The following is a 55,816-nucleotide window of genomic DNA, read 5'->3' as shown; positions in this document are numbered from 1 at the left end:
GATTACAGCGTCCAGCGCACGGCCAGCAGCAGCTTTCGGGATATCAGCGGATGCAGCGATAGCATCAATCAGTTCCGACTTGTTCACTCTAAGTCCCCTTATATCTATTTTGAGATGATTCTAAGTTTTTTGGTGAAAGCAAAAACGAGTGCTGAATGGCCTACAGACACTTAAGAGCCGCTTTATAACAAGGGCTCTAAAAAACTGTCAAGGAAGCCCCCCAGGCAAAAGCGTATTAATGCGTGCTAATTCTTTCCTTAGAGTCAGACTCACGTTTTTCGTCCTTGGCAACTATCTCCGGAGCCACATCCGGCAAGGGCTCCGGCGCGTATTGCAGCGCAATTTGCAGGACCTCGTCAATCCATTTAACCGGTTTAATCTGCAGATCCTGCTTGATATTGTCAGGAATCTCCTTCAGATCGCGCACGTTCTCTTCAGGAATAATCACGATCTTGATTCCGCCGCGGTGAGCCGCCAGCAGTTTTTCCTTCAGACCGCCAATCRCCAGCACTTGACCACGCAGCGTGATTTCACCGGTCATGGCGACATCGGCGCGCACCGGAATGCCGGTCAAGGCCGACACCAGCGCCGTACACATGCCTACGCCAGCGCTAGGGCCGTCTTTCGGCGTCGCCCCTTCCGGCATGTGGATGTGCGTGTCACGCTTCTCGTGGAAGTCCAGAGGAATGCCCAGACTTTTGGCCCGGCTGCGCACTACAGTGAGCGCGGCAGTGATCGATTCGACCATCACGTCGCCCAGCGAACCGGTCTTGATCAGTTGACCTTTACCCGGCACAACCGCGGCTTCGATGGTCAGCAATTCACCACCCACCTGAGTCCAGGCAAGCCCCGTGACCTGACCGATCTGATCCTGTTGCTCAGCCAGACCGTAGCGGAATTTGCGCACCCCGAGGAAGTGCTCCAGCAGGTCAGCTGTCACTTTCACCGAGAAGCGTTTTTCCATTGCGTGCTCTTTAACGGCCTTGCGGCAGACCTTGGCGATCTGACGTTCGAGGCCACGCACACCGGCTTCACGGGTGTAGTAACGGATGATGTCGCGGATCGCTTCAGCGTCGAATTCCAGCTCGCCCTTTTTCAGACCGTTAGCGGCGATCTGCTTTGGCGAGAGGTATTTGACGGCGATGTTGATCTTTTCGTCTTCGGTGTAGCCCGGCAGACGGATCACTTCCATCCGGTCGAGCAGCGCCGGCGGGATGTTCATCGAGTTCGAGGTGCACAGGAACATCACATCCGAGAGATCGTAATCGACTTCCAGATAATGGTCGTTGAAGTTGTGGTTCTGCTCCGGATCGAGCACTTCCAGCAACGCCGACGCCGGGTCGCCACGCATGTCGCTGCCCATTTTGTCGATTTCATCGAGCAGGAACAGCGGGTTGCGCACCCCCACTTTTGTCATCTTTTGAATCAATCTTCCTGGCATCGAACCGATGTAAGTCCGACGGTGACCGCGAATTTCCGCTTCATCACGCACGCCACCGAGGGCCATGCGCACGAATTTGCGGTTGGTGGCGTGAGCGATCGACTCCGCCAGCGAGGTTTTACCCACGCCCGGAGGACCGACCAGGCACAACACCGGGCCACGGATTTTCTTCACGCGTTTTTGCACGGCGAGGTATTCAAGGATACGTTCCTTGACCTCTTCGAGACCGTAGTGATCGGCATCGAGAATGTCTTCTGCGCGCGCCAGGTCCAGACGTACCTTGCTCTGCGCTTTCCACGGCACTTGCACCAGCCAGTCGATGTACGAGCGCACCACGGTGGCCTCAGCGGACATCGGCGACATCTGCTTGAGCTTGTTGAGCTCGGCAGTGGCTTTGGCCAACGCGTCTTTCGGCAGACCGGCAGCGTCGATACGCTTTTTCAGGTCTTCGATTTCGTTGTGGCCTTCGTCGCTGTCACCGAGCTCTTTCTGAATGGCCTTCATCTGCTCATTCAAGTAGTACTCGCGCTGACTGCGCTCCATTTGCTTTTTGACGCGGCCACGAATGCGTTTTTCGACTTGCAGCAGATCGATCTCGGCATCCAGCAACGCCAGAACGTGCTCGACCCGAGCCGACAAATCGATGATTTCGAGGATTTCCTGCTTCTGCTCGATTTTCAGCGCCATATGCGCCGCCATGGTGTCGACCAGGCGACCCGGCTCATCGATGCTGTTGAGCGACGACAGGACTTCAGCCGGGACCTTCTTGCCCAACTGTACGTATTGTTCGAACTGCGACAGCAGTGTGCGCACGAACACTTCGGATTCGCGCTCGGCGGCGTCGACCTCTTCGATCAACGAGACTTCGGCACGGCAGTGGCCGTCAACTTCGCTGAAGCGCTCGACGGTGCCACGCTGCTCACCCTCGACCAGAACCTTGACGGTGCCGTCAGGCAGCTTGAGCAGCTGTAGAACAGTGGCGATGGTACCTACGCGATAGAGAGCGTCTTCACCGGGATCATCGTCAGCCGGGTTTCTCTGGGCCAGCAGCAGGATCTGCTTGTCGCCCGTCATCGCGGCCTCGAGGGCTTCGATGGATTTCTCGCGCCCCACGAACAGCGGGATAACCATGTGCGGATAAACCACGACATCACGCAATGGCAGGAGAGGCAATTCGATGGTTGTCTTCATGATTTCGCCTCTACGGCGGCCATATGGCCGTAATCAGATGGAATTGAGCTTGAAACCAAGATGGGGGCTGCCTTGAAAAAAAACAAGCACAAAGCGGATGTAAAAAATGACATAAAAAAAAAGAGGCCCGAAGGCCCCTTCTTTATTCCAGCAGACTGGACGCTTAAGCGTCCGGCGCTGCCTTGGCCGTCGGCTCACTGTTTTCGTAGATATACAGTGGCTTGGACTTGCCTTCGATCACGCTTTCATCGATCACGACTTTGCTCACCTCGGACTGCGAGGGGATTTCATACATCGTGTCGAGCAGTACACCTTCGAGAATCGAGCGCAAACCACGAGCACCGGTTTTACGTTCCAGGGCACGCTTGGCGACCGATTTCAGTGCGTCGGTCCGGAATTCCAGATCCACGCCTTCCATCTCGAACAGCTTGGCATACTGTTTGGTCAGAGCATTTTTCGGCTCGGTGAGGATCTGCATCAGCGCAGCCTCGTCAAGCTCGTCCAGCGTCGCGAGGACCGGCAGACGACCGACGAATTCCGGGATCAGACCGAACTTGACCAGATCGTCAGGCTCGACTTCACGCAGGGATTCACCGACTTTCTTGCCTTCTTCCTTGCTGCGCACTTCTGCGTTGAAGCCGATGCCGCCCTTGGTGGAACGGTTTTGAATAACCTTTTCCAGACCGGAGAACGCACCACCGCAGATGAACAGGATGTTACGGGTGTCGACTTGCAGGAATTCCTGCTGCGGGTGCTTGCGGCCACCTTGCGGTGGTACGGAAGCGACCGTGCCTTCGATCAACTTCAGCAAGGCCTGCTGCACGCCTTCACCGGATACGTCCCGGGTGATCGACGGGTTGTCGGACTTGCGGGAAATCTTGTCGATTTCGTCGATGTAGACAATACCCATCTGGGCCTTCTCTACGTCGTAATCGCACTTCTGCAGCAGCTTCTGAATGATGTTCTCGACATCTTCACCCACGTAACCCGCCTCGGTGAGGGTGGTTGCGTCGGCAATGGTGAACGGAACGTTCAGCAAGCGGGCCAGTGTTTCGGCCAGCAGGGTTTTACCGGAGCCTGTCGGGCCGATCAGCAGGATGTTGCTCTTGCCGAGTTCGACGTCGTCAGCCTTTTTGTCACGCTGGTTCAGGCGTTTGTAGTGGTTGTACACCGCTACGGCCAAAACCTTTTTCGCACGCTCCTGACCAATGACGTACTGGTCAAGGATGCCGCTGATTTCTTTAGGCGAAGGCAATTTATGCGCGCTGCTCTCGGCCTGGGCTTCCTGCACCTCCTCGCGGATGATGTCATTGCACAGGTCGACGCACTCGTCGCAGATAAAGACCGAGGGGCCGGCAATCAATTTGCGCACTTCATGCTGGCTTTTGCCACAGAAGGAGCAATAGAGCAGCTTGCCGTTGTCCTCGCCGTTGCGGGTGTCAGTCATTCGTTCGATCCAAATCCGATAGGCTTGCAACACAAGATGAAGGCTATTGCGGGCTTTTTCAAGCCCGCCGCTGATCAGACAAGCCGACCAAGCCTATTTTGAGCTGCTTATTTTAAGCTGGGCGCTGGTTGATCACTTCGTCGATCAGGCCATATTCCTTCGCAGCTTCTGCACTCATGAAGTTGTCGCGATTGGTATCGCGCTCAATTTCTTCCAGAGTACGCCCGCTGTGTTTGGCCATCAGCGTGTTCAGACGCTCGCGAATGAAGAGGATTTCCTTGGCGTGGATTTCGATGTCCGACGCCTGGCCCTGGAAACCGCCCAGTGGCTGGTGAATCATCACGCGCGAGTTCGGCAGGCAGAAACGCTTGCCCGGGGCACCTGCGGTCAGCAGGAATGCGCCCATGCTGCAGGCCTGGCCGATGCAGGTGGTCGACACGTTCGGCTTGATGAACTGCATGGTGTCGTAGATCGACATGCCTGCAGTCACCGAACCGCCCGGGGAGTTGATGTAGAGATGGATGTCCTTGTCCGGGTTTTCCGCTTCAAGGAACAGCAGTTGCGCACAGATCAGGTTGGCCATGTAGTCCTCTACCGGACCAACCAGAAAGATCACTCGCTCCTTGAGCAGGCGCGAATAGATGTCATAGGCGCGTTCGCCACGAGCAGATTGCTCGACAACCATCGGGACCAGGCCGCCGGCGGCCTGGATATCAGAGTTCTGCTGAATATAAGAATTACGGAACATGCTCTGCAGTCGCTCCCAAATAGTTATGTCTTGAATACGCATAAGCCAGCTCGAGAGCTGGCTTATGGTGTGTACTTCTTAACGCGGAATCAATCAATCGGCTTTTGGAGCTTCTACCGGCTTGACTGCTTCTTCGTAAGAGACCGCTTTATCGGTCACACTAGCTTTCTGCAGAACAGTATCCACAACTTGCTCTTCCAGCACAACCGAACGCACTTCGTTCAGCTGCTGCTCGTTTTTGTAGTACCACGACACAACCTGCTCAGGCTCCTGGTAAGCGGAAGCCATTTCCTGAATCATTTCGCGAACGCGAGCTTCGTCAGGCTTCAGATCGAATTGCTTGACCACTTCAGCAACGATCAGGCCCAGCACGACGCGGCGCTTGGCTTGCTCTTCGAACAGCTCGGCCGGCAGTTGATCAGGCTTGATGTTGCCACCGAACTGCTGAACAGCCTGCACACGCAGACGGTCAACTTCGTTGGACAGCAGCGCCTTAGGCACTTCGATCGGGTTGGTGGCCAGCAGACCGTCCATTACCTGATTCTTGACCTTGGATTTGATCGCCTGACGCAGTTCACGCTCCATGTTCTTGCGAACTTCGGTGCGGAAACCGTCGATGCCGCTTTCCTTGATGCCGAATTGAGCGAAAAACTCTTCGTTCAGCTCTGGCAGCTTAGGCTCGGAAACAGTGTTGACGGTCACGGTGAACTCGGCGGTTTTGCCAGCCAGGTCCAGGTTCTGATAGTCCTCTGGGAAGGTCAGGTTCAGAACGCGCTCTTCGCCCGCTTTAGCGCCAACCAGGCCTTCTTCGAAGCCCGGGATCATGCGGCCGGAACCCAGTACCAGCTGAGTACCCTTGGCGGAACCGCCAGCGAATACTTCGCCGTCAACCTTGCCAACGAAATCGATGTTCAGTTGGTCTTCGTTCTGGGCAGCGCGATCGGCCACTTCAAAACGAGTGTTCTGCTTGCGCAGGATGTCGAGCATTTTGTCCAGGTCAGCGTCAGCCACGTCAGCGCTCAGGCGCTCAACGGTGATGCCGTCGAAACCGGCAACGGTGAACTCAGGGAACACTTCGAATACAGCAACGTATTCCAGGTCCTTGCCAGCTTCGAGCGACTTAGGCTCGATCGATGGCGAACCAGCAGGGTTCAGCTTCTGCTCAACCACAGCTTCGTAGAAGGAGGACTGGATCACGTCGCCTACAGCTTCCTGACGAGCATCAGCACCGAAACGGCGCTTGATTTCGCTCATTGGCACTTTGCCTGGACGGAAGCCAGCAATCTTGGCCTTTTGGGCAGTCTGCTGCAGACGCTTGTTGACCTGAGTCTCGATGCGCTCAGCCGGCACGGTGACGCTCATGCGGCGCTCGAGAGCAGTAGTATTTTCAACAGAAACTTGCATGGATATTCCTCGTTGCACAGACGTTAGCCGGCCGTTTCCGACCCCAGAATCAAGGGCATGCATTCTAGTGGGTCAAACTCAAGAAGTCACCCTACTGAAAACGGGTAAAAAAACAGCAGGCAATTTATAGGGATCGATGCACGGATGCAGCGCGTCCCACAGGCGAATACAACCAATCTCGCCAGGGCTCTGCGCCAACCGCTTCTATATATAGAAGAGGCTGCCAATCAGTCCCTGACGGCCGAACCTGCAAGCAAGCCCGGCGAGCAGCGCAGCATCATCGAGCAACATAAATACGACGAAGCGCCCTGCCCCTGCGCCCCGAAACCGGCAATTGCCGCCTTTCAGAACCGCTAAAACAAAAAAGGCGCCAGACTGTTAAATCTGGCGCCTTTCGAAATATGGGGTGGACGATGGGGATCGAACCCACGACAACGGGAGTCACAATCCCGTGCTCTACCAACTGAGCTACGCCCACCATATTGCGTAACAAAAAAGCCAAACAACTTCTTTGTTGGAACCTCACCAGCCCGAAGACATGAATGAAGCTTTAATTGGTGCGGATGAAGAGACTCGAACTCTTACGCCTCGCGGCGCTGGAACCTAAATCCAGTGTGTCTACCAATTCCACCACATCCGCGATGAAGCTTTTAAAGCAAAGGCGCCAGACTGTTACATCTGGCGCCTTTCGAAATATGGGGTGGACGATGGGGATCGAACCCACGACAACGGGAGTCACAATCCCGTGCTCTACCAACTGAGCTACGCCCACCATATTGCGCTACTTGTGCCAAAGCTGCCTAATGGCGCACCCGGCAGGACTCGAACCTGCGACCATCCGCTTAGAAGGCGGATGCTCTATCCAGCTGAGCTACGGGCGCCTTATTAATCTGTACTCTTAAAGGACTACAAACTAAGTGCTTTCCAGTGTCGCAGAACCTTGATTCCGCTTCACCTTCTTAACCAGTGCTAGGCTGTGCCCGACAAGTGCGACGAATAGTATAGAGCGCTCCGAAGGTCGTCAAATCCTTTTTGAAAAAAATTCATTTAATTAAAGGAGTTAGAGGAATTTGCTGACCAAGCGCCTTTGCCCTCACCGCTCGACATGCGAGAATGCGTTCTCATTTTTTCCCCTCTCGATGGTTAATCACGCGCAATGACTGCACAACTAATCGACGGCAAATCGATCGCCGCCAGCCTGCGCCAGCAGATCGCCCAACGAGTTGCCGAGCGTCGCCAGCAAGGCCTGCGCACTCCCGGCCTCGCGGTGATCCTGGTCGGCAGCGATCCTGCCTCTCAGGTTTATGTCTCGCACAAGCGTAAAGACTGTGAAGAGGTTGGCTTCCTCTCTCAAGCCTACGACCTGCCCTCCGACACCACGCAAGACGCGTTGACCGATCTGATCGATCGCCTCAACGACGACCCTGCAATCGACGGCATCCTGCTTCAGCTGCCGCTGCCCGAGCACCTGGATGCCTCCAAATTGCTGGAGCGCATTCGCCCGGACAAAGACGTCGACGGCTTCCATCCTTATAACGTCGGCCGCCTGGCCCAGCGCATTCCGCTGCTGCGTCCCTGCACACCTAAAGGCATCATGACGCTGCTGGAAAGCACTGGCGCCGACCTTTATGGCATGGACGCAGTGGTCGTCGGCGCCTCCAACATCGTCGGTCGCCCGATGGCGATGGAGTTGTTGTTGGCCGGCTGCACCGTGACCGTGACTCACCGTTTCACCAAGGATCTGGCCGGCCACGTTGGTCGTGCTGATCTGGTGGTGGTGGCCGCCGGCAAGCCGGGCCTGGTCAAAGGCGAGTGGATCAAGGAAGGCGCGATCGTGATCGACGTCGGCATCAACCGTCAGGACGACGGCAAACTGGTCGGCGACGTCGTCTACGAAACCGCCCTGCCCCGCGCTGGCTGGATCACTCCAGTGCCGGGTGGCGTAGGTCCGATGACCCGCGCCTGCCTGCTGGAAAACACCCTTTATGCGGCAGAAACCCTGCACGCCTGATCGGTACTTTCAGCAATAAGAAAAACCCGCCTTGTGCGGGTTTTTTCATGCCTGAGAAAAAACTGTAACCGTTCGCCGGAAACCCCTCTTTTTACAGGCCTTTTCACGAGTTTTTCAGGTCATTCAAACAACCATCGACAGATCTTCAGCCATACTCCTAGAATGCGACGCTTTGAAGAAATAACCCGTTACAAACTAACGGAATATCCAACCTTTATGAGTTCGCCCGCGTGAAAATTCGTCTTTCGATTCTGAGCCTGTTTTTTGCTTTTACAGGCACATTCATCACGCCAACGATCAACGCTGCGGAAACCACCGCTGCCCCACGTGACGCTTCGAGCCTGAAGATCGCCTCCGGCAGCGCACTGCTCATGGATATGCAGACCAACAAAGTCATCTACTCCAGCAACCCTGACGTGATCGTGCCGATCGCCTCTGTCAGCAAGCTCATGACTGGATTGGTAGTGGTTGAAGCCCGGCAGAACATGGACGAATGGATCAATGTCGATATCAGCAACACACCGGAAATGAGGGGTGTGTTCTCCCGAGTCAAACTCAAGAGTGAGCTGCCGCGTCGCGAGATGCTGCTGATCGCCTTGATGTCTTCGGAGAACCGCGCGGCCGCCAGCCTCGCTCACCACTATCCGGGAGGTTATGCGGCCTTTATCGCGGCCATGAACGCGAAAGCCAAGGCACTGGGCATGACCAGTACGCACTTTGTCGAACCGACAGGCCTGTCGGAACGTAACGTTTCCACCGCCCGCGACCTGAGCAAGCTGCTGGTGGCCGCGCATAAGTACCCGCTCCTCAGCGAACTCACCACCACCAAGGAAAAGACCGTGTCTTTCCGCAAACCCAACTACACCCTGGGTTTCCGCAATACCGACCACTTGGTGAACAAGGCCGACTGGGACATCAAGATCACCAAAACCGGTTTCACCAACCCTGCCGGTCATTGCCTGGTTCTGGTAACGAAAATGGCTAACCGCCCGGTCGCGCTGGTGATTCTCGATGCCTTCGGCAAATACACCCACTTTGCCGATGCCAGCCGTATTCGCAGCTGGGTGGAAACCGGCAAGAGCGCCAACGTCCCTGCGGTGGCGCAACAATACAAGGCCGAGAAAAACCTTAAGTCACGCCAGAGCGGTGTGGTTGAAGCGTCCAAGTAACCCGGGGCCGTAAGAAAAAGCCCCGAATCCTCGGGGCTTTTTTTCGCCTGCATTCCTGCATTTCAGTCATTGGGCAGCGGCATCTTGTCGTCATCAGGAATGCCATCACCTGCACTTGGATCCCGCGAAGGTTCCGGCGTCATGACATTAGGCCGGGCCATCGGATCGCGCAGCGGGCTGTCCGGATTCAGCACCGGATCAATCTCCGGCTCCGGCGTCGTGGGCACGCTGTCCGGTTTTTGCTCATCGAAGCTTGAGTCAGTACTCATACGCACCTCACATCAAGGTTTCAGATTGGCTAACGGGTCATAAGGTTTGGCCGGCGTCTTGTCGTCTTCACCGGGTTTCACGTCTTTCGGCGCCTTGGCCGGGCCAACCGGATCGACTTGCGGATCATCAAGGTCCGGCGAATCGGGGTCGAAACCCAGATCATGACCCGACGAATGCTCGGTCGAATGCGGCCCTTTCGGGGATGGGGAATCTGCCATGTTCGCCTCCTGAGTCACCCGCAGAAAACGGGTTCTATTCGTAGGAGGCTTGCCGGGCGCAGTCGTGCCCGGCAAATGACGAACGGGAACTCAGTGGGCTGCCAGCGCCTTGCGCGCCTGCGCCGCTTCGTTTTCCTGACCGGCCTGGGCCAGTTCATCGGCCGCTTTGAGCCAGCGCTGACGGTCAACGGCTGCCGGGATCTGCGACGGTTTCTGGATCAGCACGGCCCAGCCACCGGATTTCTCCAGTGCCGACTCAAAGGAGCTGAAACTCATCAGTTCGCGACGGTTCATGCCGGCACGCAGCAAGACCTTCTGTTTGTTGCGGTCGTAGCCGGACAGGATCGCGTAACGCGGCTCGGCCCAGAATGCCGCCCCCTCGCTGAAGCGCACCATCACCGGATAGCCTGCCGCCACTTGGGTCAACAGTGCGGGCAGGTTGCTGTCCAGCGGGTAAACCACCATGCCGTACTCGCGGGCGAGGTTTTGCAGGTTCTGCTGCAATTTGTCTTCGGCACCCGGCAAGTGCAGAGGTTTCTCGAGCAAGCCCGGGGTGATCACGATGCCCTGCTGCGACAACAGGCTGGCCAACACTTGCGGCCCACTCTGATTGGCTTCGCCGCGATAGAACGTGCCACTGAGTTCGACCCGCTCCGGCAGACGCTTGACCTCAGGCGCCACAGTACCTGCACATCCGGCCAACACGGCCGCACAACCTGCCACCAGTAGCGCCGCACGAATTCGAGAAAATACCTGCACCATCATCACTCTCTGTTCAGACGCCGGTCATCGTGTTCCGGCAACGCCTGCGATCATAGGGCCGCGCCCGGCTGCGGTATAGCCTTAAGCGGCAGACCCATTGATTGCATAGAGCAAAGTGATTGGTCGCAATCGACCTTTGGTCAATAGTCTGAAACACCCCATTGTCTAGACTGTCACTGAAACAGAGCGAATTGAAAAAGTGTGGGCCCGATGCAGGGCGAAGAGGAGGCACTGATGAGCCTGACCATGACCATCGTAATGTTGATTGCCGGCTGGCTGGCCGTGGCCGCTGCCATGTTGTGGGGGGTGCTGCGGGTTTCGCGGCGCCATCATCACCATCCGGTTCAGCCTGCTGCGGTTGAGAAAGCCGAGGAACACCGAGTGCGTCACGCGACTGCGCACTGAGGGTTGAACGGCAAAGGCAAAAGCCCCTCATCGGAACGCCGCCCGCCTAGCCCTCTCCCAGAGGGAGAGGGGACTGACCGAGTCGCTATTCAGAAGTACATCGACCTGAGATATCGAGCCGAACTCAGGTTTAAAAACCACGCAGATCGGCTCCCTCTCCCTCGGGAGAGGGCTGGGGTGAGGGGCTGGCTCTATCCCACACTGAAAATCTCGAATCGAAAAAAAGCCGCCTGACCTCAAAGAGTTCAGGCGGCTTTTCACTTTCAGCGGTTACACCTGCTCAGCCAGCTTCTTCTGCTTCGCCCGGCGCGACATCATGTTCAGCACTTCAATCGAAGCCGAGAACGCCATGGCCGCATACACATAACCTTTCGGTACATGGGCGCCGAAGCCTTCAGCGATCAATGTCATACCGATCATGATCAGGAAGCCCAGAGCCAGCATCACCACCGTCGGGTTGTCGTTGATGAACTTGGCCAGCGGTTCAGCAGCAAACAGCATCACCAGCACCGACACCACCACCGCGATGATCATGATCGGCAAGTGTTCGGTCATGCCGACCGCAGTGATGATGCTGTCGATCGAGAACACCATGTCGAGCATCAGGATCTGGCCGATAGCCGCGGCGAAACCCAAAGTGACTGTCGAGGTCGCCGACTTCGGATCTTCCGGCGCCGGGTCCATGCTGTGATGGATCTCGGTCGTAGCCTTCCAGACCAGGAACAGACCACCGGCGATCAGGATCATGTCCTTCCAGGAGAACGCCTGGCCCAGGATCTCGATCACAGGTGCGGTCAACTGCACGATGAAGGCGATGGTGCTCAACAGTGCCAGACGCAGGATCAACGCCATGCCGATACCGATACGGCGTGCTTTCTGCTGGTACTGCTTGGGCAATTTGTTGGTCAGGATCGAGATAAAGATCAGGTTATCGATGCCGAGCACGATTTCCATCACCACCAGTGTGGCCAAAGCAACCCAAGCGGTGGGGCTGGCGGCGAGCTGTAACAGATATTCCATGGGTCAGTCCTGACTCTGTGTAAGACGAATTAGATGGTCTTGGAGGAAGATTCGGATTTTTCCGCATCTTTTTCCGGAGTTTCTTTCTTCTCGATCAACCCGCCGGTGGCATCACTGAGTGCCTGCTCAGCGGCTTTATGGGTGTCGTCAATCGCTTGCTTGGCGCTTTCGGCCGCTTTGCCCATCAGTTGCTGGGCGCTTTTCTCGGCCTGATCGCAACCGGCCATAAGCAGTAAAGACGTAAACATCAATGCCGGGATTGTGTATTTCATAAGGTTTCCTTCGAATGAACAGACAGGCTCACAGACCGGCCGTCGATGGCTGGGCATTCTAGGGAGACAAACACTTCAGGAAAATTCGTATTTTTATTGGCTATACTTCGGTTTTCACGAACTGTAGAACGTCATGCTCAATTACCGACAACTGCATTACTTCTGGGTCGTAGCCAAGACCGGCAGCATCGTGCGCGCCTGCGAGCAACTGAACCTGACGCCACAGACCATCAGCGGGCAGATATCACTGCTCGAACAGACGTATGGCATCGAGTTATTCAGACGCGTCGGCCGGCAACTCGAATTGACCGAAGCCGGGCGACAAGCCCTGCCCTACGCCGAGCAGATGTTCCAGCTCGGCGGCGAGCTGGAACTGATGCTGCGTGCCCAGCCCAACGAGCAGCAGATCCTGTTCCGCGTCGGCGTGGCTGACGTGGTGCCTAAATCCATTGTCTATCGCCTGATCGCGCCAACCATGGAGCTGAACGAACCCCTGCGCATTACCTGCCGCGAAGACAAACTCGAACGTTTGCTCGCCGATCTGGCGATCCAGCGCCTCGACCTGGTGATTTCCGACAGCCCGATGCCCTCGCACCTCGACATCAAGGGCTACAGCCAGAAGCTCGGTGAGTGCGGAATCAGTTTCTTCGCCACCCCGGAACTGGCAGCCAGATACGGTCAGGATTTCCCGCGCAGCCTGCACGGTGGGCCACTGTTGATTCCCGGACCGGAAACCGTGGTGCGCAGCCGCTTGCAGCGCTGGTTTGCCGAGCAGCAGATCCAGCCGCAAATCGTCGGCGAGTTTGATGACAGTGCGTTGATGCAGGCTTTCGGCCAATCCGGCAGCGGGATTTTTATCGGTCCGAGCGTGATTGCCGATGAAGTGAAGCGCCAGTGCGGCGTCGAGCTGATTGGCCAGACCGACGCAGTGACCGAGTCGTTCTATGCCATTTCGGTAGAGCGCAAGGTCAAGCACCCCGGCATCGTTGCGATTACCGAAGGTGCCCGACGCGAACTGTTTACCGCGTTATGAGGCCTCGGCGCACATCTCGCGCGGCTTGAGCGTCATCAGCACCATGGCGAGGAACACCGACAGCAAAATGAACCCGGCGGCGGCAAACCCGAGGAAGCCCAGACCCGCGCTGTCGATCACCCGGCCACCGACGATGGCCCCCAGGCCGATCCCCAGATTGGCCCCGGCGATATTCAACGAAGCAGCAAACGCTGGCGCTTCCGGCGCGGCTTTCATCAGGCGCACATGGCTGACCAGGAACAACGCAGCCTGAGTCACGCCCCAGATCCCCATCGCCACCGCCAGCCCCAGCGGCGAATGAATGTTCGGTACCAGCGAGACCATGCCGGCAATCATGAACGCACAGAACAACACCGACGCGCCCAGCGGATGGCGATCCACCGCACGACCGCCCAGGGAGTTGCCGATCAGCCCGACCGCACCAAAAGCCATCAGGCACCAACCGACCACGGTGCCGTTGAACCCGGCGAGGCGCTCAAGAATGTCGGCCAGATACGTGTAAGCGGTAAACATGCCGCTGAACACCAGGATCGACAGGAAGATGTGGCCGATCATCAACGGGCTGCGCAGAATCTTGAACTGCGAGCGGAAGCTGACCTGATGTTGGTGCAGGCTGGTTTTCGGCAGATAAACAAACAGCAACAAGGCTTTGGCAAAAGCGATCACCGCCAGAATGCCAAAGGCGCTGCGCCAGCCGAACGCATCGGAAATCAGCGTGCCAACCGGGATGCCGAACACCGTGGCGCAGACAATGCCGAAACCGATCTTGGCGATCGCGCGACCGGCGAAATCCGGGCCAACGATGTCCACTGCGGTCTCACTGGCCAAGGCCCAGAACACCGGCAGACCGAGCGCCGGGATCAACCGAGCAATCGCCATCACCCAGATATTCGGCGCCAGCGCCGCCACGGTATTGGCCAGACCAAACATGATCAGGATGCTGATAAACAGCTTGCGCCGCTCAAAGCGGGCGAAATACGCGGTCAGGAAAGGCCCGAACATCGCCACGGTAAAAGCGAATAAAGTCACCAGCAACCCGGCCTGCGGGATGGTGACTTCGAGGTCTCGGGCAATCGCCGGCAACAGGCCGACGATGACGAATTCCGTGGTCAGCACCGTGAACCCGGCGGCGGACAACAGAAGAATGGGCAACAGCATGCGCAACTCCAGCAAAACGACGACACCAGCGTTGACCCGAAGGCCCGCTGGCGAAATTTGAAAATAAGGATGCGCAATCTTAACAGAGTGTGTCCGGGCTGACTTGCACAAACCTGCCGACTTTGTTGCCTGATCCGGTGGCAGATCGTCACATGCCTGAAGGATAAGGCCTACGCTGTGATAAAGTCCTCGCCCTGAAAAACGTACAACCTGCTCAACGACCGGTTTATTGGCGTTGATGTCGCGTCAACACTTTCGGTTCGTGGCGGTGGTCTGCCCCTGCTTTGCCATCGCTTTACGCAACCTTGCACCCTATAAAAAATCAGAGATGCCGCTATGACCGCTTCATCCCCTTCTCTACTGCAACGCCTGAAAAACCTCAGCCTGGTCACGCAGATCGTCATCGGCCTGATCGCCGGTATCGCCCTGGCGATGTTCGCCCCGGAAGCGGCGAAAGGCACGGCGTTCATCGGCAAAGTGTTTGTATCGGCGTTAAAGGCCGTCGCACCGATTCTGGTGTTCGTGCTGGTGATGGCCTCGATTGCCAACCACAAGCACGGCCAGGAAACTCATATCCGCCCAATTCTGTTCCTCTATCTGCTGGGCACTTTTGCGGCGGCGGTCGTGGCCGTGGTTGCGAGCATGGCGTTCCCATCGCACCTTGTGCTGTCGACCGACAACGTTTCGGTGACGGCGCCGGGCGGTATCGGCGAAGTGCTGCAAAGCCTGCTGTTGAGCGTGGTCGACAACCCGGTCAGCGCACTGATGAACGCCAACTTCATCGGTATCCTGGCGTGGGCGATCGGCATGGGCATCGCAATTCGCCATGCCGGCGACACCACCCGTGAAGTGCTGGGTGATCTGTCCAATGGCGTGACGGTGATCGTGCGCGTGGTGATTCGTTTCGCCCCGCTGGGCATTTTCGGTCTGGTGGCCTCGACGCTGGCCACCTCCGGTTTCGGCGCATTGATCGGTTATGCGCACCTGCTGGCCGTGCTGCTCGGCTGCATGCTGTTCGTGGCGCTGGTGATGAACCCGCTGATCGTGTTCTGGAAACTGCGTCGCAACCCGTATCCGCTGACTCTCAAATGCCTGCGTGAAAGTGGCATCACCGCATTCTTCACCCGCAGCTCGGCGGCAAACATTCCGGTCAATCTGGAATTGAGCAAGCGTCTGGGTCTGCATGAAGACACCTATTCGGTGTCGATTCCGCTGGGCGCGACCATTAACATGGCCGGTGCAGCGATCACCATTACGGTGCTGAGCCTGGCGGCCGTGCACACATTGGGTATTGCCGTGGATATTCCAACGGCGATTCTGCTCAGCGTTGTCGCCGCCATTTGCGCCTGTGGCGCGTCGGGTGTGGCGGGTGGATCGCTGTTGCTGATTCCGTTGGCGTGCAGCCTGTTCGGGATTCCGAGCGAGATTGCCATGCAGGTGGTGGCGGTCGGTTTCATTATTGGCGTGTTGCAGGATTCGGCAGAGACGGCGCTGAACTCGTCGACTGATGTGCTGTTTACCGCTGCGGCGTGCCTGGGTGAGGAAGCAAAAGCCCAACGTACGGCGTAACAGACGCTGTAATGAAAAGCCCGCCACGGTGTGAACCTTGGCGGGCTTTTTTGTGGCTGAGATCTTTTCCCCCTCACCCCAACCCTCTCCCCCAAGGGGGCGAGGGGGAAAGGGGGCAGACCGAGTGGTGTTCAAACCTGAATTCGACTCGATAGATCAGGTCGGCGTATCTCGAACAAACAACTCGGTCAGTCCCCTCTCCCTCCGGGAGAGGGCTAGGCGGGCGGCGTTCCGATGAGGGGCTTCTGGCGGTTTAGAACGCGCCCATGTAATCGCGTTTACCCACTTCCACACCGTTATGACGCAGCAGCGCATAAGTGGTAGTGACGTGGAAGAAGAACTGCGGCAGACCGTAAGTCAGCAGGTAAGCCTGACCGCTGAAGCGCTTCTCTTTCGGCGTGCCCGGACGAGTAACGATTTCGATGCCTTCCTTGCCATCGATCTGCTCCGGCTTGATCTCGCCGATGTAGGCCAGAACCTTGGCGATCAGGGCTTGCAGCTCGGCGAAGGTGGTTTCGGTATCGTCGTACTTAGGCACTTCGACTTCAGCCAGACGCGAGGAAACGCCTTTAGCGAAGTCCACGGCGATCTGCACCTGGCGGGTCAGCGGGAACATGTCCGGGTACAGACGGGCCTGCAGGAAAGCGTTCGGATCGATGTTTTTCTCGGTGGCGTGGGCTTCAGCCTTTTTCAGGACATCGCTCAGCGCGTTGAGCATTTGTTGAAAAACCGGGACGGATGCGGCGTACAGGGAAATGGTCATGGCAGTCTCGTGTGGTGGCTGGGTGGAACAGGAGGCGATTATAGCCATGCTTGATGACCACACGGCTTGCCTTTTGTTTGGCAAGGATTAGGCTAGGCGCCTTCGACTGCAGAGGGAACGCGCGATGACCACAGAGACAGAATCCAGCTTCGACGAACCACGGCTCAATGCCACGGAAATCCGCATCCTTGGTTCGTTGATCGAGAAACAGGCGACCAGTCCAGAAACCTACCCGCTGACCCTTAATGCGCTGGTCACGGCGTGTAATCAGAAAACCAGCCGCGAACCGGTGATGAACCTGACTCAGGGTCAGGTCGGCCAGAGTTTGCGGGCGCTGGAAGGTCGCGGTTTCGCCAAACTGGTGATGGGCAGCCGTGCCGACCGCTGGGAGCACAAGGTCGACAAGGCGCTGGAACTGGTGCCGGCGCAGGTGATTCTTAGCGGACTGATGTTTCTGCGCGGCCCGCAAACCGTCAATGAGCTGCTGACCCGCAGCGGGCGCATGCATGATTTCGAAGACGCCGAACAAGTTGTGCATCAGCTTGAGCGCTTGATTGCGCGGGGGCTGGCGGTGTTGATTCCGCGTCAGGCCGGGCAGCGCGAAGACCGTTATACCCATGCGCTGGGTGATCCGGCGGATAGCGAGGCAATTATGGCAGCGCGGCAGAGTCCGCAGGATCGCGGTGCAAGCAGTGGCGTTTCGGTTGAGCGTATCGAAGAGCTAGAAGCGCGAATCGCCGCGCTGGAAGAACGCCTGGCCCGCCTCGAATAACCACACAAAACCAATGTAGGAGTGAGCCTGCTCGCGATAGCGGTGTATCAGTCACATCATTTTTGGATGACACACCGCTATCGCGAGCAGGCTCACTCCTACAAGGGATCTGCGTGTTATTCACCGTCCCAGTAATCCACGCCATCCGCCTGCCGTGCCACCGCGACAAAGCCTGAGGCATTGCCCTCGGCATCCAACTTGAAGTTATCCATCACCACGTACTTGTTCGAATCCGGGTATTCGCAAATATCGGGCTGCTGCTGGGTGCTCACCGCCAGATAGCGCAATTCGCCCGAGCTGGTATTGATGATCTGATGCGCCTTCTCCGGCCCACCCGGCGGGCAAGCGATCACGTCGCCTTCGCGGATCGGGAAACGCTCGGCGCCCAGACGCACCTCGCCCTCCCCGGCCACCACGTAAAACATCTCTTCGTTGACCCGATGGCTGTGAAACGGGCTGCCACGCATGCCCGGTGGCAAGGCATACAGGCGATAACCGAGTTTTTGCGACCCCAATTGCTGGCCAATCCGCGCCATGCGCTGTTGATAGCGCCCGGCGGTTTCGCCTTCCGGGGCCAGGGCTTCGGGCAGGGGTTCGAGTTCGACCTGATGCAGGTTGAGGATAGGCGGATGCATAGGAGCCTCGGTCACGGTTTTTATGGTGGGCAAGTCTGGGCTTGCTGAGGAGGCAGTATAGGCATTGATGGCCGGCGTGAAACCGCGTCGCCTCCTTCGCGAGCAAGCTCGCTCCCACAGGGGATCTACAGCGAACACACAACTTGTGTATGACAAAAATTCAACTGTGTGCGAGCCTGCTCGCGAAGAGGCCCGCCCAGCCACCACAATACTCAATCAGCTCCGGGCGAACGCCACCGCCGCCGCAAACTGCTCTTCAGTCGGCCGCACGCCGGTGTACAGCACAAACTGCTCCAGCGCCTGAATCGCAATCACCTCAAGTCCGGTGATCACCCGCTTGCCCTCTGCTCGACCGCGCACAATCAACGGCGTCTCCGACGGGATCGCGACCACATCAAACACCGTATCTGCAGCCTTGATCGCCTCCGGTTCAAACGCCAACTGCCCCGCCTCCGGCCCGCCGTCCATGCCCACTGGCGTCACATTGATCAGCATCTGCGGGCGTTCATCGCCCAGTTCAGCCTGCCAGCGATAGCCCAGCGAATCCGCCAATGCACGCCCGGCACGTTCGTTGCGGGCGATGATCAAGCCGTTTTTGTAACCACCGTCACGCAGGGCGCTGGCCACCGCTTTGGCCATGCCGCCACTGCCTCGCAAAGCAAAGGTCGATTCCTTGGGCACCGCGTGGGTTTCCAGTAACTGCGCCACAGCGATGTAATCAGTGTTGTAAGCCTTGAGATGGCCGTGGGTGTTGACGATGGTATTGATCGACTGGATCGCCGCTGCCGATGCATCCAGTTCATCGACCAGTGCAATACACGCCTCCTTGAACGGCATCGACACGCCGCAACCACGGATGCCCAAGGCGCGAATGCCGCCCACCGCGCCGGTCAGGTCCTGGCTGCTGAAAGCCTTGTAATAGAAGTTCAGGCCCAACTGCTCATACAAATGGTTATGAAAACGCAGACCGAAGTTCCCCGGGCGCCCGGACAGGGACATGCACAGTTGGGTGTCTTTGTTCGGGTTCATCTGCATGAAACTTCTCCTTCAAACGCACTTTCGGATAAACGGGATTAGCCAGCCCATCGGCTTCTGAACGATCATAGAGGCCTGTTTTAAACGTCTTCCGCGGCCATCACACCGCCCGGTAAATAAACCGGTACAGACCTTACACAAAATTTACCCAGTGGCTGTGCTGATTTTCCAAAATTCGCTGTCTTAGAAGTATCCCCGCGACAACTGTGGGCCTGGTGCAGGCCCCGATGCCGGGTCGAAGAACCGAGGAATTATCATGATTCGTAAACTCCCTATCGTCGCCCTGCTGATCGGTGCTTTTGCTGTCACAGGGCAAGCAGAAGCCCACGGCGGTGGCTGGCAGGGTCCGGCGGTGTTTGGCGCAATCGTCGGCTCGGCCATCATCGGTTCGGCGCTTATCAACCAGGATCGTCCGGTTTATGTGCAACAGGCGCCGGTGTACGCCCCGCCACCGGTCTATGTGCAGCAGCCACCGCCACCGGTCTACTACCAGCCCGCGCCGGTGTATGTRCAACAACCGGTCTACGTGCAACCGGCCCCGGTGTATTACGGCCCGCCGCGCGGCTACTACGGTCGTCCGCACTACTACGGCGGCCCACGCTGGTAACCGAAACACAAAGCCCTGCTTGTATAGCGGGGCTTTTTTATGACCGTTGGTCGGCCAGCGTCTGAAAAAATCTCGCCAAGGTCGCTGTGAGGACAGTTTCACCGGCTAAAGTCGGCATGATTGATTGACCGTTATGTACTTTTCCATAAAACGGTCATTTATTTGTCATGACGGAGCCGCAATCTGAATCCGTCCGTAAACAACAGGTTGATAACAACAAGGACGACTGTATGCCAACACAAAACCCGCACCGCATCGTCGGCCTGTGCACCTCCAGCAAGGTGTACAGCGCGCTGACCGAGCTCAAGCACCTGGAAGGCCATCGTTGCGCCAAGTTCCTTTCGCTGCTGGCGGAAAACCTCGTGCACAAAGGTTTGCTCAACGAGCGTGAAGTCATGCACATGCTTGATCAAGTGGTCGACTGAAGCCTCAACGGCATCAATGACCACTATCGAAAGCGTTGATTGTCCGTAGAACCGGCGAATCTTTAAGGTAGCTCCATTGATAGATGGAGGTACTCGTCATGGCTCAGGTTCAAATCATGTCCGTTATCGGCAGCGCCGTCCCCGCTTCGCTCAGGGCCACGGGCCTGCTTGCCTGCTGGTATCTGATGCGCGACGGCGAAGCGATCAGTGGCCCGCTGACTTCCTTGCCCGCTGCGCAGGCACTGTCGCAGAAGCTTGTCAGCGAGCCGTTTCACGCTTAAGGCAGTTGCACTTTGGGCTTGGTCTCGGCGAACAGCGCCCAGCTCGACATGAACAATGCCGCGATCAGCGGCCCGATCACAAAGCCGTTGAGACCGAAGACTGCGAGGCCGCCAAGGGTCGAGATCAGAATCATGTAATCGGGCATTTTAGTGTCCTTGCCCACCAGAATCGGCCGCAGCACGTTGTCCACCAAACCGATCACGAATACCCCGAACAAGCCCAGCACCACGCCTTGCCAGATCATCCCGCTGAGCAGGAAATACACCGCCACCGGCGCCCAGACAATCCCCGCGCCGACCGCTGGCAGCAACGACAAAAACCCCATCAACACCGCCCACAGCAGCGCGCTGGGGATGTCGAGAAACCAGAAAATCGCCCCGCCCAATGCGCCCTGCGTCACCGCGACCACCAGATTGCCCTTCACCGTCGCCCGTACCACACGGTTGAACTTCAACTGCAAGCGCCGCTTGTGGCCTTCCTCCAGTGGCACAGCGGTGCGCACCTTGCGCGCCAGCTCGGCGCCGTCACGCAGAAAGAAAAACAGCAGATACAGCATGATGAAAAAACTCACCACGAATTCGAATGTGCCCTGGCCAAAACTGAACGCCTGACTGGCCAGCACCTGGCTGCCCTGCATCGCCGATTTGACGATTTTCTCGCGCAAGCCGTTGAGCTCGCCCATGCCAAACCGGTCGAGCAAGTGCTGAAAGTACGGCGGCAGGCTGTGCTTGAATTGCGCCAGATACGCAGCGATGTCCAGCTCGCCGCTTTCGATGTTCTTGTAGACCGCTGCGCCTTCCTGCACCAACAGCACACTGAGGATGATCACCGGCAGAATCGCGATCACCAGGCAGACCGACAAGGTACACAGGGACGTCAGGTTGCGCTGCCAGCCGAATTTCGCCTGCAGCCGGCGTTGCATCGGCGCAAACACAATTCCGAGAATCACCGCCCAGAACACCGCACCGTAGAACGGCAAGAGGATCCAGATAAACGCCACCGTGACCAGCAACAGCAGCACGGTGAGGGATTTGAATTGAAGGCTTTTTTCGTTCATGTCCGATCCATGTCAGTCAGGCGTCATGCACGCCCCGATGCTTAGTCAACCGCGACCTGCACGAGTGCCATCTTTATTCATGGAGCATAGATCCAGATCAACAAACCCTCGCCGCATCTGACTTACCCTGCCGCGCTTTTGCGACCGACACCGCCATGACCCCTACCCTCGCCGCCCCCGAACTGCTCGCCCCCGCTGGCACCCTGAAAAACATGCGTTACGCCTTCGCTTACGGCGCCGATGCGGTCTACGCCGGCCAGCCGCGTTACAGTCTGCGGGTGCGCAACAACGAGTTCGATCACGCCAATCTGGCACTGGGTATTCGTGAAGCGCAGGCGCAAGGCAAACGCTTTTACGTGGTGGTCAACATCGCGCCGCACAACGCCAAGTTGAAGACCTTCCTCAAAGATCTGGCACCAGTCATCGACATGGCCCCCGACGCGCTGATCATGTCCGACCCGGGACTGATCATGCTCGTGCGGCGACATTTCCCGCAGATGCCGATTCACCTGTCAGTGCAGGCCAATACGGTGAACTGGGCGAGCGTCGAGTTCTGGCAGCAGATGGGTTTGAGCCGGATCATCCTGTCGCGAGAATTGTCGCTGGAGGAAATCGGCGAAATCCGTGAGCAGGTGCCGGGCATGGAACTGGAAGTGTTCGTCCACGGCGCGCTGTGCATGGCCTATTCCGGGCGCTGTTTGTTGTCGGGTTACATGAATAAGCGCGATGCCAATCAGGGCACCTGCACCAATGCTTGTCGCTGGAAATACTCAGCGCAAGAAGCCACCGAAAACCACCTCGGCGAGATCGTCCAGACCTTCCAGCCAGAGCCAACGCTGGGGCTGGGCACGCCCACCGATCAGGTGTTCCTGCTGCAGGAAGCCAATCGCCCCGATGAATTGATGCCAGCATTCGAGGACGAACACGGCACCTACATCATGAACGCCAAGGACCTGCGCGCGGTGCAGCATGTCGAGCGCCTGACGCGCATGGGCGTGCATTCCCTGAAAATCGAAGGCCGGACCAAATCGCACTTCTATTGCGCGCGCACCACCCAGGTGTATCGCCGCGCGATTGATGATGCGGTGGCCGGGCGTGAATTTGACCGTAGCCTGATGACCGATCTGGAGTCACTCGCACAGCGTGGCTACACCGAAGGATTTCTGCGTCGGCATGTACATGACGAGTACCAGAATTATCAGCACGGCAGCTCGGTGTCGGAGCGTCAGCAGTTCGTTGGCGAGTTGACCGGCGAGCGGCGTGGGCGGTTGGCAGAGGTCAAGGTGAAGAACCGCTTTGCCTTGGGTAATCATCTGGAGTTGATGACGCCGAAGGGCAATTTCCATTTTGATCTGCATGAGCTGCAGAACGCTAAAGAAGAAGCGATCGAGGTGGCACCGGGGGATGGGCACACGGTGTATCTGCCGATTCCGGATGCGGTGGATTTGCGGTTTGGGTTGTTGATGCGGGATCTGCGTGATGACTGAGAAGGCCCTCACCCTAGCCCTCTCCCAGAGGGAGAGGGGACCGATTGGGGGAAATTGGAGAAATCCGCCGACCTGAAATTACGCCGGTGAATCCACAATCGACTCTTCTGATCAAGAAAACTGGACTTGGCCGAGTCCATAATCGACTCGGTTGTTCAGGTCGATATATAACGCAAGACATCTCGGTCGGCCCCCTCTACCTCCGGGAGAGGGCTGGGGTGAGGGAAGCTTACGAAAACAGACTCTTCCCGCAACATCGCCAGGCTCGCTCCCACATTGGGACGCGCTTCCCTGCTCGCGAAGGGGACGGTAAATCCAGCACAACAACCAGGATTCAGCGCCGATCATCGGAAAGAGGCGTCGGCTCATCCGCCGGCGGCACATCTTCATCCGCCCCCGGATCTTTCCAGTCGTTGGGTCGGTCGGCATCGCTCAAGGGATCGCGCCCCGGGGGCATCCCCATTGGAGAATCATGATCAGCCAGTGTCGGTTCATCGGTACCGGGCAGCGGCCGGGTCGAATCGGTGGGCAGCACGCCACCCTGAAACAGCAAATCGTTAGCCATGACGCACCTCACTCAGGAGGTCCGGAATACCCGGGCCGTACAACTTGGAATCAGCCCTGTGCACGGCGTGCTACCGAACAGACCAACGGCCATCAGCCCCGCGCGGAAAACCGGTCGCGGCTGTTGGTCAGATGCAGCCACATGGCCGCGCGCGCGGCGTCCGCATCCTGACGCTTGATCGCATTCAGAATCGCCTCATGTTCCAGATGGGCCAGTTGCCCGAGCTTGCTCAAATCCGCCGCGCCACGTTCAGCAGCATTGAGGCGATGACGCGGAATCATCGCGCTGCCCAAGTGCTGCATGATCTCGCTGAAGCAAACATTGCCGGTGGCCTCGGCGATCAGCAGATGAAAACGCCGATCCGCTTCGACGCAACTGTCGTTGTTGTCGAGCAGCAGCTGATAGTCATCCAGCGCCTGACGCATCTGCAGCACTTGCGCCTCCGTGCGCCGCTGCGCCGCCAGCGCCGCCGCTTGGGTTTCCAGGCCCAGACGCAGTTCGAGAATGCTGCGCACACCGAGCGCCGTGTCGACATTCAGGCGTAAGCCCTGCTCCGCAACACGCTCGATGACAAAGGTACCGATGCCGTGGCGCGTCTCCACCAGCCCGGAGGCCTGCAACTTGGAAATCGCCTCGCGCACCACCGTGCGGCTGACACCGTGTTCCTGAACGATGGAATTCTCTGACGGCAGCTTGTCGCCGGGCGACAGTTGGCCGAGCAGGATGCTTTGCGTGAGCTTCTCCACCAGGTCATGGGCGAGGTTGTGCGCACGTTTACGGGCGGGAGCGTCGAGGTCTTCTTGCATGATCGGTTCCGGTGATCGGGGCTTGTGGATCGTAGCATCCTGCGGGGATGACGAAATTGAGTCTAGCGGCTCAACTTGTATGAAAACACTCAAATAAACGGAAATACCTTCAAACACTCCTGACAAACAGAACCGTGTCTCCCTGGGGGTGACGCGATGTTCTACGCCTTAGAAAACCCAGAAAACATTGGTCATTAACGCAAAAAAGCATAAAAAACCGGCATCCCAGAGAAAAATAATCGGCCAACCCTACTTGTAGGACAAAATTTCTCAGTTGTATGATGTCTAGCAACAACGCAGCACCTGCCCTACCCCGCATAAAAATAATCAGTGGGAGAAAAACAAGTGAAAACCTCCGTCTCCGGGATGAACGAGGGCGTCGATTCGACACTCGCGTCGGCCATCTCGAAAGTGAAACGCCACGTCCTGCCGCTTTTCGTGATCATGTTCATCGTCAATTACATTGACCGAGTGAACATCGGTTTCGTCCGCACTCACATGGAACATGACCTCGGTATTGGTGCCGCCGCTTATGGCTTCGGCGCCGGCCTGTTCTTCATCGGTTACGCGCTGTTCGAAGTTCCCTCCAACATGCTGCTGCAGAAAGTCGGCGCACGCATCTGGCTGACCCGCATCATGTTCACCTGGGGCCTGGTCGCCGCCGGCATGGCCTTCATCCAGAACGAAACCCACTTCTATGTGTTGCGCTTTTTGCTCGGCGTGGCCGAGGCCGGGTTCTTTCCCGGGGTGATCTACTACTTCACCCGCTGGTTGCCCGGCGCCGAACGCGGCAAGGCGATTGCGATCTTCCTCAGTGGCTCCGCCGTGGCCTCGTTGATCTCCGGCCCGTTGTCCGGTCTGCTCCTGCAAATCAACGGGCTGGGCATGCACGGCTGGCAATGGATGTACTTCATTGAAGGGATGTTTTCCGTGTGCCTGTGCGTGTTCGTCTGGTTCTGGCTCGACGCCAAACCCCACGACGCGAAATGGCTGACCCGCGCCGAACAGGATGCATTGGTCAACGCCATCGATGCTGAACAGAAGGCCCGCGAAGCCGCGACGCCGATCCGGCCATCGATGGGCAAACTGCTCAAGGACCGCCAGATCATCCTGTTCTGCCTGATCTACTTCTTCATTCAGTTGACCATTTACGCGGCAACCTTCTGGCTGCCGAGCATCATCAAGAAAATGGGCGAGATGAGCGACTTCCAGGTCGGCCTGTTCAACTCGATTCCGTGGTTGCTGTCGATCATCGGCATGTACGCCTTCGCCTCGTTCTCGGCCAAGTGGAAACACCAACAGGCGTGGGTCGCCACCGCCCTGTTGATCGCCGCTGCGGGGATGTTCATGTCCACCACCGGCGGGCCGATCTTCGCTTTCGTCGCGATCTGTTTTGCCGCGCTGGGGTTCAAATCCGCCTCATCGCTGTTCTGGCCGATTCCGCAGGCGTACCTGGATGCGCGCATCGCCGCAGCGGTGATCGCACTGATCAACTCGGTGGGCAACCTTGGCGGCTTCGTCGCGCCAACCACGTTCGGCCTGCTCGAAGAACACACCGGCTCGATTCAGGGCGGCCTCTATGGGCTGGCCGCGACCTCGATCATCGCCGCGATCATCGTCTTCTTCGCGCGCACCACACCGAAACCTGCTGCCGACATCGCCGTGGTCGAGACCGCGCCGAAACACGCCTGACGTCCATTGTTAAAGATTGCGTATTAAAAGGATAAGAACATGACCGCACACGACACCGCCAAAGCCCCGATCATCACCGACATGCAAGTCATCCCGGTGGCCGGCCACGACGGCATGCTGCTCAATCTGAGCGGCGCCCACGGGCCGTTTTTCACCCGCAATATCGTCATCCTCAAGGACAACGCCGGCCACACCGGCGTCGGTGAAGTACCCGGTGGCGAGCGCATTCGCCAGACCCTGGAAGACGCGCGCAGCCTGGTGGTCGGCAGCCCGATCGGCACGTATCAGAAGATCCTCAATCAAGTGCGCCAGACCTTCGCCGACCGCGATGCCGGTGGCCGTGGCCTGCAGACGTTTGACCTGCGCATCACCATCCACGCGGTGACGGGCCTCGAAGCCGCACTGCTCGATCTGCTCGGTCAGCATCTCGATGTACCGGTGGCGGCGCTGCTCGGCGAAGGTCAGCAACGCGATGAAGTGAAGATGCTCGGTTATCTTTTTTACGTCGGTGATCAGCGCGAAACCGACCTCGCCTACCGCAGCGAACCGGACGCCGACAACGACTGGTTCCGCGTGCGTCACGAGAAGGCCATGACTGCCGAAGCCGTGGTCCGCCTCGCCGAAGCGGCCCACGCGAAATACGGTTTCAAGGACTTCAAACTCAAGGGCGGCGTGCTCAGTGGCGATGCCGAAATCGAAGCGGTCACAGCGCTGGCCGAACGCTTTCCTGATGCGCGCATCACCCTCGATCCGAACGGCGCGTGGTCACTGAAAGAAGCCATTCGCTTGTGCCGCGATCAGCATCAGGTGCTCGCCTACGCCGAAGACCCGTGCGGTGCGGAAAACGGTTATTCCGGTCGAGAGGTGATGGCCGAGTTTCGTCGTGCCACGGGGCTGAAAACCGCCACCAACATGATCGCCACTGACTGGCGCGAAATGGGTCATGCGATTCAGTTGCAGTCGGTGGACATTCCCCTGGCTGACCCGCATTTCTGGACCATGCAAGGTTCGGTGCGCGTGGCGCAGATGTGCCATGAATGGGGGCTGACCTGGGGCTCGCATTCCAACAACCACTTCGATATCTCGCTGGCGATGTTCACCCATGTCGCTGCCGCCGCACCGGGCGAGATCACCGCGATCGACACCCACTGGATCTGGCAGGACGGCCAGCGGTTGACCAAGGCGCCGCTGCAAATCGTCGATGGTCTGGTGCAGGTGCCGAAAAAACCGGGGCTGGGTGTCGAGCTGGACATGGACCAGGTGGCCAAGGCTCATGAGCTATATAAAGGCATGGGCCTCGGCGCGCGGGATGACAGCGTGGCGATGCAGTTTCTGATTCCGGGGTGGAAGTTCGATAACAAGCGGCCGTGTCTGGTGCGCTAACCTGATCTCCAATCCACCACTGCCCCTGTGGGAGCGAGCTTGCTCGCGAATGCGGTGTGTCATAAACAGTAATGTTGACTGACCTGCCCCTTTCGCGAGCAAGCTCGCTCCCACAGGGTTTACGCTAGACGGAAGCCTGTAACAGCCACTCCTTGAACGCTGTCATCGCCGCCGTTTCGGGACGCGACTGCAACCGCGTCAACCAGTAACTCCCCGTCGTAATCTCAATCGCAAACGGCTGACAAATCGCCTCCGCCGCCAGTTGCCGGGCGAACATCATTGGTGGCGCCAACGCCACCCCACTGCCCTGCAACGCAGCCTCCATCATCGCCAGCGACGAATCGAACACGATGCTCTGCGGCGGAGCAGCCTGGGTCGCCAAACCGGCAGCCTGAAACCACTCCGGCCATTCATCGGTGCGATAGGAACGCAGCAGCGTTTGTTGCAGCAAATCCCCCGGCGATTGCAATTGCCGAGCGATCTCCGGCACGCACAACACCGACAGCGGCGCATCGAGCAAACGCGTCGCCTCAATGCCATGCCACGCCCCGGCACCGAAGCGAATGGCGTAATCCAAACCCTCAGCGGCGACATCCACGCGATTGTTGTTGGTCGACAGCCGCAAATCTATGAGCGGATGTTTCGTCCGGAAGTCCGCCAGCCTCGGCAACAACCAACCCACGGCGAACGTACCCACCGCGCCAACGGTCAACATTTCGCGGTACTGTCCGCCAGCGAGGCGTTCCAGAATCTGCGCGATGTGATCGAACGAGGTGCTCAGCACCGGCAGCAAGGTTTCACCCTCACTGGTCAGCATCAGCCCACGGGGCAGGCGTTTGAACAGGGTGACGTTGAGTTGCGCCTCGAGGCTTTTCACCTGATGGCTGACAGCCGCTTGCGTGACGCACAGCTCCACGGCCGCGCGAGTGAAACTCAAATGACGCGCGGACGCTTCAAAGGCACGCAGCGCGTTGAGCGGCAATTGCGGTCGAATCATGCCCAGTCCCAAATTTTTCTAATGGCTCGTGCGAGTTTTCATCGTTTGTAGATTAGGGTCGCGCTGAATAAATTGGCGGCGCTGATCAGTCGCCAAACACAGAAATCGCCCGCAGTGTAGCGGGATACCGTCATCAACACTCATGGAGAGTGGTTCATTCATGTCATCCATTCAATCGAGCAAAGTCATTTCCTGCGCCGCTTTCGGTCTGCTCTTCGGCACCAGTGCCTGCTTCGCCGCCGTGCCCGACGATGCGCAACTGTCAGCGCTGGTCAACGCAGCGGTGACGCCGGTGATGCAGCAACAGAACGTTCCCGGCCTGACCGTAGCACTGACCATCAACGGCAAGGCGCATTACTTTAACTACGGCGTCGCCAGTAAAGACACCGGGCAGAAAGTCAGCGAAAACACCCTGTTCGAAATCGGCTCGGTGAGCAAAACCTTCACCGCCACCCTCGCCGGTTACGCCCTGGCGACGGGCAAACTCGATCTGTCGACCAAGGCCAGTCAGCTCTGGCCTGAGCTGAAAGGCAGCGCCTTCGATAACATCAGCGTGCTGCAACTGGGCACCTACAGCGCCGGCGGTTTGCCGCTGCAATTCCCGGACAGTGCGGATTCGTCTGACAAGATGCTCGGCTATTTCCAACAGTGGAAACCGGTATATCCCGCCGGCAGCCATCGCCAGTACTCCAATCCGAGTCTGGGCCTGTTCGGTTATCTGGCCGCTCAAAGCCTCGGCCAGCCGTTTGATCAGGCGATGACCCAAACCCTGCTGCCTAAACTCGGTTTGCAGCACACCTACCTCAGCGTGCCGGCCGCGCAAATGGACCTGTATGCGCAGGGCTATGACAAGAACGGCAAACCGGTGCGCGTCACCCCCGGCGCCCTGGATTCGCAGGCCTACGGGGTGAAAACCAGCGCGGTGGACATGCTGCGTTACGTGCAGGCCAACCTGAAACCTGAAGCGCTGGAAGCCTCCCTGCAAAAAACCATCGCCAACACCCACACCGGGTACTACACGGTAGGCGATATGACTCAAGGTTTGGGTTGGGAGATGTACCGTTATCCGATCAGTCTCGAGCATTTGCTCGCCGGCAATTCGACGGAAATGGCCATGGAGGCGCACAAGGTGCAGTGGCTGAACCCGCCGCAACCGCAGCCGCATGACGTGCTGATCAACAAGACCGGCTCGACGGGTGGCTTCGGGGCTTATGTGGCGTTTGTGCCGAGCAAGGATGTTGGCATCGTGATCATGGCCAACAAGAACTTCCCGATTCCTGAGCGGGTGAAGATCGCCCATAAGATTCTCAGTGCTGTCGCCGATTAAAAGTTTCGCGTCAGGCAATAAAAATGGGCGACCTTTCGAGGTCGCCCTTTTTCGTTTCAGCCTTTAAAGCTGCGCCTGCAACTTCCAGCCGATGACATCCATCAAGTCGCAACTGTCCCGCAACGGGATCGCCATCACCCGGGCGAAATCCTGTAGCAGTAATGCGTCGTGGCCCTTGCCGTCTCCCAGCGCCAAGGTCTCCATTAATTGCGTCACACAGCGCAAACGGTAAGCCGCTGTGCCGTGCAGCACATCCACCGGTGCTTCGCTGTCGATCAACAGACTGGGAATCTTGCAGTCGATCCCGGTAATTGGAATGTATCGCGCCATGTTTGAACCTCCCTGTTCAATGTTGCGTCGCCGCCGGTGGATCGAGATTGTCCAGCGCTCGGTTGACCAGCAACTCGCCGAGTACGGCCAACTGCTGAATCGACAAGGCAAGGCTACGCGGCGAACCTTGCAGTTCAGCGGCCAGATCAGTGGTCAGTACGTTCAATGAAGCGAGGGTTTCGCAAGCGTGGCAGAGCAGCGTGGGGGTATCGATATCGGGGAGGATGGTGAAGAGGTGGCTGATGGGATCGGGGTGACGGGGGTTGCGTAAGCGGGGGTTGTTGGCGTCGAAGGATCCTGAATCCATGGGGGATTCGGGGGGATTTGGCGTTGGTTTTTTCATGTATGAAGTACCGTAGTGAATTGTAGGAAAAACTACCTTTCTCACTTCCACATGAGGGTGGCAGCTGTACGCAGGTGTGGAAGACCAGGCCAATCCACCAAAACCCGGCGCACTCGAAAGTGCCCCTGCGCACAGCCGCCAAAAACGCGGCGATGTTGACATAAATAACGTCGACATGCGCTTTTGAGACATTGATGGATGTAACCGACAACCGGACTTCCACGTCCGACCACTGTGTTTTGCAGCGGCCAAAGAAGACTATCCCTCCTATCCCAACCCCACCAGTTCACCACCGCCGCCGCGACTTGCAGGAAAAATCCACGGGGGTTGAAGGGGGTTTGCGTCAGACATTTCCGCCGGCACATGCTGCAACGACTTTGGGTTAGCGAATGAATTTGTTGTATCTACACTGCATCGAGTCAATCTCTGGACGAGGATGGCGTCGGGCAAAGAAACAGTCATTTGAAGGGCGCAGTGATGGAAATAAAAAGTTTGAAGCTTGCGGATGTCGGACACTTTGGCGACATGGATATTCAGTTTGCCCCTACCCCGACACATCGTTCGAACATCACGGTGCTGGTGGGAAACAACGGCAGCGGAAAAACCACCATTCTCAAATCCCTGAATATTTGTCTGAGCTGGCTGATCGCAAAAATTCGCTCCAATAAAGGCAATGGCAAATACCTTGTCGATGAAGATATTCGCAACGGCGCCTCAGGAGCCGTCCTCTCGATTGGCATCACCGACGTTTCACATCCGCGCGCAGCTGAGAGTGGTGCGGGTTCCGAAAACGAATTGTTCGTATGGGGCGCTGCCCGAAGTCGCCAAGAAGGTGCTGTTTCGGGCCGTGGATATTTAAACGAAGTCAGACTGCTTGCAGACCACTACCGCACTCAACTCACCGCCGACGATAGTGCCTCACTCCCGCTGATCGCTTATTACCCGGCCGAACGTTGCGTTTTAGAAGTCCCGCTGAAAATCAGCGGCAAACAAGCCTTCGATCAACTCGACGGCTACGACACCAGTTTTCACGGGGGTGCCGATTTTGGCAGTTTTTTCGAATGGTTCCGCGAACGCGAAGACAGCGAAAACGAAGACGGGATTTCCGATACCGCACTGGCCGAAATCGCGGAAAAATTCGGTACTGACAGCGACGCCTGGAAAACGCTGGCCAATGTGAAAGCCTCCACTCGCGATCGCCAATTGACTGCCGTTCGTTCGGCCCTCACCGCATTCATGCCGGATTTCACTAACCTGCGCGTGCAACGCAAACCGCACTTGCATATGGCTATCGACAAGCATGGCGCGACATTCAATGTCACTCAGCTCTCGCTTGGCGAAAAGTCGATGATTGCGTTGGTGGGTGACATGGCCAGGCGTCTGGCGATGATGAATCCATCGATGGACAACCCGCTGCACGGTGGCGGCATTGTTCTGATCGACGATGTGGAATTGCGCATGGATCCGCAATGGCAGCTCGGTCTGATAGCGCAATTAAGCACGACCTTTCCCAATTGCCAGTTCGTGTTGACCACGCATTCTCCACTGGTCGTAGGTGATACCAAAGGTGTGCTGGTTTACCTGCTTGATGAGGGCGATAGCCGTGGGTAGACAGGTTGCAGTGAGGGCTTCGGTGTCCGCAAATATGTAGGAGTGAGCCTGCTCGCGATAGCGGTGTATCAGTCAACGCTGATGGTGACTGATACACCGCTATCGCGAGCAGGCTCACTCCTACAGGGGACGCGTTTTATTCAGTGACTGTGCGATCAATCATCCGGCATTTCCGGCGGCTTGGTCGGCTTCGCGTTCTTCGCGCCTTTGGCAGGTTCCGGCGTAGCAGCAACTGGCGCCTGAGCCGCAGCGGCTGCTTCCTTCTCAGCCATCGGCATGGCATCGATGGTGTCAAAGATCTTCTTCAAATCCACCGACTTCGATTCGTCCCCGGAGCTTTCCAGTTTCTTCTCGCCATCCTTGCCCACCAAAATCACTTTGGGTAACTCGCCGGCGCCAAGTTTCAATGCGCGGATCAGTGCCATGGTGTCTTGCTGGCCCATGTCCTTGCCGTCTAGCTGGCCGGACATGCTGAGGATGGTGTAGACCTTGATGTTGCGGTCGGTGACGCCCTTTTTGTTGGCGGGATCCTCCAGCGACTTTTTAAGGCCTACCCACACGGGGTCGACCGTGCTTTGTGCGATCACGATCAGCGGTCGGGCGCGGCCCATATCTCCGGCAATGGGCGAATCGTTGTCAGCGGCGAACAAGGGGCCGGCAATCGCCAGCAAGAGTGTCAGGGTCAATGACCTGATGAGCATGCGCATCTCCTTTTGATATCCACGCTCTAATGATTGCGCATCGTGGCGATTGTTCCGGGACAACCCGGCAAATATCTTCCGCCTAGTCAGAAGCTTAGGACAGGCGCGACATTGCGCAACATATCCGAGGTGATCGCAACGCGGATTTGATTACCTTTTATGACCGCATTAGGGTGGCGGTTCTGCCAATGGAATGGAGTTCCCCCCCTATGCACATCGATTACCTGTGCGATCACCCCGAATTGATCAAAGAACTGGCCACGCTCAACTTCGAGGAGTGGGGCGAGTTTCGTCCCGGGCAAACCGTCGAGGACCGTATCGAACACATGCGCGAATCCTGCGGCAAAGGCGCAGTGCCCAGCGTGGTGGTGGCGCTTGAGGGTTCACGTTTGCTGGGCGGCGCGCTGCTGATCGAAAGCGATCTGAAGCTGCGACCGAACCTGACGCCGTGGCTGGCAGGCGTTTATGTGAAGGCTGAGGAACGCGGTCGCGGGATTGCTTCGCAACTGGTCAATCGAGTGGTTGCAGAAGCGGCGGCGCTGGGTGTGCCTGAGTTGTATCTGTACACCGACACGTCGCAGTCGCTGTATGCGCGGCTGGGTTGGGAAGTGGTTGAAGAGCTGGTGTACGACGGTTTGCCGGTGACGGTGATGAAATACGCCATCCGCCGGTAAGAACCCCCGTAGGAGCTGCCGCAGGCTGCGATCTTTTGATCTTTAAAAACAACATCAAGAGATCGCAGCCTGCGGCAACTCCTACATGAGACCGTATTTGGCGGGGCCGGATCAGAACGCCAGTTTGTAGCCGATCAGCACCAGCATCGTCGCCAGGCACGGGCGCAGCACTTCATCGGAGATGCGTCCGGTCAGATGGCTGCCGAGCCAGATGCCCGGCAACGAGCCGACCAGCAAGAAGCCCAGCACACCCCAATCCATATTGCCCATGCTCGCGTGGCCGAGGCCTGCAACCAGGGTCAGCGGCACGGCGTGGGCGATTTCTGTGCCGACCAGACGGCGGGTCGGCAGTAGCGGATAGAGGATGAACAGCGCAACGGTGCCCAGGGCGCCCGCGCCGATCGAGGTCAGGGCGACCATGGTGCCGAGAATCAGACCGGTGATCACAGTCATCACGTTCAGGCGCGAACCGCTCGGGTTGTAGTTGCCGCCGGCGCGTTTGTGGGCGAAGTCGAGCAAGCGTTTCTTGAAGAAGATCGCCAGCGCCGTGGCGAACAGGACGAAGCCCAGCGCCTGCTTGATGATGGCGTTCATCGCTTCCGGCGCGGTGTGCAGGGTGCTGAGGAACCACAAGGTCATGGCCACCGCCGGCACACTGCCGAGGGTCAGCCAACCGGTGATGGCCCAGTCGATGTTCTTGTTTTTGCGATGGACGAGGACGCCACTGGATTTGGTAATGGCGGCGTACAGCAGGTCAGTGCCCACCGCCGTTGCCGGGTTGATGCCGAACCACAGCAGGATCGGCGTCATCAACGAACCACCGCCGACACCGGTCATGCCGACAATAAAACCCACCACCAGCCCGGCACCGCTTTCGCGAGCAAGCTCGCTCCCACAGGGTGAAGCGGTGCTTTCCAGAGTTAATGCACCCTTCGACCCGGTTTGAAGCTGTGGTGTTTGTTGACCCACACCGTGGCCAGCGCGATCAGCGACAAAATCAGCAACGCCCACGGAAACGACATCGCCCCGGCCCGATCGAGCAACAAGCCACCAAACAACCCGCCCCCGGCGATCGCCACGTTCCAAGAGGTTGTGAGCATCGCCTGCACCACGTCGACGTGATCACCGGCCGAGTCCGCCGCCGAGGTCAGCAGCAACGTGGCCGAGCCACCAAACGACAGGCCCCACACCGCCATGCAGGCATAAATGATCAGCGGTGACGGCGCTGCCACTGCCAACACCAGCGCGGTCAGCGCAAACACCGCGAGGCTGATCAACGTCAGCCAGCGCAGCCAGCGATCCACCAGCAGACCGATGATCCAGATCCCGCCCAGCGAACACAGGCCAAACACCAACAACACCAGATCAACCCTGTCAGCTAGTCCGGCCTGCATCAGAAACGGCGCGATGTAGGTGTAGAGAATGTTGTGTCCGAGCATCCACGTCAGCACCACGAACAACACCGGTCGCACACCCGGCAGGCGCAGCGATTCGAGCAGCGGCAGACGCTCGTCACTGGCCTGCCCCGGACGATCCGGCACCGCGATCACGATCCACGCGGCCAGCACCAGAGCCAGCGCCGACATGATCCCGAACGACGCACGCCAGCCGATCAGATTGCCCAGCCACGTCCCCGCCGGCGTGCCCAGTGAAAGCGCCACCGGGGTGCCAAGCATGGCAATCGCCAGTGCTCGACCCTGTTGATGCACCGGCACAATGCCGCGCGCATACCCGGCCATGATCCCCCACGACAGCCCCGCCGCCATCCCGGCGAGAAACCGCGAAGCCAAGGTCAGACCGTAATGGCTGGAAAACGTGGTGACGGTGTTGAATATCAGAAACCCGCCGACCGTCATCAATAAAACCCGGCGCCGAGGCCAGCCGCGTGTGGCGACGGTCAGCGGAATCGCGGCGACGATCGAGCCGAGTGCATACAGCGTCACCAGTTGCCCGGCCAACACTTCGCTGACGTTGAGCCCGGCACCGATTTGCGGCAGCAGTCCGGCAGGCAGGGTCTCGGTGAGAATGGCGATGAAGCCGGTCATGGCGAACGCCAGCAACGCGGCATAGGGCAGTTTGTCCGCACGGGCGGTGCGGTCGACGCGGCTGAAATCGGCGCTGGCGGGGTCGGTCATGACGGGTGCGGCTCCATTTTGATCAATAGCGGTGACGGATTGTATACAAAAACAACCTTCACTATTCGATCAATGTGGGAGYGAGCCTGCTCGCGAATGCGCTCTTTCAGGCACTGAAGTGTTGATTGATCCACCGCGTTCGCGAGCAGGCTCGCTCCCACATTGGATCTCTGCACTCCCCAGGTTCTCGTGGAACTCACTGCACCGGCAGGAAATTCAGGAAGAGCAGACTTTGCGCGTAGTTGAGGCCGATCCGCCGGTAACGCTCATCAAGCATCTGCGTGATCAGATCCAGTCGCGCAACGATTTTGCCGAACTCGGTGGCGAAGCTCAGGTTGCTGCCCTCCTCCGAGATCTCATTGGAAAACAGCAGCGGCTGCCCTTCCTTGTTCTGCCGCTGGGACAAAATCCACGTGGCTTTTTCGATATTGCGTGCAGCGTTGTGAACGAACGTCGGGTTGATCGCATCGGTCATGTAGAACTCAGTGCGATTGCCATGAGCGGTGACCAGCATGCTGCCGATGGCATAGATGAACGCGCCGACACGGTCGCCGAGAAACTCCGGACTCATCGCATAGCTGAGCGCCGCCAGATCTTTTCGACCGCCAAGCACCGGCAACGGCTGTTGCTGCTCGACGGCCATCCGCACCTGCTTCACAGCGGCATGGATGTTGAGAAACCCTGACTTGCGCAGCTCGTCCGGGTTGCGCAGGTACAGCTTGGCTTGCAAGCGATAGAGGCTGCTGAGGTTGTCGCGCATCGCCAACGTGGCCATGCGGTCGACGCTGGTCTGCAGGAACTCCTGCGGCTGCCCTTCACGCATCTGATTGAAGAAGCCGTTGCCGTCCTGGTGACTGCAACCGCTGAACAGCAGCGACGACAAACACACCAGCAACAGGCACGGGCGGCGGAAAAAAGCAGCGATCAGGGCAAAAGCTCTCGGCATGAAATCTCGAACAGGCACATTCCTGTGCGGCGGGAGTCACCGCATCCTGGCCATGGATAGAGCCGCCGATTGCGAAAAAGTGCAGTGCACCGAATGCCCGGTCGTCCTTGCACCTACTACGACTTGCAATTTAGTCTGTCTTTATTGTTGAAATAAACGATTAATCAGCTATAAATTTTCACCTGATGAGTATTTAGTATGACTACTTTGTTTTTTCGGTGATCAACATACCGATAGAACGCCGCTTTCAAAAACAACAACAAAAAGGAAGGTCAACCATGCTTCAATCCCGTCACCTGCTCTCCGGCCTCGGACTGTCCCTGATGATCGCCACCCTCTCCGCCAACGCGGCCGGCCTCAGCGCCGAACACAAAGCTTTCGGCAAAACCAATGACGGCACGCCCGTCGAGCAATACATCCTGCGCAACAGCCACGGCATGCAAGCCACCGTCATCACCTACGGCGCGACCCTGCAATCGCTGAAAGTCGCCGACAAGCACGGCAAGTTCGACGACGTCGTGCTCGGCTTCGATGATGTCCAGGGTTACCAGAAAGGCACCGCCTACTTCGGCGCAACCATCGGCCGCTTCGGCAATCGCCTCGCCGAAGGTGCCTTCGAACTCGACGGCAAGCGCTATCAAGTGCCGCAGAACGATAAGACCAACGCGCTGCACGGCGGCCCGCAGGGCTTCGACAAGAAAGTCTGGAAGGCACAGGAAACCAAGGACAAGGATTCCGTCGGCGTGACCCTGACCTATCTGTCGGCGGACGGTGAAATGGGCTTCCCCGGCAACCTCACCACCGAGGTGACCTATCGCCTCACCGACAACAACGAGCTGCGCATCGACTACAAGGCCAGCACCGACAAACCGACCGTGCTCAACCTGACCAACCACAGCTATTTCAACCTCGCCGGCGCTGGCAATGGCGACATCCTCAAACAGGTCGCCACCCTGCACGCCAGCCATTACACCCCGGTCACCGCCAAACTGATCCCGACCGGCGAACTGGCGCCCGTGGCCGGCACACCGATGGACTTCAGCAAACCGACGGCGATTGGCACGCACATCAAGGCTGATCATCCGCAGCTGAAATTCGCTGAGCCGAAACAGGGTGGGTTTGACTTCAACTGGGCGCTGGATACCAAGGGTGATATCGGCAAAGTTGCGACTGAGGTGAGTGATCCGCAGTCCGGTCGTGTTCTGCAGTTGTTCACCACGGAACCGGGTGTGCAGTTCTATACCAGCAACTTCCTCGACGGTACGGTCAAGGGCAAGGGTGGCAAGGTGTATCCGCACTGGGGCGCGTTTACCCTGGAGACTCAACACTATCCGGATTCACCGAATCAGCCGGACTTCCCGAGTACTCGGCTTGATCCGGGGCAGGCTTACAGCCACAGCGTGGTGTTGAAGTTCTCCGCAAAATAACTCGCCCCGCCGTACCTGATCGTTCCCACGCGCAGCAAAGGAATGCCTCAAGGGACGCTCCGCGTTCCAGCTCGCGAAGGGACGCGGAGCGTCCCGGGCTGCATTCCCACGCAGAGCGTGGGAACGATCTGGTCTATCCTGCTGCCCACTAAAAGGTATCGACACATTCAGCAAGGAGGTTTGCATGCGTACCCTCGAACTGGCCGGCGTCCAGGTTCCGATCATTGGCCAGGGCACCTGGCGCATGGGCGAAGACCGCTCGGCGCACAAGCGTGAAGTGGCAGCACTGCGCAGCGGTATCGAGCTGGGCATGACCCTGATCGACAGCGCCGAAATGTACGCCGAGGGCGGCGCCGAAAGCGTGGTTGGCGAAGCCATTGCCGGCCTGCGCGATCAGGTGTTTCTGGTGAGCAAGGTCTACCCGCACAACGCCAGCCGCAAGGGCATCCCGCAAGCTTGCGAGCGCAGCCTGCGCCGGCTCGACACCGATTACATCGACCTCTATCTGTTGCACTGGCGCGGCCAGTATCCGCTGGAAGAAACCGTCGAGGCCTTCGAACGCCTGCGCGAGGACGGCAAGATCGGCCGTTGGGGCGTGTCGAATTTCGATGTCGACGATCTCGAAGAACTCTCCAGTTCCGCCTGCGCGACCAATCAGGTGCTGTACAACCTGGAAGAGCGCGGTATCGAATTCGATCTGCTGCCGTGGTGCCAACACCAGCGCCTGCCGCTGATGGCCTACTGTCCGATCGGCCAGGGCGGCGCGATGCTGGCTGAACCGCTGCTGAATGAGATTGCCGCTCGTCATGGTGTAACCCCCGCACAGGTTTCGCTGGCGTGGATTCTGCGTCAGGATGGTGTGATTGCGATTCCCAAGGCTGTGCGACCGGAACACGTGCAACTCAATGCACAAGCCGCGCAACTGCAACTGGAGGCCGGGGATCTGGCGGCGCTGGACCAGGCGTTTCAAGCGCCACAACGCAAGCAGCGGCTGGCCATGGTTTGAGCCAGCGGCTGGCGAGGGCTTCGCGATGAGAAGCACTGATCAGTACGACCCGTTCAACCTGCAACGTTTTGTCCAGGCTCAGGACCCGGTGTTCGAGCGCGTGCAACGCGAGCTCGATGAGGGCCGCAAGCGCAGCCACTGGATGTGGTTTGTCTTCCCGCAGTTCGCCGGCCTGGGCGGCAGTGAAATGTCCCGGCGCTACGCCATCGGTTCAGCCGAGGAAGCCCGGGCCTATCTGTCCCACGAGCTGCTCGGCGCCCGACTACGCACCTGCACGCAGCTTGTGCTTAATGTGCCACAGCGCTCGATCGCGGAGATTTTCGGCCATCCCGATGACCTGAAATTTCATTCCTCGATGACCCTGTTCGCTCAATTTGCCGCTGAAGACAGCGTGTTCAATCAGGCGCTGGAGCGCTACTTCCACGGCATTCTCGATGAATGGACGCTGCAGTTGCTCGACTCAAAACAGACCCAGCTGCCCCCCGATCAGGGTTGAGAAATCGTCGTCGACAAACGGCAGAATCGCATCCGCCACCGGTTGTAGTTGCCGGGTGATGTAGTGGTCGTAGTCGATGGCGGCGCGGCGCACTTCCAAAGGCTCCGGGCCGGCCAGGGTGATGACGTAACTGATCCAGCCGCCGTTCTGGTATTGCCGTGGGCGCCCGTGCTGCGCGTTGTAGTCGTCGGCCAGCCGCGCCGCACGCACATGCGGCGGTACGTTGCGTTCGTAATCGTCGAGGGTGCGGCGCAGGCGCTTGCGGTAAACCAGTCGATCATCGAATTCGCCCGCTAGGGTTTTGCGCACATAGTCGCGCACGTAATCCTGATAGGGCTTGCGCTGGAAAATCCGCTCGTAGAGTTCCTGCTGGAATTGCCGGGCCAGCAGCGACCAGTCGGTACGCACGGTTTCCAGACCTTTGTAGACCATTTCATCGCTGCCGTCGGCACGGGTGACCAGACCGGCATAACGTTTCTTGCTGCCCTCCTCGGCGCCGCGAATGGTCGGCATCAGGAAACGTTTGTAGTGAATTTCGAATTGCAGTTCGAGGGCGCTTTCCAGGCCATATTCATCACGCACATGCGCGCGCCACCAGTCGTTGACGTGCTTGACCAGCGCATGACCGATGCTGGCCGCCTCCTCCTGTCCGTGCGGGCGACGCAGCCAGACGAACGTCGAGTCGGTGTCGCCATAGATCACTGCATGGCCCTGCTCTTCGATCAGCTTGCGCGTGCGCAGCATGATCTCGTGACCGCGCAGGGTGATCGATGACGCCAGCCGCGTATCGAAGAAGCGGCAGCCGCTGGAGCCGAGCACGCCGTAGAAGGCGTTCATGATGATCTTCAGTGCCTGCGATAGCGGCGCGTTGTGCTCACGTTTCGCGGTCTCACGACCTTCGGCCACGCGCGAGACGATCGACGGCAGGCAATGGCGGGTGCGTGAGAACCGCGCACCACGGAAGCCCGGCACCGAGTCGGCGTCATCCGGGTGTTGCAAGCCTTCGATCAGGCCGACCGGGTCGATCAAAAAGGTGCGGATGATCGACGGATACAGGCTCTTGTAATCGAGCACCAGCACCGATTCGTACAAGCCCGGTTGCGAGTCCATGACAAACCCGCCGGGGCTGGCCTGCGGCGGATTGGTGCCGAGGTTCGGCGCAACAAAACCCTGGCGGTGCATCAACGGCATGTACAGATGCGTGAATGCTGCCACCGAGCCGCCACTGCGATCGGCCGGCAGGCCGGTGACACTGGCACGTTCCAGCAAAAAGGTCAGCAATTCAGTCTTGGCGAAGATCCGCGTGACCAGTTCGCAGTCCTTGAGGTTGTACTTGGCCAGCGCCGGTTTGTCCTCGGCGAACATGCGGTTGATTTCGTCCATGCGCTGGTACGGGTTGTCGATGGACTTGCCTTCGCCGAGCAGGGTCTGTGCGACGTTTTCCAGACTGAACGACGGGAAGCTCCAGGTCGCTGAACGCAGCGACTCGATGCCATCGATGATCAGCCGCCCCGCCGCCGAGGCGAAGTAGTGATTGCGGCTGCCGTGTTCGCGCCATTGCATTTCTTCGCCGCCACGGCCGATCTTCAGCGGCACGCCGAGGCGCCGTGCGTGTTCGTGGAGGATGCGTAGATCGAACTGCACGACGTTCCAGCCAATGATCGCGTCGGGGTCGTGGCGCGCGAACCAGTCATTGAGCTTCTTCAGAATGATGGTGCGCGAGTCGCAGTATTCGAGGTCGAAATCGACGATGCGGTTATCGCCGTTCGGCGCGCCGAGCATGTATACCTGACGTTCGCCGCAACCTTCGAGGGCGATCGAATACAACTCACCGGTTTCGGTGGTTTCGATGTCGAGCGAGACCAGGCGCAGCTTCGGTCGATAATCGGGGTCAGGTTTGAGCTGGGCGTTGAGCAATACGCCGTTGGCATCGGGCGTGCCGCTGAACTGCACCGGTGCGGTGATAAAGCGCTCCATCAGATAGCGCTCCGGCGGGCGCACGTCGGCTTCGTAGACGTCGACCCCGTTGCGGTTGAGCGCGGTTTCCAGGCGCATCAACTGGCCGTGTTGCTGGCAATACAGACCGAGTACCGGGCGATGTTCGAAATCCTGCAAGGCCAGCGGGCGCAGTTCGACATTCTTCTCGTCGTGCAGCAGACGTTCGGCCGCTGCGCGCTGCTCGGCGGGAATAAACGCCACCGACGGCTGATGTGGCAGGCGCACACGGCGCGGCCCGGCGTCGGTCGCCAGCCAGAACTCGACTTCGGTGCCGGCCGCGGTATCGCGCCAATGCCGGGTCAGGACGAAGCCCTGCGGTAAATCCACCACTGCAACCTCAGAAATTGAAACAGAGGGGCATTCTACGCGGCATTGCACGGGATGACCCTGGCGATAAATCGGCGCCAACCATGGAAAAAACCGGCGAATGACGTTTTTTGCGTGTTATCTGCCGCTTTGCCACCTTGCCCTGCGCGCTTGCGTCTACGATGCTTGGAGAACAACGACAACACCTGAGTAACCGCCATGAAGACCGTCGCCCAACTGCTCAAGCTCAAAGATCAGAAAAATCAGGAAGTGCACCAGATCAAGCCTGATCACATGGTGCTCGAAGCGCTGATGAAGATGGCCGAAAAAAACGTCGGCGCCTTGCTGGTGGTCGAAGACGATAAGGTGGTCGGCATCATCAGTGAACGCGATTACGCGCGCAAACTGGTGCTGCATGGCCGCTCATCCGTGGGCACGCCGGTGCGCGATATCATGGTGGCGAACGTGATCACCGTCGACACCCATCAAACCGTCGACACCTGCCTGGGCATCATGTCGGACAAACGCCTGCGCCACTTGCCAGTGGTGGAGAACGGCAAGTTGATCGGCTTGCTGTCGATCGGTGACCTGGTCAAGGAAGCGATTGCCGAACAGGCGGAACTGATCAAGCAGTTGGAGAAGTACATTCGCGGGGAATAACCCTTCAGGATCATCCCCTACCCCTGTGGGAGCAAGCTTGCTCGCGAAGGCGGAGTATCAGTCGACGCTTGTTTTTCTGACCCACCGCTTTCGCGAGCAAGCTCGCTCCCACAGGGTTCTTTAGCGGTCAGGACGGCCAATGCCGGGCAAACACCGGCGCCAGCACCGGATGCCGGTCAATTCGCTGCAACCACGCATAAAACCCCGGTCGCGTCTGGCGCAAATGCTCGCGACTGCCCGCCCAGCGTGTCACCACCGCCGCCAGCACATCCAGCGCCCCCGGCGTTTCGTCATCGAGATACAGCTCGGCGGAAAACTGATCGGCAAACACCTCCCAACTCCAGTGCAAACGCTCGCGCGCGCCGGCGACCAGATTCTGCCGCGAGGCTTCGTCGGGCATCAGCAGCCAGCGCTCCGGATAATCGATGACGCCGATCGCCGCGTAGCAGTTGCTGACGATATAGACCAGGCCGCGAATCGCCTGATCACGATCATTCGCCTTGGCTGGCAGCAGGCCGGACTTGGGAAATGTCAGGCCCAGATGAATCAGGATCGCCGCGCTCTCGGTGATGGCGCTGCCATCGGGCAGTTGCAAGGTCGGTATCTGCTTGAGTGGATTGAGCTGCGCCAACGCCTCGGCAGCTTCGGTGCTGGCCTCGACATCAATGAAACGGTAAGCGATCTGGCACAGTTCCAGCGCCGCTTCGATGGCCGCCGCGCCTGAATTTCTGTGCCCATAGAGCTGGTACATATCCAATCCCCCCGAAAAGACCATTGCCACAGGGTAGATGGCTGTAGCGTGGATGTAGAAATAATCTGCCTGTGTATCGGCTTTGGCACGGTTTTCCCATGCACTCGCGACTTGCGAATTCAAACCTCGCAAAACAGCGCTGGCGGTGCCCATCCCGCACCAAGAGCATTCATCGAACGCTATCCGCGTTCTTGTAAGGTGCGATACCGAACCAAAAGTTCGCGTATCCGAGCTGGCAACAAGGAGTTCACCGCGTGAATCTTCAAACGCTCTGCCGCATCACAGCCTATTTGCATTTATCCGTTCGCCGCCGAGTTCATCCGAACAGTCCCGGCTGCCTTCACACTTACTTTATTACCTGACACCTCGACAGCGCACTGCGTTCGCCAATGAGTTATTGGCCGACGGCAGCGTGCTATTTATTTTTTAAATAAGACTCGGACATTTACTACGCAAACGCAGTGCGCATTGAACGACAGCAGGATTGTCGAACAATAACTTTCAGCGCCACTTCAAGTGCACCAAAACTGCTCCACGGATTTGAACTATTCAATACTTTAAACAGTGATTTCATTTAACCAACAACAAGGAACATGCCCCGTGAGCCGCTAAAACATTGACCCGCACCAATTCGGTCCGCCGCGCACCAGCAAGTGCCCTGGCCGCAAGCCAAGCCGCCGCTCTATCCCGCCGATCAGCGTGATATGGCGCACAACCTGACTCGCCTGTGAAAAAGCTCCCTCGACCGGAGTAACGGCAATCTGCGCGCCATGGAAAAACCACGACAAGGTTAAAACTTATATAAATGCGACATGGGTAACACTCATGAAATACGCACTCTACATTTCAGCAATATCTGGCACAGCGGTTGCTATGTGTAACAAGCATGAGACACCGACCGTTGTCTTACGCAATAGAAGAACAACCAGGGAATGGCCAATGAACACTCAAAGTCGATGACGCCAAGCCAGTAAGTTTGCACAAGCCTTGTTAACCGGATAGTTCAACTATCGGCTTCTGCTCACCTTGAAGAAAGTTGCACCCACCCACTCGAACATCTCCTGGATGTTCGGACGGCACCTTATTGCCCTTCATCAACCCGAGGGAGCTTTAATGAACGATGCGGTAAAGCACAGAACCCTGCCGGGGTCGTTGCGGGAAGCGCCAATTCCGCCGCCTCCGGGCAGGCCGGCGTTTAAAGCCAACACTTCGCAACCCGGCGGTCTGAATAAACAGCAGATGGTGTTGCTGGTGGCTGTGTCGGCGCTGATACACGGCGGCGCCTGGTGGTTTCTCCAGCAATCCAAAACAGAGCCATTGCCAACGCCACCGCAGATTCCGGAAATGACCGTCGAGCTGACCAGCCCGACGCCACCGGCACCGCCCACACCGGAACCACCACCACCGCCTCCTCCGCCACCACCGCCGGAACCGGAACAACCGGTGGAAGACGAGGACGCGGTCAAGCCACCACCGAAACCGGTGGAGAAACCCAAGCCGATCGAAAAACCGAAACCGGTCGAAAAGCCGAAACCGGTGAAAAAGGTCGAGCCACCGAAAGCGCCGCCCGCTCCGGCACAACCTGCCGCGCCTGCTGCACCGGCCACCCCGAGCGCACCGCCAGCCCCTGCTGCCGCGCCGGGTCCGGTCAAGGAGTCGGCAGCGATTTCCGGTCTCGCCAGCCTTGGCAATCCGCCGCCGGAATACCCGTCGCTGGCACTGCGTCGCAACTGGGAGGGCAGCGTGGTGCTGCGCATTCAGGTACTCGCCAACGGTCGCGCCGGCACGGTGACGGTGACCAAATCCAGCGGCAAACCGCAACTGGATGACGCCGCCGTCGCCGCCGTGAAGAACTGGAAGTTTATTCCGGCCAAACGCGGTGATACGCCGATCGACGGCTTCGCCACCCAGACCATCGATTTCAAATTGCCGCAATAACCGAACGCTCAATCAACGCACAACCGAATAACGCAAGCGAGGTGTCACCATGAACGATTTGTCTTCGATGATTGTCCCCGGCGTGCTCTGGGGTCTGGTGCTGTTTTCCGTGGTCAGCTGGGCGATCCTGCTGGTCAAGTCGGCGCAGTACCTGCGGCAGAAAGCGCAGAACAAACAATTCAGCAAAGCCTTCTGGGGCGCGCCGGATCTGCTCACCGCCGCCGAACACGCCAGCCAGTATCCGGGCTCGCTGGCGCGTATCGCCAGCAGCGGTTTCGAAGCGCTGCTGGTGGAAGATTCGCCGCGTACCACCCAGCAATTGGCGCACACCATCAACCGTTCGGATCGCCTGGAACGCAATCTGCGCCAGCAGATCCAGAAGGAACGCCGCTCGCTGGAAAACGGCCAGGCGATCCTCGCCAGTATCGGCAGCACCGCGCCGTTCATTGGTTTGTTCGGCACCGTGTGGGGAATCATGGAAGCGCTGAAAAGCATCGGCGAAACCGGTTCGGCCAGCCTGGAAGCGGTCGCCGGTCCCATCGGTCACGCGTTGATCGCCACCGGCGTCGGTATCGCTGTCGCCGTACCGGCGGTGCTGATTTACAACTTCTTCCTGCGTCGTTTGAAACTCGCTTCGGCAGACATGGACGACTTCGCCCATGACTTCGACGCCCTCGCCTCGCGCAGTGCGTTTTCCATCAGCCGTCAGGCCATCGCCAGCAAAACCACGGCCGCCGTGCGGGAGGCCAGCTGATGTCCTTTTCCACTCAAGACAGCGATGAAGTGCTCAGCGAAATGAACGTCACGCCACTGGTCGACGTGATGCTCGTGCTGCTGGTGGTGTTCATCGTCACCGCACCGCTGATGACCAACGCGATCAAGGTCAACCTTCCGAAAACCGACGCCGTCGCCCCCGCCGAGAAGAAGGATCCGGTGGTGGTCAGCGTCGATCAGGACGGCAAGTTCTATCTGGCGAAAACCGAGCTGGCCCCGGAATCGCTGGAAGCCAGCCTCAAGGAGGTCAAGGCCAAGGACAGCGAAGTGCGCGTGCAGTTGCAGGCCGACTCTGCCGTCAATTACGGCCAGGTGGCGAAAGCCATGGCGTCGATCGAACGCTCGGGCATCACCAAAATATCGGTGATGACCACCCACTGAGTGCGGTGGCGGCCGCGTACTGAAAACACGCGTCCGGCACCGCTGACCGAATCCCGTCGCAACCAGCCGACCGAAAAAACGCCACGCGTCTTCGGAGGGGATCGGCTTGCTTGAAGAAAGTGGTTTTCCGCACGCGGTATCACCGATAGCGGAGCAATGAGGGGCTCACAAGGCCAATTCGATAACGTCTAAAAAGTCGGAAATAACCATGCTGATGAACACTCCACGCTTCACGCTCAAACCCTTGGTGGCAACGATTTCTCGTCACCGTTTTGTTCCGTTGTATCTGGTGGCCATGGGGATGGGCGCCGGGACTGTGCAGGCGGCCGAGGACGACAACGCTAACGTCCCGGCGGCTGCGGCGGTGGTTGCGCCGACCACGCAACTGCAACGGGTGGAAGTGACCGGTTCGGCGATTCGCCGGGTCGATGCGGAAACGGCGGTGCCGATCACCATTCTCAAGGCCGATGAGCTGCGCAAACAGGGCGTGACCACCACCGCCGAACTGGTGCAGCGCATCACCGGCAGCCAGTCGATCAACAACAGCGCCGGCTCCGTGGGCGCAGCCACTGGCGGCGCCTCATTCGCCGACATGCGCGGCATCGGCGCAAACAAGACGCTGGTGCTGCTCAACGGTCGACGCCTGGCCAACAACGCCTTGTCGGGGACCAACTCGGCCGGCGGCGCGGTGGATCTGAACATGATCCCGTTTGCCGCCATCGAGCGCGTGGAAGTCCTGCGTGACGGCGCCTCGGCCTTGTACGGCACCGACGCCATCGGCGGCGTGATCAACTTCATCACCAAGAAATCCCTGACCGACGGCCAATTGACCCTCGGCGGCGAAACCCCGACCCACAGCGGTGGCGGCCAAACCAAAGACATGAGCGCCAGTTGGGGCTACGGCGATCTGGAAGAAGACCGCTTCAACGTTCTCGGCGTGTTCAACTACAACAAGCAGCAGAACCTCGACGCCAACGACCGCTCCTTCGCCACCGACTACGCCCCCGGTCGCGGCCTCGATCAGACCTCCGGCACTGCGTTCCCCGGCAACTACAGCCAGAACGGCAACGCCACCAACCCGCTGGCCAACAGCAATTGCAACGGGCCGAACCTGGTCGCCCGCGACGGCTTGTGCCGCTTCAGCACCCGCGAATACATCGACCTGGTGCCACAGACCGAGAAGACCTCGTTCTTCGGCAAAACCACCGGCAAACTCGGCGACGATCACAACGTCAATCTCGAGTACTTCTGGTCGCGCAACAACAACGCCACGGCGATTGGCCCTGCGCCGTTGACCGGCCTGAGCCTCGACGGCTCGTCGCCCTACTACCCCGGCAACGGCATCACCCCAGCGCCGACCGATTTCGCTCTCGACCCGACCCAACCGGTCGACGTCAACTGGCGTGAAACTGCGGCCGGCCCGCGTGAATCGAAAGACCAGAACACCAGCCAGCGCTTCCTGCTCAGTTTCGATGGTCTGGTTGGCGGCTGGGATTACAACGTCGGCGCCTCGTACAACCAGAACAAAATCGTCTCCAGCGTCACCAATGGCTTTGTCAGCGACCAGGCGATGATCAATGGTCTGGCCAGTGGTTTGCTCAACCCGTTCGGCCCGCAGTCCGCCGCCGGTCAGCAGTACATCGACAACGCGGCCTACCACGGCGCCTACTCCACTGCTGTGGGCCGTGTAGCCGGTTTCGATGGTCGTATCAGCCGTGAAATCGGCGACTGGTTCGGCGCTGGCCCGTCCGGTCTGGCACTGGGTGGCGAATACCGCAAAGAGAAATTCCATCAGGACTTCGAGTCGTTCGCCGGCGACATCCAGAGCCTCGGCATCGACCCCAACGGCAGTGTCGAGGGCGACCGCAGCGTCAAAGCCGCCTACGCGGAAATCAACGTGCCGGTGCTCGACAGCCTCGAACTGTCCGCCGCCGTGCGTCACGACAAATACAGCGACTTCGGCAGCACCACCAACCCGAAATACTCGTTCCGTTATCAGCCGTTGAAAGAGCTGGTGGTGCGTGGCGCCTACAGTGAAGGCTTCCGGGCGCCGTCGCTGTACGAGCTGTATTCGCCGCGCAGCATCACTTTCACTCAGGGTTACTACAACGACCCGGTGCTGTGTACTGGCGGCGTGGTGCAACCGGGCGGTAACGGCGGCCGTGATTGCGGTCAGCAGTTCCTCAATCAGATTGGCGGCAACGAAGATCTGGCCCCGGAAAAGGCCCGTAACGTGACCCTCGGCTTCGTCTATCAGCCGATCAACAACCTCTCGGTGGGTCTGGATTTCTGGTGGATTCACATCTCCAACCAGATCCAGCCGTTCCCGGAATCCACCGTGTTTGATCAGGCCGGTTCCTACCCGGACCGCTTCGTGCGCAACGCCGACGGCACGCTCAACTACATCGTCACCGGCAACGCCAACCTTGGCATCGTCGAAACCAACGGTGTCGATGTGTCGCTGGATTATCGCTTTCCGAACACGCCGTACGGTCAGTTCGGTCTGGGCCTGCAAGGCACTTACGTTGACGAGTACGACTTCCAGAGCACCATCAAAGGCCCGTTCACCGATAAGGTCGGCGACTTCCAGGGTGACGGCGTGATCGCACGCTGGAAGCACAACCTCACCGGCAGCTGGACCTTCGGCGCGGCGCGGGCGGCACTGACCAACCGCTTCACCACGGGTTACAACGACTACGACCGCGACACCCACGCGCGCGTGGCGTCGTATTCGGTGTGGGACCTGTCGGCCGGCTACACCTTCAACAAGGTGCTGGATGTCGATGCCGGGATGAAGAACGTGTTCGACCGCAACCCGCCGTTCTCCAACCAGGCCTACAACTTCCAGAGCGGCTATGACCCGCGCTACACCGACCCGCTGGGCCGCACCTTGTTTGCGCGCATGACTTACCACTTCTAACCAAGAGCACCGCAAACCCAATGTGGGAGCGAGCTTGCTCGCGAATGCGGTGTATCAGTCAACACATCCTTCACTGATACACAGCATTCGCGAGCAAGCTCGCTCCCACAGGGGGGGTCGGGTTCCTTCAGGGATTTTGAGGAGTGATTGCATGAGTTTTTTGCGCAACATGGCTGGCTTGCTGCTCGGCAGTGCGCTGCTGTGCACCGGCACTTCGGCGCTGGCCGCTGGCAGCTATGCGCTGACGGTGTACGGCGAGGCGCCGAAGTATCCGGCGAACTTCCGGCACTTTGATTTTGTCGATCCCAAGGCGCCCAAGGGCGGCTCGCTGAGCCGCGCGTCGATGGAAATCGGCCAGTACAACTACATCAGTCCGTATGCCGATCAGGGCATTTCCGTGGTGCAGGTCAACGACTGGGTGTACTCGCCGCTGGCGTTCCGTTCACTCGACGAGCCGTACACCGTTTACGCACTGGTCGCGCAGCAGATCGAGCGCGATCCCGATGGACTCTGGGTGCGCTTCACCCTCAATCCAAAAGCACGTTTCGCCGACGGCACGCCGATCACCGCCGAAGACGTGCGCTACACCTTCAACCTGTTGATGACCAAAGGCAGCCTGAGTTATCGCCAGCAATACGCCGATGTGCAGGACGTGCTGATCGAAGGCCCACGGCAGGTGCGCTTCACCTTCAAGAACAACCTCAACCGCACCTTGGCGCTGGATCTGGCGACGATGCGCGTGGTCCCCGAGCACTGGTGGAAAACTCGCGACTTCGCCAATGGCGGCGGTTTCGAGCCACCGCTGGGCAGCGGCCCGTACCGGGTCAGCAAGGTCGACGCCGGGCGCAGCATCAGTTTCGAGCGCGATCCGGACTGGTGGGGCAAAGACCTGCCGGTCAGTCGCGGGATGTACAACTTCGACACGCTCACGGTGAATTTCTACGGTGACACCGACGTCGCCCGCCAACTGCTGCAGGCCGGCGCGTTCGACTACAACCGCGAGTTCTCCTCGTCCGGTTACGTGGTCGGCTATGACAGCCCGGCATTGCGCGACGGTCGTTTGCAACAGTCGATCCTCGCCCCGGACAAACCCACCGCCGCTCAGGGCTTCGTGTTCAACCTGCAGAACCCGTTCTTCAAGGATCGCCGCGTGCGTCAGGCGATCAGCCTGCTGTGGGATTTCGAGTGGACCAACAAACAGATGATGCGCGGCTTCTACGTGCGCCAGAACAGCTTCTGGCCGAAGAGCGAAATGGCCGCCACCGCCCTGCCCGACGCCGAAGAATTGAAGATCCTCGAACCGCTGCGTGGGCAGATTCCCGACGAGGTCTTCACCGAGGTTTATCAGGCGCCGAAAACCGATGGCAGCGGCTACATTCGCGACAAGCAACTGCAAGCGTTGCAGCTGCTCGCCGAGGCCGGCTGGACACCGCAACACAATCGCTTGGTCAATGCTGCCGGCGAGCCGCTGGAGTTCACTTTTCTCGACGGTCAGGGCGGCTTCGATCGCATGTTGCTGCCGTTCAAGCGCACCCTCGCGCAGATCGGCATCACCCTCAATTTGCGGCGCATCGATTCAGCGCAATACGTCAACCGCCTCAACGCCCGCGACTACGACATGATCGTCACCAGTTTCCCGCGCAGCGGCGATCCGATCGTCTCCCCCGGCCGCGAGTTGTACAGCCTGTACGCCTCGCAAAGCGCCACGCAAGTCGGCAGCTCGAACTCGATGGTGCTGGCCAATCCGGCGGTCGATCAACTGATTGACGGACTGGTCCAGGCCAACAGCCGCGAAGCCATGGTGCATTACGCCCGCGCCCTCGACCGGGTGCTGCAATGGGGTTACTACATGATTCCCAACTATTACTCCAAAGGCACGCCGACGGTGTATCAGAACCGCTTCGGCATGCCGGCCGTGCAACCGGCCTACGACGAAGGCCTCAACACCTGGTGGGAGATATCGGCCAAGGCGCTGACCACGCAACAAATGCACAGCCAGCTTGCGGGGGGCCAGTGACATGTTGCGTTATCTGAGTCGACGTTTGCTGCTGATCATCCCCACGCTGCTGTGCATTCTGGTGGTGAATTTTCTCATCGTGCAGGCCGCGCCGGGTGGGCCGGTGGAGCAAGCCATCGCGCGCTTGCAAGGGTTCGGCGGGCATAGCATGGGCGGCGGTGGCGAGGTCGCTGCGGTTGGCGGCGCCGGGCGCAGCAGCCGTGGCCTCGATCCGGCGTTGATCGAGGAGATCAAACACCATTACGGCTTCGACAAGCCGATGCACGAACGCCTGTGGTTGATGCTGAAAAACTACGCGCAGCTGGATCTGGGCAGCAGTTTTTTTCGCGGCGCCAAGGTCACTGATCTGATCGTGCAGAAGTTGCCGGTCTCGCTGTCGCTGGGTTTATGGGCGACGCTGATCACCTACCTGATTTCGATCCCGCTGGGCATTCGCAAAGCGATAAGGAACGGCAGCGCGTTTGATGTCTGGAGCAGCACGGCGATCATCATCGGCTATGCGATGCCGGCGTTCCTGTTCGCGATTCTGTTGATCGTGGTGTTTGCCGGTGGCAGCTACGTCAACTGGTTTCCGGTGCAAGGGCTGGTCTCGGACAACTTCGACAGCCTCAGCACATTGGGCAAGGTCGGCGACTACCTCTGGCACCTGGTATTGCCAGTGACGGCGTTGGTGATCGGCGGCTTTGCGACGTTGACGATCCTCACCAAAAACAGCTTCCTCAACGAGATCAGCCGTCAGTACGTGATCACCGCACGGGCCAAGGGTTTGACCGAGAGGCGCGTGCTCTACGGCCATGTGTTTCGCAACGCCATGTTGTTGGTGGTGGCCGGTGTGCCGTCGGCACTGATCGAGGTGTTTTTCGCCGGTTCCCTGCTGATCGAAACCATCTTCAACCTCGACGGCCTCGGGCGCATGAGCTACGAAGCGGCGGTATCGCGCGACTACCCGGTGGTGTTCGGCGCGCTGTTTCTGTTCACCCTGTTCGGCCTGTTGATCAAGCTGATCGGCGACCTCTGCTACACCCTGCTCGACCCGCGCATCGACTTCTCGGCGAGGACTGCCTGATGTTCACTCTTTCTCCTCTCGGTCAGCGTCGCGTTGCGCAATTCAAAGCCAATCGGCGCGGACGCTGGTCGTTGTGGCTGTTTATCGGACTGTGCCTGATTTGTCTGGGCGGTGAGTTGATCGCCAACGACAAGCCGCTGGTGATCCGTTATCACGACGCCTTTTACTTCCCGATCCTCAGTGATTACCTGGAAACCGATTTCGGCGGCGAGCTGCCGTTTCAGCCGGATTACGCCAGCAATTATGTGCACAAACTGATCGAGGATCAGGGCGGCTGGATGCTGTTTCCGCCGATCCCGTTCAGTTACGACACGGTCAATTACGACCTCAGCGAACCGGCACCGAGTCCGCCGTCATCGAGCAATTGGCTGGGCACCGATGATCAGGCGCGCGACGTGTTGGCGCGGGTGATTTTCGGCACGCGGATTTCGATTCTGTTTGCGCTGATCCTCACTGGCATCAGTGCGTTGATCGGCATCGTTGCCGGGGCGTTGCAGGGTTATTACGGTGGCTGGGTCGACTTGCTCGGACAACGGCTGCTGGAGATCTGGTCGGGGTTGCCGGTGCTGTACCTGCTGATCATTTTGTCCGGGTTTGTCTCGCCGAGTTTCTGGTGGTTGCTGGGGATCATGGCGTTGTTTTCCTGGCTGGCGCTGGTCGATGTGGTGCGTGCCGAGTTTCTGCGCGGACGCAATCTGGAATACGTCAAAGCCGCGCGAGCGCTGGGCCTGACCGACAACGAACTGATGTGCCGGCACATCCTGCCCAACGCGATGACCTCCACCCTCACCTACCTGCCGTTCATTCTGACCGGCGCCATCGCCACGCTGACCGCACTGGATTTTCTCGGCTTCGGCATGCCGGCCGGCACCGCGTCGCTGGGCGAGTTGATCGGTCAGGCCAAGCGCAATCTGCAAGCGCCGTGGCTGGGGTTGACGGCGTTTTTTGCCTTGGCGCTGATTTTGTCTTTGTTGGTTTTCATCGGTGAGGCTTGCCGTGATGCGTTTGATCCAAGGAGCTGAGATGAACGACAACCTGATTGAAATTCGCGATCTGCGCGTGGCCTTCGCCGGGCAGGAAGTGGTGCACGGTTTGAACCTGGATATCCGCCGCGGCGAGTGTCTGGCACTGGTCGGCGAATCCGGCTCGGGCAAGTCGGTGACCGCGCATTCGATTCTGCGTTTGTTGCCGGGCAAGAACGTCAGCAGCAGCGGCGCGATCCGCTACAACGACGTGGACTTGTTGCACGCCAGCGAGCAGCAGATGCGCGGCCTGCGCGGCAACCGCATTGCGATGATTTTCCAGGAGCCGATGACCTCGCTGAACCCGCTGCACACCGTGGAAAAGCAAGTCAGCGAAGTACTGGAAATTCACAAAGGCCTCAAGGGCCGCGCTGCCCGCGAACGGACTCTGGAGCTGCTGGAACTGGTCGGCATTCGCCAGCCGTTGCAGCGTTTGAAAGCCTATCCACATCAGCTTTCCGGCGGACAACGGCAACGGGTGATGATCGCCATGGCGCTGGCCAACGAGCCGGAACTGTTGATCGCCGATGAGCCGACCACGGCGCTGGATGTCACGGTGCAGCAGAAGATTCTCGAACTGCTGATCGAGTTGCAGCAACGGTTGGGCATGTCGCTGTTGCTGATCAGCCATGACCTCAATCTGGTCCGGCGTATCGCTCAGCGCGTGTGCGTGATGCGTAAAGGCGAGATCGTTGAGCAGGCCGATTGCGAAACGCTGTTTCGCGCGCCGCAGCATCCTTACAGTCGCTTGCTGATCGAGGCCGAACCGAGCGGTGCGCCGGTGCCCAGTGAGTACGACCACAACCTGCTCGAAGTCGATGATTTGAAGGTGTGGTTTCCATTGCCCAAGGCGTTGTTCAGTCGCCAGCAGGATTACATCAAAGCGGTGGACGGCGTGAGTTTCACCCTCCAACGCGGCAAGACTTTGGGGATTGTCGGCGAGTCCGGTTCAGGAAAATCGACGCTGGGTCAGGCGATCCTGCGGCTGGTCGAATCGGAGGGCAATATCCGCTTCGGCAACAAGCAACTGAGCCTGCTCAATCAGCGCTTGATGCGGCCGTTGCGGCGGCAGATTCAAGTGGTGTTCCAGGACCCGTTCGGCAGCCTCAGCCCACGGATGTCAGTGCAGCAGATTATTGCCGAAGGCTTGCTGACTCACGGTATCGGCACTGAGGCTGAGCGGGAAGCGGCGGTGATCCGGGTGCTGGAGGAAGTCGGTCTCGACCCGCAGAGCCGCCATCGTTATCCCCACGAGTTTTCCGGCGGCCAGCGCCAACGCATTTCCATCGCCCGCGCACTGGTGCTGGAGCCGGCGCTGATTCTGTTGGATGAACCGACGTCGGCGCTGGATCGCACGGTGCAGAAACAGGTGGTGGAGTTGTTGCGGCAGTTGCAGATCAGGCATGGGCTGACCTATTTGTTCATCAGCCATGATCTGGCGGTGGTACATGCGCTGGCGCATGACTTGATGGTGATCAAGGATGGCAAGGTGGTGGAGCAGGGTTCGTCGCGGGAGATTTTTGCCGCGCCCAAACACCCTTATACCCAGGAACTCCTGAAAGCCTCCGGCCTCAAGCCCGACACAAAACCCTGTGGGAGCGAGCTTGCTCGCGAAAGCGGTGGATCAGTCACCACCTCTATTAGCTGAAAGGCCGCCTTCGCGAGCAAGCTCGCTCCCACAGGGAAAATCGGTGGGGTTTGAAATTTATTTTCCGGCCACTGCATCCAAACGCCTCCGTCACGGGTAGTCCCTGTAACAGCCCTCTTCGGCTGTCAGCGGTCTACCCTTTTTTGGAGATAACACTGATGAACATCACTCAACTGATTGGCCTCACCGGTTTGCTCGCCCTGTCCTCGACGACCTTCGCCCAAAGCAGTTACCCCGACGCGATCAAAGTGCCGGACGGCCACAAGATCGCCATGGAAACCACCGGCGTCGGCGAGATCACCTACGAGTGCCGCGACAAGCCTAACGCGGCCGGGCAGACCGAGTGGACGTTTGTCGGTCCGAAAGCGGTGCTCAATGATCGCAGCGGCAAGCAGGTCGGCACCTACTTCGGCCCGCCAGCGACCTGGCAGGCCAAGGACGGTTCGAAAGTCACCGGCACACAACTGGCCGTGGCGCCGTCGACTCCTGGCAACCTGCCCTATCAACTGGTCAAGGCCAACCCGGCCGAGGGTAAAGGCGCGATGAGCGGCGTGAGTTACATCCAGCGTGTCGCGCTCAAGGGCGGCGTGGCACCGGGCAGTGAATGCACGACGGCGAACAAGGGCAAGCAGGAAGTGGTGAAGTACCAGGCCGATTACATCTTCTGGGCGGCGAACTGACTTCTGGCACCACTGATAAACCCTGTGGGAGCGGG

The 55,816-nt window shown here is 58.8% G+C and carries 55 protein-coding genes and 4 tRNA genes (1 of these 59 cut by a window edge); 29 read left to right on the top strand and 30 right to left on the bottom strand.

Features of this window, described 5'->3' with window-relative positions:
* From AC1DVF_RS22460 to tig, 5 genes are all read right to left on the bottom strand, one after another.
* Positions 1–87 carry the beginning of an HU family DNA-binding protein gene (locus AC1DVF_RS22460; RefSeq protein ID WP_003183171.1) on the bottom strand. The gene continues 186 nt to the left of window position 1, outside the view, so 87 of the gene's 273 nt are visible here — the first part of the coding sequence; the start codon lies at positions 85–87; the stop codon falls past the left edge of the window.
* Positions 88–235: 148 nt separating this feature from the next.
* Positions 236–2,632 (bottom strand): endopeptidase La, encoded by a 2,397-nt coding sequence (gene lon / locus AC1DVF_RS22455; protein ID WP_477783152.1) that lies wholly within the window; start codon positions 2,630–2,632, stop codon positions 236–238.
* Positions 2,633–2,795: 163 nt separating this feature from the next.
* Complete coding sequence (gene clpX / locus AC1DVF_RS22450) at positions 2,796–4,079, bottom strand: ATP-dependent Clp protease ATP-binding subunit ClpX (RefSeq protein ID WP_003223632.1); 1,284 nt, start codon at positions 4,077–4,079, stop codon at positions 2,796–2,798.
* Positions 4,080–4,191: 112 nt separating this feature from the next.
* Complete coding sequence (gene clpP / locus AC1DVF_RS22445; RefSeq protein WP_007951559.1) at positions 4,192–4,827, bottom strand: ATP-dependent Clp endopeptidase proteolytic subunit ClpP; 636 nt, start codon at positions 4,825–4,827, stop codon at positions 4,192–4,194.
* 93 nt (positions 4,828–4,920) lie between these two features.
* Positions 4,921–6,231, bottom strand: coding sequence for a trigger factor (gene tig, locus AC1DVF_RS22440; RefSeq protein ID WP_093434049.1), 1,311 nt, complete (start codon positions 6,229–6,231; stop codon positions 4,921–4,923).
* Between the two features lie 144 nt (positions 6,232–6,375).
* Here tig and AC1DVF_RS22435 point away from each other — a divergent pair, with 144 nt between their 5' ends.
* Positions 6,376–6,588 carry a hypothetical protein gene (locus AC1DVF_RS22435; RefSeq protein WP_460129386.1) on the top strand — a complete coding sequence of 71 codons (213 nt, stop codon included), beginning with the start codon at positions 6,376–6,378 and terminating at the stop codon, positions 6,586–6,588.
* Between the two features lie 45 nt (positions 6,589–6,633).
* Here AC1DVF_RS22435 and AC1DVF_RS22430 read toward each other — a convergent pair.
* The 4 genes from AC1DVF_RS22430 to AC1DVF_RS22415 all read right to left on the bottom strand — a co-directional run bounded on the left by AC1DVF_RS22430 (position 6,634) and on the right by AC1DVF_RS22415 (position 7,112).
* Positions 6,634–6,709 (bottom strand) — tRNA-His (locus tag AC1DVF_RS22430).
* A 77-nt stretch (positions 6,710–6,786) separates the two neighbouring features.
* Positions 6,787–6,871, bottom strand: a tRNA-Leu gene (locus AC1DVF_RS22425).
* Between the two features lie 56 nt (positions 6,872–6,927).
* Positions 6,928–7,003 (bottom strand) — tRNA-His (locus AC1DVF_RS22420).
* A 32-nt stretch (positions 7,004–7,035) separates the two neighbouring features.
* Positions 7,036–7,112, bottom strand: a tRNA-Arg gene (locus AC1DVF_RS22415).
* A gap of 275 nt (positions 7,113–7,387) precedes the next feature.
* Between AC1DVF_RS22415 and folD the strand changes: the two genes are divergently transcribed.
* Positions 7,388–8,242 (top strand): bifunctional methylenetetrahydrofolate dehydrogenase/methenyltetrahydrofolate cyclohydrolase FolD, encoded by an 855-nt coding sequence (gene folD, locus AC1DVF_RS22410; protein WP_038362797.1) that lies wholly within the window; start codon positions 7,388–7,390, stop codon positions 8,240–8,242.
* 230 nt (positions 8,243–8,472) lie between these two features.
* Positions 8,473–9,411, top strand: coding sequence for a D-alanyl-D-alanine endopeptidase (gene pbpG / locus AC1DVF_RS22405; RefSeq protein WP_093434043.1), 939 nt, complete (start codon positions 8,473–8,475; stop codon positions 9,409–9,411).
* Positions 9,412–9,473: 62 nt separating this feature from the next.
* Here pbpG and AC1DVF_RS22400 read toward each other — a convergent pair whose 3' ends face one another.
* From AC1DVF_RS22400 to AC1DVF_RS22390, 3 genes are all read right to left on the bottom strand, one after another.
* Positions 9,474–9,680: a hypothetical protein gene (locus AC1DVF_RS22400; RefSeq protein ID WP_093434040.1), complete on the bottom strand. Its 207-nt coding sequence runs from the start codon at positions 9,678–9,680 to the stop codon at positions 9,474–9,476.
* Between the two features lie 12 nt (positions 9,681–9,692).
* Entirely contained in the window at positions 9,693–9,899 is a 207-nt protein-coding gene (locus AC1DVF_RS22395) for a DUF6021 family protein (RefSeq protein WP_093434037.1), read from the bottom strand.
* Between the two features lie 90 nt (positions 9,900–9,989).
* Positions 9,990–10,661, bottom strand: coding sequence for a peptidase C39 family protein (locus AC1DVF_RS22390; RefSeq protein WP_093434034.1), 672 nt, complete (start codon positions 10,659–10,661; stop codon positions 9,990–9,992).
* Positions 10,662–10,895: 234 nt separating this feature from the next.
* Between AC1DVF_RS22390 and AC1DVF_RS22385 the strand changes: the two genes are divergently transcribed.
* Positions 10,896–11,066, top strand: coding sequence for a hypothetical protein (locus AC1DVF_RS22385; RefSeq protein WP_186625636.1), 171 nt, complete (start codon positions 10,896–10,898; stop codon positions 11,064–11,066).
* A 270-nt stretch (positions 11,067–11,336) separates the two neighbouring features.
* Here the strand turns inward: AC1DVF_RS22385 and AC1DVF_RS22380 are convergent, their stop codons facing one another.
* Entirely contained in the window at positions 11,337–12,086 is a 750-nt protein-coding gene (locus tag AC1DVF_RS22380) for a TerC family protein (protein WP_016986876.1), read from the bottom strand.
* Between the two features lie 29 nt (positions 12,087–12,115).
* Positions 12,116–12,358 (bottom strand): hypothetical protein, encoded by a 243-nt coding sequence (locus tag AC1DVF_RS22375; protein WP_007965379.1) that lies wholly within the window; start codon positions 12,356–12,358, stop codon positions 12,116–12,118.
* Positions 12,359–12,491: 133 nt separating this feature from the next.
* Here AC1DVF_RS22375 and nhaR point away from each other — a divergent pair, with 133 nt between their 5' ends.
* Positions 12,492–13,391 (top strand): transcriptional activator NhaR, encoded by a 900-nt coding sequence (gene nhaR, locus AC1DVF_RS22370; RefSeq protein WP_477783151.1) that lies wholly within the window; start codon positions 12,492–12,494, stop codon positions 13,389–13,391.
* On the opposite strand, the gene AC1DVF_RS22365 is transcribed toward nhaR, so the two are convergent.
* Complete coding sequence (locus AC1DVF_RS22365; protein WP_460091498.1) at positions 13,386–14,549, bottom strand: MFS transporter; 1,164 nt, start codon at positions 14,547–14,549, stop codon at positions 13,386–13,388. The two genes, nhaR and AC1DVF_RS22365, sit on opposite strands and share 6 nt — an antisense overlap.
* Before the next feature lie 336 nt (positions 14,550–14,885).
* Here AC1DVF_RS22365 and sstT point away from each other — a divergent pair, with 336 nt between their 5' ends.
* Positions 14,886–16,118, top strand: coding sequence for a serine/threonine transporter SstT (sstT, locus tag AC1DVF_RS22360; RefSeq protein ID WP_460091499.1), 1,233 nt, complete (start codon positions 14,886–14,888; stop codon positions 16,116–16,118).
* A gap of 253 nt (positions 16,119–16,371) precedes the next feature.
* Here sstT and AC1DVF_RS22355 read toward each other — a convergent pair whose 3' ends face one another.
* A complete protein-coding gene (locus tag AC1DVF_RS22355; protein WP_034154670.1) occupies positions 16,372–16,881 on the bottom strand; it encodes a DUF1993 domain-containing protein in 510 nt (169 codons plus the stop codon).
* A gap of 124 nt (positions 16,882–17,005) precedes the next feature.
* On the opposite strand from AC1DVF_RS22355, the gene AC1DVF_RS22350 reads away from it, so the two are divergent.
* Positions 17,006–17,653 carry a YceH family protein gene (locus tag AC1DVF_RS22350; RefSeq protein WP_093434017.1) on the top strand — a complete coding sequence of 216 codons (648 nt, stop codon included), beginning with the start codon at positions 17,006–17,008 and terminating at the stop codon, positions 17,651–17,653.
* Between the two features lie 116 nt (positions 17,654–17,769).
* On the opposite strand, the gene AC1DVF_RS22345 is transcribed toward AC1DVF_RS22350, so the two are convergent.
* Both AC1DVF_RS22345 and AC1DVF_RS22340 read right to left on the bottom strand, forming a co-directional pair.
* Complete coding sequence (locus AC1DVF_RS22345) at positions 17,770–18,288, bottom strand: cupin domain-containing protein (RefSeq protein WP_186625642.1); 519 nt, start codon at positions 18,286–18,288, stop codon at positions 17,770–17,772.
* Positions 18,289–18,504: 216 nt separating this feature from the next.
* On the bottom strand, positions 18,505–19,323 hold the full coding sequence (locus AC1DVF_RS22340) for a shikimate 5-dehydrogenase (RefSeq protein WP_477783150.1): 819 nt from the start codon (positions 19,321–19,323) through the stop codon (positions 18,505–18,507).
* A gap of 256 nt (positions 19,324–19,579) precedes the next feature.
* Here AC1DVF_RS22340 and AC1DVF_RS22335 point away from each other — a divergent pair, with 256 nt between their 5' ends.
* From AC1DVF_RS22335 to AC1DVF_RS22325, 3 genes are all read left to right on the top strand, one after another.
* A complete protein-coding gene (locus tag AC1DVF_RS22335; RefSeq protein WP_093434008.1) occupies positions 19,580–19,930 on the top strand; it encodes a hypothetical protein in 351 nt (116 codons plus the stop codon).
* Positions 19,931–20,160: 230 nt separating this feature from the next.
* A complete protein-coding gene (locus AC1DVF_RS22330) occupies positions 20,161–20,355 on the top strand; it encodes a hypothetical protein (protein WP_016984641.1) in 195 nt (64 codons plus the stop codon).
* 98 nt (positions 20,356–20,453) lie between these two features.
* Entirely contained in the window at positions 20,454–20,636 is a 183-nt protein-coding gene (locus AC1DVF_RS22325; protein ID WP_093434005.1) for a hypothetical protein, read from the top strand.
* Here the strand turns inward: AC1DVF_RS22325 and AC1DVF_RS22320 are convergent.
* Positions 20,633–21,694 carry an AI-2E family transporter gene (locus tag AC1DVF_RS22320; protein WP_093434002.1) on the bottom strand — a complete coding sequence of 354 codons (1,062 nt, stop codon included), beginning with the start codon at positions 21,692–21,694 and terminating at the stop codon, positions 20,633–20,635. The two genes, AC1DVF_RS22325 and AC1DVF_RS22320, sit on opposite strands and share 4 nt — an antisense overlap.
* Positions 21,695–21,849: 155 nt before the next feature.
* Between AC1DVF_RS22320 and trhP the strand changes: the two genes are divergently transcribed.
* Positions 21,850–23,181, top strand: coding sequence for a prephenate-dependent tRNA uridine(34) hydroxylase TrhP (gene trhP, locus AC1DVF_RS22315; RefSeq protein WP_477783149.1), 1,332 nt, complete (start codon positions 21,850–21,852; stop codon positions 23,179–23,181).
* 334 nt (positions 23,182–23,515) lie between these two features.
* Here trhP and AC1DVF_RS22310 read toward each other — a convergent pair whose 3' ends face one another.
* Positions 23,516–23,746: a hypothetical protein gene (locus AC1DVF_RS22310; protein ID WP_460091505.1), complete on the bottom strand. Its 231-nt coding sequence runs from the start codon at positions 23,744–23,746 to the stop codon at positions 23,516–23,518.
* A 92-nt stretch (positions 23,747–23,838) separates the two neighbouring features.
* A complete protein-coding gene (locus AC1DVF_RS22305; protein WP_477783148.1) occupies positions 23,839–24,552 on the bottom strand; it encodes a FadR/GntR family transcriptional regulator in 714 nt (237 codons plus the stop codon).
* 345 nt (positions 24,553–24,897) lie between these two features.
* On the opposite strand from AC1DVF_RS22305, the gene AC1DVF_RS22300 reads away from it, so the two are divergent.
* Together AC1DVF_RS22300 and gudD are read left to right on the top strand one after the other, a co-directional pair.
* The gene (locus AC1DVF_RS22300; RefSeq protein WP_186624143.1) at positions 24,898–26,244 is read left to right on the top strand and encodes an MFS transporter; all 1,347 of its coding nucleotides are present in this window, start codon (positions 24,898–24,900) and stop codon (positions 26,242–26,244) included.
* A 39-nt stretch (positions 26,245–26,283) separates the two neighbouring features.
* A complete protein-coding gene (gudD, locus tag AC1DVF_RS22295) occupies positions 26,284–27,627 on the top strand; it encodes a glucarate dehydratase (RefSeq protein WP_122597342.1) in 1,344 nt (447 codons plus the stop codon).
* Between the two features lie 124 nt (positions 27,628–27,751).
* Here the strand turns inward: gudD and AC1DVF_RS22290 are convergent, their stop codons facing one another.
* Positions 27,752–28,624 carry a LysR family transcriptional regulator gene (locus AC1DVF_RS22290; RefSeq protein ID WP_093433987.1) on the bottom strand — a complete coding sequence of 291 codons (873 nt, stop codon included), beginning with the start codon at positions 28,622–28,624 and terminating at the stop codon, positions 27,752–27,754.
* A gap of 160 nt (positions 28,625–28,784) precedes the next feature.
* On the opposite strand from AC1DVF_RS22290, the gene ampC reads away from it, so the two are divergent.
* Positions 28,785–29,951 carry a class C beta-lactamase gene (gene ampC, locus AC1DVF_RS22285; RefSeq protein ID WP_477783147.1) on the top strand — a complete coding sequence of 389 codons (1,167 nt, stop codon included), beginning with the start codon at positions 28,785–28,787 and terminating at the stop codon, positions 29,949–29,951.
* A 63-nt stretch (positions 29,952–30,014) separates the two neighbouring features.
* Here the strand turns inward: ampC and AC1DVF_RS22280 are convergent, their stop codons facing one another.
* Together AC1DVF_RS22280 and AC1DVF_RS22275 are read right to left on the bottom strand one after the other, a co-directional pair.
* Positions 30,015–30,281: a hypothetical protein gene (locus AC1DVF_RS22280; RefSeq protein ID WP_194935582.1), complete on the bottom strand. Its 267-nt coding sequence runs from the start codon at positions 30,279–30,281 to the stop codon at positions 30,015–30,017.
* A gap of 16 nt (positions 30,282–30,297) precedes the next feature.
* Positions 30,298–30,588: a DUF6124 family protein gene (locus tag AC1DVF_RS22275; RefSeq protein WP_320337554.1), complete on the bottom strand. Its 291-nt coding sequence runs from the start codon at positions 30,586–30,588 to the stop codon at positions 30,298–30,300.
* A 498-nt stretch (positions 30,589–31,086) separates the two neighbouring features.
* Between AC1DVF_RS22275 and AC1DVF_RS22270 the strand changes: the two genes are divergently transcribed.
* Positions 31,087–32,235 (top strand): AAA family ATPase, encoded by a 1,149-nt coding sequence (locus AC1DVF_RS22270; protein ID WP_477783146.1) that lies wholly within the window; start codon positions 31,087–31,089, stop codon positions 32,233–32,235.
* 155 nt (positions 32,236–32,390) lie between these two features.
* Here AC1DVF_RS22270 and AC1DVF_RS22265 read toward each other — a convergent pair whose 3' ends face one another.
* Positions 32,391–32,936: a DUF4174 domain-containing protein gene (locus AC1DVF_RS22265; RefSeq protein ID WP_477783145.1), complete on the bottom strand. Its 546-nt coding sequence runs from the start codon at positions 32,934–32,936 to the stop codon at positions 32,391–32,393.
* Positions 32,937–33,145: 209 nt separating this feature from the next.
* On the opposite strand from AC1DVF_RS22265, the gene AC1DVF_RS22260 reads away from it, so the two are divergent.
* Positions 33,146–33,610, top strand: a complete 465-nt coding sequence (locus AC1DVF_RS22260; RefSeq protein ID WP_460129402.1) for a GNAT family N-acetyltransferase — start codon at positions 33,146–33,148, stop codon at positions 33,608–33,610.
* Between the two features lie 111 nt (positions 33,611–33,721).
* Here the strand turns inward: AC1DVF_RS22260 and AC1DVF_RS22255 are convergent, their stop codons facing one another.
* The 3 genes from AC1DVF_RS22255 to AC1DVF_RS22245 all read right to left on the bottom strand — a co-directional run bounded on the left by AC1DVF_RS22255 (position 33,722) and on the right by AC1DVF_RS22245 (position 36,691).
* Positions 33,722–34,528: a sulfite exporter TauE/SafE family protein gene (locus tag AC1DVF_RS22255; RefSeq protein ID WP_477783156.1), complete on the bottom strand. Its 807-nt coding sequence runs from the start codon at positions 34,526–34,528 to the stop codon at positions 33,722–33,724.
* Positions 34,529–34,530: 2 nt separating this feature from the next.
* Complete coding sequence (locus AC1DVF_RS22250; protein WP_460129404.1) at positions 34,531–35,745, bottom strand: MFS transporter; 1,215 nt, start codon at positions 35,743–35,745, stop codon at positions 34,531–34,533.
* Positions 35,746–35,941: 196 nt separating this feature from the next.
* On the bottom strand, positions 35,942–36,691 hold the full coding sequence (locus tag AC1DVF_RS22245; protein ID WP_186624135.1) for a hypothetical protein: 750 nt from the start codon (positions 36,689–36,691) through the stop codon (positions 35,942–35,944).
* 278 nt (positions 36,692–36,969) lie between these two features.
* On the opposite strand from AC1DVF_RS22245, the gene AC1DVF_RS22240 reads away from it, so the two are divergent.
* The 3 genes from AC1DVF_RS22240 to AC1DVF_RS22230 all read left to right on the top strand — a co-directional run bounded on the left by AC1DVF_RS22240 (position 36,970) and on the right by AC1DVF_RS22230 (position 39,620).
* Complete coding sequence (locus AC1DVF_RS22240) at positions 36,970–38,118, top strand: aldose epimerase family protein (protein WP_460065197.1); 1,149 nt, start codon at positions 36,970–36,972, stop codon at positions 38,116–38,118.
* A gap of 184 nt (positions 38,119–38,302) precedes the next feature.
* The gene (locus AC1DVF_RS22235; RefSeq protein ID WP_460091515.1) at positions 38,303–39,124 is read left to right on the top strand and encodes an aldo/keto reductase; all 822 of its coding nucleotides are present in this window, start codon (positions 38,303–38,305) and stop codon (positions 39,122–39,124) included.
* A 25-nt stretch (positions 39,125–39,149) separates the two neighbouring features.
* The gene (locus tag AC1DVF_RS22230) at positions 39,150–39,620 is read left to right on the top strand and encodes a DUF1810 domain-containing protein (RefSeq protein ID WP_460091517.1); all 471 of its coding nucleotides are present in this window, start codon (positions 39,150–39,152) and stop codon (positions 39,618–39,620) included.
* Here the strand turns inward: AC1DVF_RS22230 and AC1DVF_RS22225 are convergent.
* Positions 39,585–41,945 (bottom strand): DNA polymerase II, encoded by a 2,361-nt coding sequence (locus tag AC1DVF_RS22225; RefSeq protein ID WP_477783144.1) that lies wholly within the window; start codon positions 41,943–41,945, stop codon positions 39,585–39,587. The two genes, AC1DVF_RS22230 and AC1DVF_RS22225, sit on opposite strands and share 36 nt — an antisense overlap.
* A 198-nt stretch (positions 41,946–42,143) precedes the next feature.
* Between AC1DVF_RS22225 and AC1DVF_RS22220 the strand changes: the two genes are divergently transcribed.
* Positions 42,144–42,584 (top strand): CBS domain-containing protein, encoded by a 441-nt coding sequence (locus tag AC1DVF_RS22220; RefSeq protein ID WP_477783143.1) that lies wholly within the window; start codon positions 42,144–42,146, stop codon positions 42,582–42,584.
* Between the two features lie 127 nt (positions 42,585–42,711).
* Here the strand turns inward: AC1DVF_RS22220 and AC1DVF_RS22215 are convergent, their stop codons facing one another.
* Positions 42,712–43,335, bottom strand: a complete 624-nt coding sequence (locus AC1DVF_RS22215) for a glutathione S-transferase (protein ID WP_093433937.1) — start codon at positions 43,333–43,335, stop codon at positions 42,712–42,714.
* A 1,113-nt stretch (positions 43,336–44,448) separates the two neighbouring features.
* Here AC1DVF_RS22215 and AC1DVF_RS22210 point away from each other — a divergent pair.
* From AC1DVF_RS22210 to AC1DVF_RS22170, 9 genes are all read left to right on the top strand, one after another.
* Positions 44,449–45,273, top strand: coding sequence for an energy transducer TonB (locus AC1DVF_RS22210; RefSeq protein ID WP_194936012.1), 825 nt, complete (start codon positions 44,449–44,451; stop codon positions 45,271–45,273).
* A 67-nt stretch (positions 45,274–45,340) separates the two neighbouring features.
* A complete protein-coding gene (locus AC1DVF_RS22205; protein ID WP_371748312.1) occupies positions 45,341–46,027 on the top strand; it encodes a MotA/TolQ/ExbB proton channel family protein in 687 nt (228 codons plus the stop codon).
* A complete protein-coding gene (locus AC1DVF_RS22200) occupies positions 46,027–46,428 on the top strand; it encodes an ExbD/TolR family protein (protein ID WP_093433931.1) in 402 nt (133 codons plus the stop codon). Before AC1DVF_RS22205 ends, AC1DVF_RS22200 begins: the two co-directional genes overlap by 1 nt.
* Positions 46,429–46,636: 208 nt before the next feature.
* Positions 46,637–49,348, top strand: coding sequence for a TonB-dependent receptor (locus AC1DVF_RS22195; protein WP_177413120.1), 2,712 nt, complete (start codon positions 46,637–46,639; stop codon positions 49,346–49,348).
* 151 nt (positions 49,349–49,499) lie between these two features.
* Complete coding sequence (locus tag AC1DVF_RS22190) at positions 49,500–51,365, top strand: extracellular solute-binding protein (protein WP_477783142.1); 1,866 nt, start codon at positions 49,500–49,502, stop codon at positions 51,363–51,365.
* Position 51,366: 1 nt separating this feature from the next.
* Positions 51,367–52,431: a microcin C ABC transporter permease YejB gene (locus AC1DVF_RS22185; RefSeq protein ID WP_127929047.1), complete on the top strand. Its 1,065-nt coding sequence runs from the start codon at positions 51,367–51,369 to the stop codon at positions 52,429–52,431.
* Entirely contained in the window at positions 52,431–53,453 is a 1,023-nt protein-coding gene (locus AC1DVF_RS22180; RefSeq protein WP_320337542.1) for an ABC transporter permease, read from the top strand. Before AC1DVF_RS22185 ends, AC1DVF_RS22180 begins: the two co-directional genes overlap by 1 nt.
* Position 53,454: 1 nt before the next feature.
* Positions 53,455–55,101, top strand: a complete 1,647-nt coding sequence (locus AC1DVF_RS22175) for an ABC transporter ATP-binding protein (protein WP_477783141.1) — start codon at positions 53,455–53,457, stop codon at positions 55,099–55,101.
* A 158-nt stretch (positions 55,102–55,259) separates the two neighbouring features.
* A complete protein-coding gene (locus tag AC1DVF_RS22170) occupies positions 55,260–55,781 on the top strand; it encodes a DUF3455 domain-containing protein (RefSeq protein ID WP_093433916.1) in 522 nt (173 codons plus the stop codon).
* Positions 55,782–55,816 lie beyond the last annotated feature (35 nt).

This window comes from Pseudomonas sp. P4_D7, assembly GCF_056401755.1.
This window is presented reverse-complemented; position numbering and strand designations above follow the sequence as displayed.

Coding starts and splice junctions, on each gene's coding strand:
- clpX (WP_003223632.1), bottom strand. CDS start 4,079: ATGACTGACACCCGCAACGGCGAGGACAACGGCAAGCTGCTCTATTGC.
- clpP (WP_007951559.1), bottom strand. CDS start 4,827: ATGTTCCGTAATTCTTATATTCAGCAGAACTCTGATATCCAGGCCGCC.
- tig (WP_093434049.1), bottom strand. CDS start 6,231: ATGCAAGTTTCTGTTGAAAATACTACTGCTCTCGAGCGCCGCATGAGC.
- AC1DVF_RS22435 (WP_460129386.1), top strand. CDS start 6,376: ATGCAGCGCGTCCCACAGGCGAATACAACCAATCTCGCCAGGGCTCTG.
- folD (WP_038362797.1), top strand. CDS start 7,388: ATGACTGCACAACTAATCGACGGCAAATCGATCGCCGCCAGCCTGCGC.
- AC1DVF_RS22400 (WP_093434040.1), bottom strand. CDS start 9,680: ATGAGTACTGACTCAAGCTTCGATGAGCAAAAACCGGACAGCGTGCCC.
- AC1DVF_RS22395 (WP_093434037.1), bottom strand. CDS start 9,899: ATGGCAGATTCCCCATCCCCGAAAGGGCCGCATTCGACCGAGCATTCG.
- AC1DVF_RS22390 (WP_093434034.1), bottom strand. CDS start 10,661: ATGGTGCAGGTATTTTCTCGAATTCGTGCGGCGCTACTGGTGGCAGGT.
- AC1DVF_RS22385 (WP_186625636.1), top strand. CDS start 10,896: ATGAGCCTGACCATGACCATCGTAATGTTGATTGCCGGCTGGCTGGCC.
- AC1DVF_RS22380 (WP_016986876.1), bottom strand. CDS start 12,086: ATGGAATATCTGTTACAGCTCGCCGCCAGCCCCACCGCTTGGGTTGCT.
- AC1DVF_RS22375 (WP_007965379.1), bottom strand. CDS start 12,358: ATGAAATACACAATCCCGGCATTGATGTTTACGTCTTTACTGCTTATG.
- nhaR (WP_477783151.1), top strand. CDS start 12,492: ATGCTCAATTACCGACAACTGCATTACTTCTGGGTCGTAGCCAAGACC.
- AC1DVF_RS22365 (WP_460091498.1), bottom strand. CDS start 14,549: ATGCTGTTGCCCATTCTTCTGTTGTCCGCCGCCGGGTTCACGGTGCTG.
- sstT (WP_460091499.1), top strand. CDS start 14,886: ATGACCGCTTCATCCCCTTCTCTACTGCAACGCCTGAAAAACCTCAGC.
- AC1DVF_RS22355 (WP_034154670.1), bottom strand. CDS start 16,881: ATGACCATTTCCCTGTACGCCGCATCCGTCCCGGTTTTTCAACAAATG.
- AC1DVF_RS22350 (WP_093434017.1), top strand. CDS start 17,006: ATGACCACAGAGACAGAATCCAGCTTCGACGAACCACGGCTCAATGCC.
- AC1DVF_RS22345 (WP_186625642.1), bottom strand. CDS start 18,288: ATGCATCCGCCTATCCTCAACCTGCATCAGGTCGAACTCGAACCCCTG.
- AC1DVF_RS22340 (WP_477783150.1), bottom strand. CDS start 19,323: ATGCAGATGAACCCGAACAAAGACACCCAACTGTGCATGTCCCTGTCC.
- AC1DVF_RS22330 (WP_016984641.1), top strand. CDS start 20,161: ATGCCAACACAAAACCCGCACCGCATCGTCGGCCTGTGCACCTCCAGC.
- AC1DVF_RS22325 (WP_093434005.1), top strand. CDS start 20,454: ATGGCTCAGGTTCAAATCATGTCCGTTATCGGCAGCGCCGTCCCCGCT.
- AC1DVF_RS22320 (WP_093434002.1), bottom strand. CDS start 21,694: ATGAACGAAAAAAGCCTTCAATTCAAATCCCTCACCGTGCTGCTGTTG.
- trhP (WP_477783149.1), top strand. CDS start 21,850: ATGACCCCTACCCTCGCCGCCCCCGAACTGCTCGCCCCCGCTGGCACC.
- AC1DVF_RS22310 (WP_460091505.1), bottom strand. CDS start 23,746: ATGGCTAACGATTTGCTGTTTCAGGGTGGCGTGCTGCCCACCGATTCG.
- AC1DVF_RS22305 (WP_477783148.1), bottom strand. CDS start 24,552: ATGCAAGAAGACCTCGACGCTCCCGCCCGTAAACGTGCGCACAACCTC.
- gudD (WP_122597342.1), top strand. CDS start 26,284: ATGACCGCACACGACACCGCCAAAGCCCCGATCATCACCGACATGCAA.
- AC1DVF_RS22290 (WP_093433987.1), bottom strand. CDS start 28,624: ATGATTCGACCGCAATTGCCGCTCAACGCGCTGCGTGCCTTTGAAGCG.
- ampC (WP_477783147.1), top strand. CDS start 28,785: ATGTCATCCATTCAATCGAGCAAAGTCATTTCCTGCGCCGCTTTCGGT.
- AC1DVF_RS22280 (WP_194935582.1), bottom strand. CDS start 30,281: ATGGCGCGATACATTCCAATTACCGGGATCGACTGCAAGATTCCCAGT.
- AC1DVF_RS22275 (WP_320337554.1), bottom strand. CDS start 30,588: ATGGATTCAGGATCCTTCGACGCCAACAACCCCCGCTTACGCAACCCC.
- AC1DVF_RS22265 (WP_477783145.1), bottom strand. CDS start 32,936: ATGCTCATCAGGTCATTGACCCTGACACTCTTGCTGGCGATTGCCGGC.
- AC1DVF_RS22260 (WP_460129402.1), top strand. CDS start 33,146: ATGCACATCGATTACCTGTGCGATCACCCCGAATTGATCAAAGAACTG.
- AC1DVF_RS22250 (WP_460129404.1), bottom strand. CDS start 35,745: ATGACCGACCCCGCCAGCGCCGATTTCAGCCGCGTCGACCGCACCGCC.
- AC1DVF_RS22245 (WP_186624135.1), bottom strand. CDS start 36,691: ATGCCGAGAGCTTTTGCCCTGATCGCTGCTTTTTTCCGCCGCCCGTGC.
- AC1DVF_RS22240 (WP_460065197.1), top strand. CDS start 36,970: ATGCTTCAATCCCGTCACCTGCTCTCCGGCCTCGGACTGTCCCTGATG.
- AC1DVF_RS22235 (WP_460091515.1), top strand. CDS start 38,303: ATGCGTACCCTCGAACTGGCCGGCGTCCAGGTTCCGATCATTGGCCAG.
- AC1DVF_RS22230 (WP_460091517.1), top strand. CDS start 39,150: ATGAGAAGCACTGATCAGTACGACCCGTTCAACCTGCAACGTTTTGTC.
- AC1DVF_RS22220 (WP_477783143.1), top strand. CDS start 42,144: ATGAAGACCGTCGCCCAACTGCTCAAGCTCAAAGATCAGAAAAATCAG.
- AC1DVF_RS22215 (WP_093433937.1), bottom strand. CDS start 43,335: ATGTACCAGCTCTATGGGCACAGAAATTCAGGCGCGGCGGCCATCGAA.
- AC1DVF_RS22210 (WP_194936012.1), top strand. CDS start 44,449: ATGAACGATGCGGTAAAGCACAGAACCCTGCCGGGGTCGTTGCGGGAA.
- AC1DVF_RS22205 (WP_371748312.1), top strand. CDS start 45,341: ATGATTGTCCCCGGCGTGCTCTGGGGTCTGGTGCTGTTTTCCGTGGTC.
- AC1DVF_RS22200 (WP_093433931.1), top strand. CDS start 46,027: ATGTCCTTTTCCACTCAAGACAGCGATGAAGTGCTCAGCGAAATGAAC.
- AC1DVF_RS22195 (WP_177413120.1), top strand. CDS start 46,637: ATGCTGATGAACACTCCACGCTTCACGCTCAAACCCTTGGTGGCAACG.
- AC1DVF_RS22190 (WP_477783142.1), top strand. CDS start 49,500: ATGAGTTTTTTGCGCAACATGGCTGGCTTGCTGCTCGGCAGTGCGCTG.
- AC1DVF_RS22185 (WP_127929047.1), top strand. CDS start 51,367: ATGTTGCGTTATCTGAGTCGACGTTTGCTGCTGATCATCCCCACGCTG.
- AC1DVF_RS22180 (WP_320337542.1), top strand. CDS start 52,431: ATGTTCACTCTTTCTCCTCTCGGTCAGCGTCGCGTTGCGCAATTCAAA.
- AC1DVF_RS22175 (WP_477783141.1), top strand. CDS start 53,455: ATGAACGACAACCTGATTGAAATTCGCGATCTGCGCGTGGCCTTCGCC.
- AC1DVF_RS22170 (WP_093433916.1), top strand. CDS start 55,260: ATGAACATCACTCAACTGATTGGCCTCACCGGTTTGCTCGCCCTGTCC.